We start from the raw sequence: 57,671 nt of genomic DNA on the forward strand, positions 1-57,671 counted from the left end.
GCAGGGGCTTACGGTGCCGACTTCATGTTGTGTGTAACAGAAGAAGTAAGTTCCGAATATCGCATTGAAGAATACAACTGGCTGTTTGCTGCCGAATACGCGGACAGTACAGGAGCAGATGTCATCAGCACATCACTGGGCTATACCACATTCAATGATTCCGATATGGATTACAGCTACGAAGACCTGGATGGCCAGACTGCGGTGATTACCAGGGCAGTGGATGCGGCTACTGAAAAGGGTATTGTGTGTGTGGTAAGTGCAGGCAACGAAGGATCGGGCAGTTGGCGCTATGTGTCACCACCCGCAGATGCCCAGAATATACTGGCAGTAGGTGCTGTAAGTCGTTCTCGTGATAAAGTGTCATTCAGTTCCTATGGCCCATCAGTGGATGGAAGAGTGAAGCCTGATGTTTCTGCATTAGGCTTACAGACTGTAGTGGTGGATGCTTCGGGTAATGTGGTAACTTCAAACGGAACTTCCTTTGCTGCACCGCTGATCGCTGGTTTTGTAGCAGGAGTTTGGCAGGCTTTTCCCGATGCCACCAATGTTGAGATCATGGAAAAAATTCGTTTTTCCGGAGACATGGCACTTACCCCCAATAATGAAACCGGCTATGGTATTCCCGACTACAATAAGCTGATGGACAATTACCTTACGCCAATTGAGGATATTCCTCAAAAGCATTATTACAAAGTATACCCCAATCCGGTAGAAGATAGTGATCTGATCATTGAGCCCTCCAACGGAAATTTTGAAGGTAAATTACGAATCAATTTATATAGCCCTGAAGGAAGGCTGATGCTTGAGAAAAATGTGGATGAATTCAAACGCAATTCGCTTACGCTGGAAATGGACGGCCTTTCCCGGGGAATTTACATTATGCATATTTTGTCAGCTTCGGTTTCTGATACACTCAAAATTGTAAAGTTTTAAGTAAATCATTCAGCTTTCACCAATGGCTGTCGTTTTTAAGTTCGCATATAATCAACTGGAAAAAATAAGCTATATTAATTCTATCTCTGGTTTATCCAACCTAGCTTTGTAGCAAAGCAAATCATCATGAAAGAGACCGCGATAGCTCCATCAGTGTTAGCTGCTGATTTTGCCAACCTTCAGCGAGACATAGAAATGCTGAACGAAAGTGAGGCCGACTGGATTCATGTGGATATTATGGACGGAATCTTTGTTCCGAATATTTCTTTTGGGATACCGGTCTGTCAGGCGATTCAAAAACATGCCAAAAAGCCTCTGGATGTACACCTGATGATCAAAAATCCCGATGAATATCTGGAAGCTTTTAAAGATGCTGGTGCCTCAAGACTGACAGTACACTATGAGACCGTCTCTCACTTACATCGTACAGTGACTAAAATCAAAGAACTGGGTTGTAAGGCAGGGGTAGCATTGAATCCTCATACACCAGTGGGCATGTTGGAAGAAATCATACAAGAACTAGATCTGGTATTGATCATGTCGGTAAACCCAGGTTTTGGTGGACAAAAATTTATTGAACAGACCTATAGCAAGATTCAAAAGCTGAAAAAACTGTTAGAGACCACTCAGTCGGATGTGTGGATAGAAATTGATGGAGGTATTACTGACCAGAATGCCAGTGCTTTGGTAGAAGCTGGTGCCAGTGCTTTGGTGGCGGGTAGCTTTGTGTTCAAATCTTCTGATCCACTCCTTACCATTGCAAATTTAAAAAAGCTAACTTCAAGCAAGCAAATGAACTAGCATGTGGATGCATACCCGGATAAGCCTGTGTATTTCTCTGTTCTTTCTATTTTCATTCGTTTATGCCCAGGAAGCAATAGTACAAGGCGTGGTACTGGATTCTATTGCTTTAGGCATTGCCGACCTTAACATTCAGGTAGTGGGTAGTGGTAAAGGTACTACTACCGATTCATCCGGAAATTTTCAGCTTACACTCTCCCGAGGTAGTTATGAACTTCTCTTTTCCCACCTAGAATTTCAGCCGCGTTCTCGTCAGATCACTGTTGCTAATGATACCCTTGAAATGACAGTAGTCATGCAGGCTCAGGTACGGGTTTTAGAAGATGTGGAAGTAAGTGGGCAACAGGATGAAGCATTTAGACGTGAAGCAGGTGTCATGACCATTGAGCCTAATGCTGCTCAGGTGACACCATCGCCTTTTGGAGATTTTACAAAAGTGCTGGCTACTTTACCTGGTGTAGTAAGCAATAACGAACTTTCTTCTACCTACTCTGTGCGGGGAGGTAATTTTGATGAGAATCTGGTGTATGTCAATGATATTCCGGTCTACCGCCCCTTTTTGGTCAGTGCCGGTCAGCAGGAAGGCTTAAGTTTTATCAATCCTGATCTGGTAGGAGCAGTTACTTTTTCTTCCGGAGGGTGGCAGGCAAAGTACGGAGATAAATTATCCTCTAACCTCAATGTCACCTATAAAACGCCTGATAAGACGAGAGCTTCGGCAACCCTTAGCTTGTTGAATGGTGGTGTTCATCTGGAAGGAAGTTCTAAAAACAAGAAGATACGTTACCTTATCGGAGGGCGCTACAAGACGGCTCAGTACCTGCTCAATACGCTGGAGACTGAAGGTGAATACTTACCAAGATTTTTGGATTTGCAGTCGTACGTCAGTGTTGACCTGGACGGCGATCCTGATGTGAACAAGACAGAATTAGGCATTCTGGGAGCCATTGCCGATAACCGCTATCTGGTAAGACCCGAAAGCAGGGAAACCACTTTCGGTACGCTGGATGAGCCTTTTCGCCTCTTTGTAGGCTATGTAGGGCAGGAAGTGCTGGATTATCGTACCTATCAGCTGGGACTTAAACTGACACATCGCATCAAGGACTGGTGGACTACCAAACTGATTTCATCTCGCGTTTCTACCCGCGAAAGAGAATATTTTGACCTGGAATCCGGTTATCGTCTTTGTGATATTGACATTACGCCCGGCTCTCAAAATTTTAACCGTTGTGCTACTATTCTCGGCATTGGCAGTAATTATCGTCATGCACGTAACAAACTGGAAGCAGAAATCATCAATCTGGAGAACCGCCATGCCATGAGCCTGGGTAGCAGAAATACCCTGGAGTTTGGTTTGGGCTATGCCAATGAGCAAATTGACGATATTGTGGAGCAATATGCTTTCAGCGATTCTTCCGGCTACTCTACCATCCACCAGAGTATCAATAATTCCTTAGACCTGAACTCCCATCGTTTTTTTGCTTTTGTGCAAAATACTACCGAGCTGAATGATGTACATACTTTTAATTATGGACTACGTGTTAACTACTGGACAGTAAATGAGCAATGGCTCTTTAGTCCCAGGTTTCAGTATTCTTTGAAACCACTTGGTTTACGAGATATAGTATTTCGCTTTGCGGCAGGAATGTATCAGCAACCTCCTTTCTATAGAGAGCTTAGGGATAGGCAGGGTGAGTTACATACCGATGTGCTAGCCCAATCCTCAGTACATTTTATTGCGGGAGCAGATTATCGCTTTACCATGTTTGGCAGAGAGTTCGCCTTTCTTTCAGAATTCTATTACAAGCACCTGACAGATGTAAACCCTTATGATGTGGATAATGTCCGTATTCGCTACTATGCTGATAATAATGCCACTGCTTACGCCACCGGAGCAGATTTCAGGATCAGTGGTGAGTTTATCCCCGGAGCGGAATCATGGTTTAGTTTGGGTTTCCTCCAGACCCGTGAGGATATTGAAGGAGATGGTCTGGGGTACATCCGGCGCCCCTCAGACCAACTGGTGAATTTTGGTGTTTTCTTTCAGGATCACCTTCCCAACGATCCCAGTACACGCGTGTACGTGAGTTTTCTCTATGGTTCAGGTTTGCCTTTTGGTCCTCCTGAAAGCGTAGCGTACAGAAATTTTCTGGACGGCCCTGACTATAAACGTTTAGACCTGGGCTTCTCCAAGCAGTTAAATTTCAGGAAGGAAAAGACGGAGGAAAATGGCTTTTTCCGCTCTCTCTGGCTGGGGCTGGAAGTGTTGAATGTACTGGGAGCAGAAAATACCATTTCTTTCAGTTGGATAGATGATGTACAGGCAAGGCAATATGCGGTACCCAACCGCCTCTCAGCCCGCTTTATTAATTTAAAGCTGACTGCTCGTTACTAATAGGTTCAAGCTAACAGTAGCTTCTGCGTAAATGTATGGAAGTCCTGAAGGTGGGTGGGTGTGAGTTTCAGATGTATATGCTTACCTTTAATCAGTGCTGCCTGAATAATCAGCTTTCTGAAAGCGATCAGTGAAAGTAATCTCCTGCTCAGTGCCTGATCAATAATCTTACTTTCTACCAGCTTCTGAAATACGTAAGGTGGATGATTTCTGCTCTCTTCCTGAGTCTGTAGACTGATAAACTGATTTCCCAGCGCTAGGCAGGCTTTACAGGCTTTATCCAGAAGCTGTAGTAAATATTGATCCGCAAAAGTAGGGGAGTAGTTTTGTTGTGCTAATTGTAGCTCAAGCTTAACAATTGTATCACGTAAGATAATGGCTTTTTTTGTCAATAAATCCTCATTCATAAGCTTCTTTTTTGCTGTTAGGTAGCGACTGTTAAGTTTGATAGAAGAAAATTATATGTAATAAAAATACAAAAATATTACTATTTTTCATGAGCCAGAGTCTTTTAATGCTACAAAAAATTAGTTTCTGATAATATTCAGTAGAAGCTTACCCGGCTACCTTAAAAAATCGTATGAGCTTAATAAAGCTTATTTCGGTATTAATTTTGCCAATAATTTCACCATTAGTAACCTCATTGAAATTTTAACTGAACCATGCAGCCCAATATCAAATTACTTCCCCTTTTCATTTTAATTGCATTGCTCAGCTTTGGCTGTGCCAAAACTGTAACCCGTGTGGACACCAATTCCGACATTGACCTGAGCGGTCGCTGGAATGATGCTGACTCGCGCAGAGTAGCAGAAGCACTCTCAGAAAGCGTGATTGAGAGCGCCTGGCGTGAGGATTTTACCAATTACAATGGCAGAAAGCCGGTGGTAATTGTGGGCCTTATGACTAACAAAAGCCATGAGCATATTGAGGCAGAGACTTTCATCAAAGACATTGAAAGAGAGATGATTCGCAGTGGAACTGTGAGAGTGGTACAGAACAGTGTTTTCCGTGAAAAGCTTCGTGAGGAGCGTGCAGACCAGCAGGAGTTTGCTTCTCCTGAAACGGCCAAAAGATGGGGTGCAGAGTTGGGTGCCGACTTCATGATGTTTGGTACAATCAACTCAATTGTGGACTCTGAAGGCAAACGTCAGGTTACTTTCTACCAGGTAGACCTTGAGCTGGCCAACCTGGAAACCAATGAGATCGTGTGGCTGGATGGCAAAAAGATAAAGAAGTATATCGTCAATTAATTGTACTGTTGAAGCTCAATGCTTAATTCAAACCATTTGAAGTAACACTTCATGAAACTCTTTTTTAGAGTAAAATATATCTTTTGGCTGAGTGTTTTCTTTCTCTGCTTTTCCTGTGCCTCCTACTATCAGATGAACTATAAGTTCAACCAATTTTTTAAAGAAGGAGAGATGGAAAAAGCGGAGAAAGTGCTGGCGAGCAGTAAGAAAGCGCCTGAAGGCAAAGCCAAGCTTTTATATTATCTAAATAGAGGCCTGGTTTCTTCTCTGCAAGGTGAATACGAAGAGAGCAATCAGTTTTTTGAAGAAGCCTATAAGTTGGGTGAGGACCTGCGTAATAATTACTGGAATACTGCTTCATCCTTACTCATCAATCCCAACCTAACTTACTACACTGGGGAAGATCACGAACTGCTGCTGATTCATTACTACAAGGCGCTCAACTTTCTGAAAATGAATGACACCCAATCTGCGTTGGTAGAATGTAGACGGTTAAATATCAAACTACAACAACTCAGTGATAAGTATAGGGCAAACGTATTGGGTAAAAAAGGAAAATATACCCGTGATGCTTTTATTCATAACCTTATGGGTATTATTTACGATGCAGATAAAGATTACAACAATGCCTTTATCGCTTATCGTAATGCAGTAGACATTTACCAGCAGGACTATCTGTCTATGTTTGGCATTGAGGCACCCGATCAGCTTAAGCAGGATTTGCTCAGAACCGCCTACCTGATGGACTTTGAGACGGAGCTTAAGCGCTACGAAGAGCAGTTTGGTATGAAATATCAACACGAAAAGCAGGAGGGAGGAGAGTTGGTATTTTTCTGGAACAACGGGCTGGGGCCGGTAAAAGATGAGTGGAGTATCAATTTTGCCTTGGTGCGAGGACAAGGAGGTGTAGTGAACTTCACCAATGACGCTTTGGGCCTAACTTTCCCTTTCCAACTGGAGGACGAAGAGGATTATGAAAAGAAAAACCTCAGTAGTGTTGAATTTATCCGTGTAGCTTTCCCCAAATATGTAGAACGGCCTATGGCCTTTAGCAATGCCTATTTATCCTTTGGGCAGGGCAAAAAAGTTGCTCTGGAAGAGGCTGAGAATATCAATGAAATTGCCTTCCAAACCCTGCAACAGCGGATGTTGAAAGAATTTGGTGTTTCATTACTCAGAGTAGCTTTAAAAAAAGCTACTGAATACAGTGTACGTAAAGAGAATGAAGATTTAGGAGCAGTTATTGGTCTGGTCAATACCATTACTGAAAAAGCAGATACCCGCAACTGGCAAACCATTCCTCATAGCATTTATTACGCAAGGACAAGCTTAGCCGAAGGACAACAAAATATCAATCTTCACTTACAAGGTGATAGAAATGGCCGGAGTCGTGATCATGATTTTTCGGTAGACATCAAAAAAGGAAAAACTACCTTTCATACTTTCCACTCACTGGATACGGATTTTATGGTGCGATAGCGTTAAAGCATTATAGTTCTTATAAAACATACCTTTCAATTCATTTCTTTTAGCTTGATTATCTCCTCAGATGCATATCGTTCTTCTAAAGCCATTTTAAAGCACTGGTGATATCCTAATTTGTTTTCCTGTTCGTTCATAAATGCAAAAACAAGATAAGAATTACCTTTCATAAAACCTCCTCCACAATCTGAAGCTTCAACAATTAGCTTAATGGTTTCTGAGTTTTCCCCTTTAAATAATTCTTTTGGTTTAAATTCAATAATGTAGGCCCAGTTCAAGCCATGGGTTGCTTTAATAGTAGATTCATAACCCTCAATAGATACAACAGTTCCTAAAAATACAGTAGCAGATTTAGCAAATGATTCTTTTAATGAAACTTCTTCTCCATCACAATCACATGCAGAAGAAAAAGCTGCGAATACAAGAAGACTCAAAGCAGTCAGAATAAGTCTAATTTTCATCTTTTCTATAACACCCTAACACCAAGAACCATAACACCCTAAAAACCTAAGCAATAATATCATTTACTACTTTGCCATGTACATCGGTCAGGCGGAACCTTCGCCCCTGATGTTTGAACGTCAGCTTTTCATGATCTACGCCCATCAAATACATCATGGTAGCCTGAAAATCATGCACATGCACCGGATTTTTTGCAATATTGTAGCCAAACTCACAGGTTTCTCCGTAGGTAAATCCTTTCTTCACTCCACCACCGGCCATCCAGATGGTAAAGCAACGGGGATGGTGGTCACGGCCATAATTGGTTTCGGTCAACCTTCCTTGAGAGTAATTGGTACGGCCAAACTCACCGCCCCAGATTACCAGTGTATCTTCCAGCAGGCCTCTCTGCTTCAGGTCCATGACCAATGCTGCCGAAGCCTGATCGGTACTTTTAGCCTGTATCTTGATATCGTTGGGCAGGTTGCCATGCTGATCCCAGCCCTGATGATAAAGTTGTACAAACTTCACATCTCTTTCTATCAATCTGCGGGCCAGCAGGCAGTTAGCAGAATAGGTGCCGGGAATGCGAGACTCTGGTCCGTACATGTCATAAATGTAATCCGGCTCTTTGGAGATGTCCATCGTGTCAGGCACCGAACTTTGCATGCGGTAAGCCATTTCATACTGTGCGATGCGGGAAGAAATTTCAGGGTCTTTTACCTTCTCATACTGAATCTGGTGCAACTCTTTCAAGTAGTCCAGCATTCTTCTCCGGCTGTTCTTTTTCAGGCCGGGAGGATCGTTAAGATACAGCACCGGATCTTTGCCGGAACGAAACTGCACACCCTGATGCAGGGAAGGCAGAAAGCCGCTGCCCCATAGCTTGGCATACAAAGGTTGATCTCCTTCTCTTCCTCTGGAAAGCAGTACGCAAAAAGAGGGGAGGTTTTGATTGTCGCTACCCAAACCCCAGCTTACCCAGGAGCCTATGGAAGGGCGGCCATTTTGCTGTGAACCCGTCTGAAAGAAAGTGATTGCCGGATCATGGTTAATCGCTTCGGTATACATGGATTTGACAAAGCAGAGTTCATCTACCACCTGAGCAGTATGCGGCATCAGTTCACTCACCCAGGCCCCACTTTGTCCATGCTGCTGAAAATCAAAGATTGAACCAGCCATGGGAAAGGATTTTTGGTGAGAGGTCATGCCAGTCAGACGCTGGCCGTCTCTTACTGATCCTGGCAGTTCTTCTCCTCTTCTTTTTTGGAGCAAAGGTTTATAGTCAAACAATTCCATCTGAGAAGGCCCGCCACTTTGAAAAAGGTAGATTACTCTTTTGGCTTTAGGGGCAAAGTGAAGCTTATCTAAGGTGCCACCACTTCCGCCAGAGGAAATGCCTGCCAGACTTTTTGCAGGATTGAGCAGAGAGGCTAAAGCCACACTCCCCAAACCCATGGTTGACTTGGCCAGAAAATCTCTTCGTGAGACAATATCCTGATGACAATAATCACTCATGTTTTACGGGTTTAAGGTTAAAAGTTGAAGGTTTAATGTTGAACATTAACAGACAACTATCAACCAATAGCTTTTGACATTATCTTTTAAAAACGGCTTCATCATAATTGACCAAAGTATTGGCTACAACTGTAAGCGCCGCCAGTTCTGCTTTGGCAAGCTGCTGATCTCTCGGATACTCACCTACCTGCAAAAGACTATCTGCGCTGACAGGATCACTTTTGAAAACCTCCAACTCTTCCTGATAAAGACTGGTTAGCAGTTGTAATTCTCTGGGATCAGGTCGTCTGCTGGTCAAAGCCTGAAAGCCAAAAGCAATCTGTTTATCTGTTTCTATTCCCCCTTCTGTCATCATGCGTTCTGCCAGCAATCTTGAAGCTTCTACGTACTGAGGGTCATTCAGCAGAATCAGCGCCTGTAATGGGGTGCTGGTCTTTTGCCTTTTGACTACGCAAAGATATTTTTCTGAGGCATCAAAGCTGATCATGGAAGGTGGGGGAGAGCTTCTTTTCCAGATGGTGTATAATCCCCGGCGATAAAGATTTTGCCCCGAATCCTGCACATAGACTGTAGCATTACGGGTAGCCAGTTCTTTCCATAAGCCTTTAGGCTGATAAGGCTTGACACTGGGGCCACCTATTGTATCCGTTAATAATCCGCTAGCTGCCAATGCATTATCACGGATCATTTCCGCAGGCATACGATAGCTAGGCCCTCTGGCCAGCCATAAATTGTCAGGATCTGCTTCCAGTTTTTCTTCATCAGCGATGGACGACTGCTGATAAGTGGCCGACATCACCATCATTTTGAGCAGAGCTTTCACATCCCAACCGGATTCACGGAAACTCACTGCCAGCCAGTCCAGTAGTTCAGGATGAGAAGGCAGCTCTCCCTGGCTGCCATAGTCATCGGAAGTATTGACCAATCCTCTTCCAAAAAGCATCTGCCAGTATCGGTTTACCACCACTCTGGCTGTCAATGGGTTATCTTCATGTATTAGCCATTTTGCTAAGCCTAACCTGTTCTTAGGTAAATCATCAGGCATGGGCATAATGATTTCCGGTGTGTTGGGACTAAGCTCTTCAGTGCGGGCATCATAGGCACCGCGATCCAGAATATAAGATTTGCGAGGGTGGGTACGATCTTTCATCACCATCACTTCCGGTTGATCAGTCAGTATGTTGTTGGCTTTGCCTCTTTCTTCAGTTAGCTGTCTATACTGTTTCTGGTATGTAGGATTGAAGTTTCCCAAATAGTAATCTAGCAGAGCTTGTTGCTGGTCAACTACAAGAAAAGCCTGTAAATCAGCTGATTCGTTATATAATTTACTCACCTCTGGCGCACTGAGTGTTTTATCAAACACCATAAATTCATCCACTACTGCGCCATCTAGTGTTTCTTCAAAGCGTTTTCCAATTTGTAGGTTGCCACTGCCTCCCCAGCTTTCCCGATCTTTACCATAACGAATGATACTCTGCTTCAGATGATCATTGTAAACAATAAGCGGAAGCTTCTTTCCATCTTTGTAAATCATTACTCCCTCGGCCTTACTTGACCCATCATAGGTAAATACCAGGTGATGCCACTGATGGGGAACAATCTTCTCCTGAGTGTGTACTTCTATGCCGTCAGCCGGATAGGTGTGGTTCAGGCTGGCGGAAATTGTACCATCCGCACGCAACATAAAATCATAGCCCCGATTACCATTGAACAGACCTCCCGAACGAGAGAAAATGGGTCCTTCCAGACTGTCTTTTAAGGGTTTGAGCCAGATGCTGATGGAAAATGGCTGATGTCGGTCAAAATAACCGATCTCTTCTCCTAAATCCACATAGCTGTCACCTACCAGTTTTAATCCCTTTCCAAACTTTGCTTCTACAATCTCCGGTTCCTGATCCTGTTGATTCACCACCATGTTAGCTGGTTTGGCTTGATTGGCTAAGTTGCGGAATTTCTCATTCCGTGGCTGATCTAGGGGATAATGACCCAAAGCTTTGCGCAGTTGTATTGCAGCATGTTCAGTCAGTGTCTTTTTCCACTGTTCAAATGCTTCCTGGTAATTTGGCGGTGCAACTTCCTTTTCCAGTGCTGTAATTTTTTCCTCAACAAACGCCAGTTGTTTCTCGGCTTCCTCGCTGGTTAAGATAAGGGTTGGGCTGGCTTCGCCCATATAAGGAATTTGCCCTGCCTCATTGACATTGTTGAAGAAAGCAAACATCTCGTAGTACTCCTTCTGAGAAATGGGATCGTATTTGTGATCATGACAGCGGGCACATTCTAATGTCAGTCCGAGGAAAGCCTTGCCTAGCGTGTTGGTACGGTCTGCCACATATTCTACCCGGTACTCTTCATCCACAATACCCCCTTCCTGGCTCTGTAAATGGTTACGGTTAAATCCAGTAGCCAGTATTTGTTCTTCGGTAGGATTGGGCAGCATGTCACCGCCCAGTTGCCAGAGGATAAAGTCATCATAAGGCAGGTTCTTGTTAAATGCCTGTATCACCCAATCGCGCCAGGGCCACATATTGCGCATGCCATCATCCTGATAACCGTGGCTGTCGGCATAGCGGGCTACGTCCAGCCATTCGGAAGCCATCCGTTCTCCGTAATGTTCGGAGTCCAATAGCCTGTCTACTGCTTTTTCATAAGCCTGAGGAGAATCATCGTTCAGGAAATCTTCCAACTCTTTTACAGAGGGAGGAAGGCCCGTGAGGTCAAAGCTAAGTCGTCGGAGGAGAGTGGATTTTTCTGCCCGATCAGCAGGTTGCCACTGCTGGCTTTCCATTCTTGCCAGCACGAACTGATCAATTTCATTCTTCGGCCATTCTGACAATTGTACTTCAGGTACTTCGGATTGTTCTGGTTTGATGAAAGACCAGTGAGGCTCATATTCAGCACCTTCTTCAATCCACTGGCGTATCAGCTCCACTTCTTCTGCTGTTATTTTCAGGTTAGACTCAGGAGGGGGCATCATCACCTCAGGGTCAGAGGAACTAATTCTGCGGTATAGTTCACTTTCATCAGCCTCACCGGCTACGATGGCAAAATGTCCAGGGTTTTCTGCCAAAGCAGCGAAAGCGCCTTCAGGCGTATCCAGTCTCAGTTCAGCTTCTCTTTTATTGGCATCAGGTCCATGACAGGCAAAGCAGCGGTCAGAAAGGATAGGCTTGATATCATAGTTAAAGCTGACTTTTTTTGCATTGTCAGCCCTATTTTTACTGCTTTCCTGGCAAGCCGAAAGCATGCAGAATCCTGCAAAAAAAAGTAAACTAAAAATCCTCAGCAGTGAATGCATGTAAAACAATCGTTAGGTCGTTCTCGAAGCTATAAATTATGGAATTTTTGCTCCAATCTCTAATGATTAGGCTTCAAATTTTACTGATTTGAGCATTGTTTGGTGCAGGCTAGTGTTTAGTATGTATACTTTGGTAGGAACGCTTCACAATTGATAATTTTTTATTTTTGTTGAAAGTGAAAGTTGATAAAATTTAATACCGATTATTAACATCATAGCATTTCATTAATGCTATATTTATAAAAGAATTTGTAAGTATCTTTTGTGAAAAATTAACCACTCAGCATGTCAGTTCGCGTTGCCATCAATCACTACACAGCATATAAATACGTAAGACCCATAGAGCTTTCTCCTCAGGTAATTCGGCTTCGGCCTGCCCCACATTCCCGTACAACCGTTAAGGGCTACTCGCTCAAAATTCAACCGGATAATTATTTTATCAACTGGCAACAAGACCCCTTCGGTAACTATCTGGCACGAATTGTTTTTCCTGAAAAAGTGAATCATTTTATTGTAGATGTAGAAGTATTAGCGGATATGGTGGTCATCAATCCCTTTGACTTTTTTGTAGAAGAATACGCTGAGAAGTTTCCTTTTTCCTATGACCAATTGTTGCAGAAACAATTGCTACCTTATCTGGAAGTTCAGGAGAAAGGACCTCTGCTTACCGAGTGGGTAGAAAGAGCCAGGAAATTACAGCAGGAAGAAGATGTAACTGTACTCTATCTGGTCAAGCTGAACCAGATGCTGAATCAGGATATCAGCTACCGTATTCGCATGGAGCCCGGTGTACAAACTTGCGAAGAGACACTTGGCACTGCTTCCGGCTCCTGCCGCGATTCAGCCTGGCTACTGGTACAGATCATGCGCCATCTGGGCATAGCCGCCCGTTTTGCCTCCGGCTATCTGGTGCAGCTTAAGCCTGATGAAAAATCGCTGGAAGGGCCTTCCGGTCCGGAAGAGGATTTTACCGACTTACATGCTTGGACAGAAGTCTACATTCCCGGAGCAGGATGGGTTGGGCTGGACCCAACTTCCGGACTTTTTGCCGGAGAAGGGCACATCCCCCTGGCTTGTACCCCTGACCCTCAGAGTGCGGCTCCTATTTCCGGCTCTGCCGAAGCAGTGAAGACAGAATTTGAGTTCAAAAATACCGTAAAGCGAGTGATAGAGAAGCCCCGGGTTACCAAGCCTTACTCCGATGAGCAGTGGGATCAAATAGTAGCGGTAGGAAAAAAAGTAGATGAAGAACTGACTGAAAATGATGTACGCCTGACCATGGGAGGAGAACCGACCTTTGTGGCTATTGACAATACAGATGCTCCTGAGTGGAATTCGGCTGCTGATGGTGAGCATAAGCGGGCACTTTCCAATAAGCTGTTTCAAAGGCTCAAAAATCATTTTGGCAAAGGAGGGATGATGCAGTATGGTCAGGGAAAATGGTATCCGGGAGAGCCACTTCCCCGTTGGAAACTGGCCTGCTACTGGAGAAAAGATGGTGTCGCAATCTGGCGAGATGATTCACTCAACGCTGACCTTTCCAAAGATTACGGTTTTGATATATCTCATGCGGAGGCTTTTATCAAAGAACTGTCCCAGCAAATCTATATTGATACCAAACATATCCGGCCAGCCTACGAAGATCCATTTTACTTTGCATGGGAGGAAGGCAACCTACCTCTTGATGTTGATCCGCTGGAGCTGGACCTGAAATCACCGCTGGAAAGACAAAAGCTGGTAGAACTACTAACCAAAGGTCTGGATGAGGCGGTGGGCTATGTGCTTCCCCTACAGTGGGATTTTGAGTTGCAAAACTGGCAGAGTTGTCGCTGGAAATTCCGCAGAAAGCATTTATTCCTGGTCCCCGGCAATTCACCGGCAGGCATGCGTCTGCCATTAAATTCTATTCAGAACCTGGCCGAAAATGAAGATGTAAGACCAGAAAGAAGCCTTTTTGAAGAAGTTGGAGATCTGCCAGGACCTTCCGATGAGAAAAGTAAAGAAGTAGCGTTTAATACTTCTGAAAAAGTGTTTAAAACAACTTTGGTTGTTGAAGTGAGAGAGGGAAAACTGTTCGTTTTTCTGCCACCTATCACGCATTTTGAGCACTATCTGGATCTGGTTTATGCGATAGAGAAAACAGCCAAGGCACTACAAATTCCGGTATTAATTGAAGGTTATGATCCTCCTTCTGATAATCGTATCCAGAAGTTTATGATTACACCTGATCCGGGTGTGATAGAGGTGAATATTCATCCCGCTGCATCCTGGCAGGAGTTATTGCAGAACTACGAAATATTGTATGAAGAGGCGAGGCAGTGCAGGCTTACTACAGAAAAATTTAATCTGGATGGGCGCCATACCGGGACTGGCGGAGGAAACCATGTGACCCTGGGAGGTAATATCCCCTCGGATAGCCCAATTCTCAGAAGGCCGGATGTGCTGAGAAGTTTTGTAACTTACTGGCAGCATCACCCCTCGTTGTCTTACCTCTTTTCAACCCAGTTTATTGGGCCTACCAGTCAGGCTCCCCGGGTAGATGAAGGCCGGGATGAGATGTTGTACGAACTGGAAATCGCTTTTGCCCAGATTCCTTCACTCAAAGAAAGTGAAGTACCCTTCTGGTTGGTAGATCGTCTGTTCCGCAACCTCCTGGTGGATATAACCGGAAATACTCACCGTGCGGAGTTCTGCATTGATAAGCTCTATTCCCCCGACTCCAGTAGCGGAAGATTGGGTATACTGGAATTCAGAGGGTTTGACATGCCTCCTCATTATCGCATGAGCATGGTGCAGTTTCTGCTGCTAAGAGGTTTGTTAGCGTGGTTCTGGCAAAATCCTTACCATCATAAGCTGGTACGCTGGGGGACAGAACTGCACGATCGTTTTCTATTGCCTCATTATTGTTACAAAGATTTGGCGGACGTGGTAAGTAACCTGAACAGTGCTGGTTATGCCTTTAGTATGGAATGGTTTGAGCCTTACTTCAGCTTTCGCTTTCCTTTCCTGGGTGAACTTCAGGTGGATGATATCCATATTGAATTGAGAATGGCGATAGAACCCTGGCATGTGTTGGGAGAAGAAATGTCCAGCACCGGCACAGCTCGTTTTGTAGACTCTTCCCTGGAAAGGCTACAGGTGAAAGTTAGCGGATTGACAGAGACTCGCTACCATTTGATGTGTAATGGTATCAAAATACCGTTGAAAAGTACGGGCGTAAAAGGTGAGTATGTAGCAGGTATTCGCTATCGGGCGTGGCAGCCTCCTAGTGCTTTGCACCCAACCATTGGAATTGATACACCTTTGGTCATTGACTTATATGACACCTGGAGTAAAAAATCTGTAGCGGCCTGCCAGTATCATGTGTCACATCCGGGAGGCAGAAGCTATGATACTTTCCCGGTAAACAGCTATGAGGCTGAATCAAGAATGGTTTCGCGTTTCTTTGATTTTGGCCACTCTATCAATTTGGTTGAACCTACGGTAAATCAACCACAGACAACTGGAAGATTTGTCACCAGAATGAATATATTACCTGAGTATATAGAACAGGATGAAAAAGTAAATCCTGAATATCCTTATACATTAGATCTAAGAAGGAATAAACGCGTTTACTAGTGTTTTAGAACTGACATGATAGAAGCATATACTACCCATCAAAAGCTTGATTTGGGTCAATATTACGACGAACTCATCGGGCCAAATGGTCAGGTTCGTCCTCACTGGGAGAAGATTGCTGCATCTTTTTATACGATGGAGCAGTCCCAACTGAAGCTGAAAGCAGCAGAAGTATCGCAACTTCTGAGAGAAAATGGGGTGACTTACAATACCTATGGCGATCCGGATGGGATGAACCGACCATGGAACCTGGACCCTATCCCTATGGTGTTTAGTGCTGAGGAATGGGAATTTATTGAGAGAGGTATCAAGCAGCGGGCGACCCTCCTGAATTTAATTCTTAAAGACTTGTATGGGCCTAAAAAACTGATTGCTGAGGGCTTTCTTCCCCTGGAATTGATTTACAGTCATGGTGGCTTTCTCAGACAGCTAGATAAAGTTGATGAGGATAAAGATCTACTAATCAACTATGCGGTAGACCTGGCGAGAGGTCCTGATGGTAAGCTTTGGGTACTGCATGACCGTACGGATACTCCTTCCGGAATAGGATATGCATTGGAAAACCGGGCTGCCATGACCAGAGTTTTTCCTTCAATGGTAAGGGATAACAAGGTCCAGAAAATCACACCCTACTTTCAGGTCTTTAAAAATACACTGAGTACGCTATCTAAAGGTAATATTGAGAGTCCAAGAATTGTACTCTTTTCTTCCGGACCGGCTTATCGTACCTATTTTGAGCATGCTTATCTGTCCTCCTTCTTAGGGTTTACGCTAGCATTGGGAGCTGATCTTACGATGAGCAATGGTAACATCTGGTTGAAAACCCTGGATGGTTTGAAGAAGGTGGATGTATTGCTAAGAAGAGTTAATGATATCTATTGCGATCCACTGGAATTTGATGCCAGCTCCACTATAGGAATCGTAGGGTTGATGGAAGCCATTCGTCAGGAGAAAGTAGCGGTAGCTAATCCTATGGGAACGAGAATACTGGAAAATCCCGGCCTTATGGCTTATCTGCCCCAGATTTGCCGTCATCTACTGGGGGAAGAACTGCTGATTTCATCAGTATCTACCTGGTGGTGCGGACAGGGAGATGCAAGGCAGCATGTTTTTGATAATATACATCAGCTCATCATCAAAAATGTGTACCGGGATGAGCGAAATGCACCTTACGTAGGAGCAGAACTAAGTGAAGAAGAAGCTTTGAAACTCAAAAAGGAGATCAGCCAAAACCCCAGCCTGTATGTAGCTCAGACTATGGTTAATTTTTCTACTACACCAACCCTGATTCATAGCAACCTGGAAGCACGCAATGCAGTGTTGAGAGGTTTTGCGGTGAAGGATACCGAAAAAGATGAGTATGTAGTGATGCCGGGAGGCTTAGCCAGAAGTTCTTCCAAAAAAGGGGTGTTTGTGCTTTCCCGTCAGTCAGGAGGCATTAGTAAAGATGTTTGGGTGGTAGGATCCAAAGTCTCTGAAAAAATCAATATACAATCTAAGCATGATGTACAGCAACAGGAGGTATTGCTTCCCAGCCGCACCGGAGAGCATCTTTTCTGGATGGGCAGGTATCTGGAACGTTCTCTAAGTACTATCCGACTATTTAGAATTATACTCAAAAAATTCAATGAGTCTGATAATGAACATAGTGTAGAAAAAGATGATACCTTAAGCACTCTGCTTACTACCCTTACCACTTTAACGGGTACATTGCCTGGTTTTACTGAGCATGAGACACTGCGCAGTCCTGAAAAAGAGTTACTGGATGTTGCTTCCAATCCCAAAAGAGTAGGCTCACTTTCCCAATCATTAGAATTGTTTTTATCAAACGGATATTCAGTGAGAGATAGACTTAGCCTGGATACCTGGAGAATTTTAGATAAAATCTCTTTTCTGGATAGAAAGCTGAAAAAAGAAGATGCAAGCCTGGCTAGCATTTACCATCGTCTGGATGACCTGATCGTCCACCTCATGGCTTTTAATGGACTCAACTTGGACAATATGACGCGAGAGCCTTCCTGGCGTCTCCTTAACATCGGTCGTGCCATTGAAACTTCTATACGTACGAGTCTGATGCTACAGAACACGCTGACCAGAAAAAGTGATGAGGAGAAAGAAAAAGCCATAATGGAACTGGTACTGATGGCCAATGAAAGCCTGGTGACCTACCGCTATCAGTATCGTTCTACCCTGGAGCTTTCAGCTGTGTTGAGGTTACTGGTAACAGAAGAGAAGAATCCTAAATCAATCGCCTACCAGATAGCAAGTATAGAAGAGCACTTAGCCAATATGCCAAACCATCCTCAGCATACTGCTTTGAGTCCTGCGGGAAAAAAGCTTCTTCAGGCACTTACAGATATCAGACTGGTTGAAATTGATTATTTGATTACTTCACAAAAAAGTGAGGTGATTAGGAAAAATCTGAACGTATTCTTTGAGAATATTATCCAACTGTTGGAAGCTGCAGCAGACCACATTTATGAGGATTATTTTAGCCCGACGCAAAACCAATTTGCGTTTTTGAAAACAGCAAAACTTCCTGAAATATGAAGTACAAGATCGTACATCATACCAGTTATGTTTATGACTCACCGGCTGTGATGTGTCATAATCTGGTCTACCAAAAACCTATACTGATGGGCTATCAGTCGGTCTCAAAGTTTAAATACCATATTGAACCAGAGCCCGAATACCTGAGCATACGAAATGACTTTTTTGAAAACGAAGTTATTTTTTTCTCCGTACTCAGAAGTCATTCTCGTCTTGATGTAGAAGTGAAAAGTCATGTTGAGGTCACGGTTCCGGATTATGCTTCATTAGACTTCAGTCAATCACTCAATTGGGAGGCTGTGGTCAATTGGCTTCACAGCAATAATGCGCAGCTCAACATCAGGCAGTTTTTCATGGAGTCGGATTATGTTAAGTTTATTCCGGGAGTCAGAGAGTATGCCATGCTCTCCTTTACTCCTGAACGCCCTGTACTTGAGGCAGTAAAAGAGCTTACTTCCCGTATTTTCAACGATTTCAGCTTTACGCCCGGATTCACTGACGTAAGCACACCTTTGGAAGAAGTTTTTAAAGAAAGGAAAGGAGTGTGTCAGGATTTTGCCCATTTTCAACTGGCGTGTCTTCGTTCAGTAGGCCTGGCTGCCCGTTATATGAGTGGCTACATAGAAACGCTGCCCCCTCCGGGTAAACCCAAGTTGGTAGGGGCAGATGCCTCACATGCCTGGATAGCTGTTTTCGTACCCAATATTGGTTGGGTTGAGTTTGACGCTACCAATAATCTGGTAGTCAAAGACCAGCACATACGGGCGGCAGTGGGTAGAGATTTTACCGATATCGTTCCTCTCAAAGGCGTGGTATATAGTGGTGGGACTCAGCAGATGCAGGTAAGCGTAGATGTGAGGAAGGAAGAGTAATTTTGTCCTTTCAGCAGTAAACTCAGTAAGTTTTAAAATCTGCTTTATTGATAATCAACTACTCATGGGTTCTTATGAGAAGTTCATAATCTCAAGAAATTCAAGCATAGCGCATACAGGAGCTTCACAATCAGAATAAAGTTTTTTTAACAAGTCGTAAATAAGTTTATGCAAACTCAGTTCTGGGGTCTGTAAATTTTTTTTAAGATAAGTTTCAACAAAAAGCGTATTTGCTAAAAGTTTTCTCTTGATTTTTTTATTTTAAAGCAATCAATAAACTATCAACCAAACCAAACGTCATGAAAAATTTTTATCGGCAAAGCTATGTGTTTGTCATAGCCTTAGTATTAATATTTGTGAGTATCACTCACCAATTATCAGCGCAAACTAAAAAGGGAGTATATAATAAAGTTGATCCGGCACTTTTAAAAATGGATTCATCTAAGCCTTCAGCTACTTCTACACCCGGTCTACAATTTACTTCTCCTGTACAACAATCACCAGCTGATAACGCCAGAACTCTTAGTAAAGATGATGCAAAGCAAAACGATCTGAAACCCATCAGCAATAGTACCAAACTTATAATGGTAGATGGGCATGTGGCAATTGAGGCTATCGCCACCGAAAACACCGCATCACTGTTAGCAGAATTGAAGGGATTGGGGATAAAGCGTGAGTCGTCTTTTGGAGGTATGGTTTCAGGTTTATTGCCAGTCAGTCAAGTTGCACAATTACAAAGCCTGAAGCATCTGCGTTTTGCGCGTCCAACCTATCTCAAAACAAATATCGGTGCTACTACCTCTCAGGGAGATCAGGTAATGTTCTCAGATGTTGCTAAGAGTACTTACAAAATTACTGGAGAAGGTAACAAGATAGGAGTCCTCTCGGACAGCTATAATACATTAGGAGGGGCAGCAGCAGGCATTGCCAGTGGTGATCTGCCAGGCAAAGGAAATCCCAACGGATATTTCCATGAGATAAAGGTATTGGAAGACTTAATGCCAAATGAAGGCATTGATGAAGGAAGAGCCATGATGGAAATCATTCATGATGTGGCTCCGGGAGCGGAATTGGCTTTTCATACCGCCTTTCTGGGACAGCCCAGCTTTGCTGAAGGTATCGTAGAACTGGCAGAAGAAGGTTCTGATATTATTGTGGATGATGTATTCTACTTTGCCGAACCTTTTTTTCAGGATGGTATTATTACCCAGGCAATAGATATAGTTTCAGAGAGAAATGTCTCTTATTTCTCATCAGCAGGAAACTCAGGCAGAGAATCGTATGAAGCTGAATTCAGACCGGTAAAAGAAGAAATTGTACTTCCTCTTCCCATAGGTGAGGAGATTGCTCCCTCAACTTATGTTTTTCATGACTTTGATCCGGGACCGGGAGAAGATATTTTTCAGGAAATAGCTTTTGATCCAGGTTCCAATTCATTTGCAATATCCCTGCAATGGGATGAACCTTTCGCTTCTGTTTGCGAAGGTTGCCCGGGCTCAGCTTCTGACTTAGATTTTTTTATCGCACTGGAAGAAGATACTGAGACAATTCTTTATGATGTATCTTCCTTTTTTGGAAATATCGGAGGTGATCCCGTAGAACTTACTTCATTTAGTTTTAATGCTACCGGAGGACCCATCAGCTTATACCTGATGGTAGGAAAATGGGTGGATGAAGAAGCAGGAGATGCTCCTGATCCAAATATTATTAAATATATAAGTTTTGACAACGGTACCATTATAGATGATCCTACTTTCTCTTCTACTTGCGTAGGGCACTCAAATGGTGGAAATACCGTTTCGGTAGGGGCCTCATTCTTCTTCAATAATCCTCTGTATTTTTCGGATATCAGCCGTCCCATCATTAACAGTTACTCCGCTTTCGGAGGTACTCCTATTCTTTTTAATACCAAAGGAGAAAGAATTGAAGCTCATGTAAGGAATAATCCTGACCTGACTGGTCCGGATGCCGGAAATACTACCTTTTTTATTCCTGGCTTATTCATTGGGTTTGAAGTACCAGGGACTACTGAGCCGGACGAGTTTCCTCAGTTTACCGGTACATCTGCCTCGGCCCCCCATGTAGCGGCAGTGGCGGCATTAATGAACGAAATCAACGGTGATCGGCTGGATAAGGGTGAGATCAATAAAGTGCTCATGGAAACAGCCACCGATATGGATGATCCTTTCACTCCAGAATTCGACGAGGGGTATGACTTCAAGACCGGAGCCGGATTTGTAAATGCCAGAAAAGCTATTGCCAGTGTAGCACCTCTGCCTTCTGTGGTATCCTTTACCCTGATTAATGCTACTACTGATGAAGAAATCGGTGAATTAGGTGATCGGATTGAGCTATCACAGATTGAAGGAGGGTTATTTAACATTCGTGCTGATGTCATTGATGGTAAATCCTCTGCTAGAAGCGTGTTATTTGAACTGAGCGGAGACAAAATGATGGATCAAATAGAAAATCTAAGACCTTATGCACTGTACGGAGACGATAAAAACGGAGATTACTACGGAGAAAGTCTACCCATTGGGAAATATACACTGAGTGCTACACCTTTTACTGAAAGTAATGCCGGAGGTATGGAAGGTTATGATTTCAGTGTCTCATTTGAAGTTACACAATCTCCGGTGGCAAGTTTTACTTTATTTGACGTCGCTACTGATCAGCCGGTAGAAATTCTGGAAGATGGGGCGGTAATCAATCTTTTAACCACACCGGATATTAGTATAGTAGCTAATCCCGAGTTTGAAGACTTTGACGGAAGCATCGCTTTTTACCTTAATGGCGAACTGATCCAAACTGAAAACCTGGCACCTTATGCTATAGCTGGTGATGATGATGGAGACCTGACAGCTTTTGAAATAGAACCAGGAGAATATACATTAACTGCTATGACCTTTACTGAAAATAATAGTGAGGGTATGGAAGGTACTTCTACCACCATTGAGTTTGAAGTAGTGGAAGAGCTTGAGGTTACCTCCTTGGTTTTAGTAGAAAGTAATTCAGATGAAGATTTAATTGCTCTTGAAGATGGTTTGATCATCCCCCTGGACCTGTTTCCTGATGTGAATGTCCGGGCAGAAGTAAACTCCTCCCTTGTCAGCAGTGTAGAATTCCGGGTTAACGGTGAAGTATATAATGTTGACAATGAAGCGCCATATGCACTGGGAGAGGAAGAAGGAGGGGACTACCAGGCTTTAGATCTGCCTCCCGGAGAATATACCATTACCGCTATCCCTTTCGGACAGGAAGGTGCTCTGGGGAATATTGGTATCGCTTTTACTGTAGTTATTGAATTAGAAAACAATTTTGCTGTAACAGATTTTGAGCTTTTGGATGCTCAGAATGATGTGAGTCTGGGAGCGCTGGTATCGGGAATCACCCTTGACCTGGCCATTCTTCCAGCCTTGAACATTGAGGCAGTGGTAGATGATCCGGAAGATGTAGGAAGCGTTGAGTTTATCCTGAATGACGAAAGAGTAGCTATTGAAAATAGTGCCCCTTATACTATCGGTGGGAATGATGGTAATAACTATAGAGTTTATCCATTAGAAGTGGGATCATATATACTCACAGCTATTCCTTATAGTGCTGATGGACTCAAAGGAATACAGGGTGATCCTCTCACTATCATTTTTGAAGTGATTGACAGCGAAGAAGATGTAATCACAGAAAACTTGCGTATGGTGGCTTACCCAAATCCCGTAGCCTCAGAGCTTAATTTAAGTATTGAGCATCCCACTGCGCGACTTTCTTATTACGCTATTCTGGACAATGCTGGTAGAACCTTAAGTGAAAACTATGTGGACCGACTTAGTGCAGTGAATATTGATGTACAACCTTATCAGTCTAAGTTAGGAAGTACAAAGATATTTTATGTGAAAGTGATGACGGATAGTGGAACAGTAAAAACATTCCCTATCAAAAGAGAATAAGAAAGTGTTTGAGAGCAATATGAAAAAGGGAAGGCTATCAATTTTAGCCTTCCCTTCTTTTTTTGTTGAAATCTTAAAACTTCTACACTATGCCTATTTTTTCCTTATTCAACAGGAAACAGGTTTTCCAACTCTTCCTGAGTAAATAAGCGGGAGCGGATGATAAAGCGTATGCCCATTGGAATTTCCAGAGAAAAGCTGGAGCCTCTTCCTTTAGTAACATCCACCTTGAGTTGGGTATGCTTCCAGTATTCAAATTGGTCGCGGGAGATATAAAATTTACAACCATAAATATCCCCCAGATAGATATCGCTGTCTCCGGTTTTAAACTCATCAGCCGGATAACACATAGGGGAAGAGCCATCACAGCAACCTCCACTCTGATGAAACATCAGCTCGCCATTTACGGCTCTAAGTTCGTAAATCACTTTTTTGGCTTCATCACTCACCAGTACTCGGGGTACGTATTCCTGTTTCTTTTCTGATATAGCCTGAGACATGATTTTTAGGGTTTAATGTGTATTTGCTTTATTGAAAAAGCTCTTTGGTCAAATATTTAACAATAAAACAGTAAATCAGGCCCAATGTTAGACCTGACTTACTGAGTGAATCAATCGGTTATACAAATGACTGGTTTTGGCCTGCTAGAAAAAACCTTTAGGGTTTTTGTCGTAGGAGACCAGCATGTTTTTGTTCTGACGATAATGGTTGAGCATCATCTTATGGTTCTCACGTCCGATGCCAGACTTTTTGTAACCGCCAAATGGAGCGTGCGCAGGATAGTCATGGTAGCAGTTAACCCACACACGGCCTGCTTTGATCTGACGAGATACTTTAAAAGCTTCGTGCATGTCGCGTGACCATACGCCTGCTCCAAGTCCGTAGAGTGTTTCATTGGCTATCTGTATGGCTTCAGCTTCATCTTTGAAGGTAGTGACTGAGCAAACCGGGCCGAAGATCTCTTCCTGGAAGACGCGCATTTTGTTATGGCCTTTGAACAAGGTGGGCTGTACGTAATAGCCTTCCGCATAGTCACCATTCATTTTATAGGCCTCGCCACCAACCAGTACTTCTGCACCTTCTTCTTTGCCAATGCTTAAGTAAGAAAGAATTTTTTCGTACTGGTCATTAGATGCCTGTGCACCCATCATGGTTTCAGTATCCAGCGGGTTACCCATCTTGATGTCTTTGGTTCGGGCAATTACTCTTTCAATGAATGGTTCATAAATGGACTCTTCTATCAAAATTCTGGAAGGACAGGTACAAACCTCACCCTGATTCAGCGCAAACATCACCGCGCCTTCCACACATTTATCCAGAAACTCATCATCCTTGTCCATGATGCTTTTGAAAAAAACGTTTGGCGATTTACCCCCCAGCTCCAAAGTCACGGGTATGATATTTTCTGAAGCATACTGCATGATCAGGCGGCCTGTAGTAGTCTCACCGGTGAAAGCTATTTTGTTGATACGAGGCGAAGAGGCCAGCGGCTTACCCGCTTCAGGACCAAATCCATTCACAATATTGAGCACACCCGGAGGAACCACATCTTTGATCAACTCCATCAGCATGATAATACCGGCGGGCGTTTGCTCAGCGGGTTTCACGATGGTGCAGTTACCAGCAGCCAATGCAGGTGCGATTTTCCACGCTGCCATCAATAGAGGGAAGTTCCAGGGAATGATCTGGCCTACTACGCCCAGGGGTTCGTTGACATTATAAGAAACGGTATTGGCATCCAACTCTGCCAAAGAGCCTTCCTCTGCACGAATTACCCCGGCAAAATAACGATAGTGGTCAATAGCCAGGGGAAGGTCTGCCGCCAGCGTCTCGCGTATCGCTTTACCATTATCCCAGGTTTCCACTGCCGCCAGCATCTCCATGTTTTCTTCCATAATGTCGGCAATCTTGTTCAGCACCTTACTTCTTTCGGTAACTGAGGAGTTATTCCAGGAGTCTTTGGCAGCATGTGCTGCATCCAGGGCCAGTTCTATATCTTCCTTGGTGGAGCGGGCTATCTTGGTAAAAGGCTTGCCATCTACCGGAGAGATGTTTTCAAAGTAGTTGCCCTTGACGGGAGGGACAAACTTACCACCGATAAAATTATCGTACATCTCTTTAAACTTAGGTTTGTTGTGTATCATTTTTTTAAAATTTTGGATTGTAAATATGAAATCAATAATCGCAAATATCATTTTTATTTAATATTGATAAACTATCAAAAAGTAGCTATTTTGTATCAATCCTACCGTAAATACAATTTTATGAGCGATCAATTGCTTGAACACATCAAACCTGAGCAGATTATTGAGAACAGGAAAGTATACAGTGGTGATCACGCAGAGCTTTGTGTGTACGAAACTTTTCAGGAAGCAGAGTTGGTAAACTACGGTCATCTGGATAATCCTGTACTCTTATTTATGCTCAGCGGTAAGAAAGTCATCCATGAAAGTGAGAAGGATCAGCAACGTATATTTGATTTCACACCCGGAGAGTCACTGGTAATGGCTCCTCAGGAACTGGTGCAGATAGACTTTCCTGATGCCCGTCCTGATCAGCCTACCCGCTGCCTGACTTTAGAAATCGGCAGATCGCTGATCAGTAATACCATCAGCCAGTTGCAGGAAGACCTGTCAAAAGATATCTACAATGAGGTAATCACAGAGGAGCAGCTTCAGTACGAAAGCGTCAACGATGCACGTATCAATAATGCGATACATCGTATCTGTGGTTATTATACCCAGGCGCTGGACAGTACTACCCGCAAACTGCTGATCAGTCATACCCTGCAGGAACTGATTATCCTCATGATGCAGACCAAAGCCAAACACATCCTGCTGAATAAAAAAAGCAATGAGATGCCCCGCCTGCAGGTGGTTGTGGATTATATTATGAAGCACATCCAAGAGGATTTGAGTGTAGAAGAACTGGCAGAGAAAGCCTGTATGAGTAAGCCCACTTTTCACCGCTACTTTAAGAAAGTGCTGGGCCTCTCCCCGGTAGAGTTTGTAAACCATAAGCGTATGCAGATTGCCAAGCAGTTATTGCTACAGGAGGATAAAGCAGTGAGCGACGTTTGTTACGCGGTTGGCTATAACAGCACTTCGCATTTTATTCGTTCTTTCAAAAAGCAGTACGGCTGTACGCCCAAGCAATTTCAGAAATCTTATTTTTAGGCAAACAACTGTCTCTTTTCATCGCTTTGGTTTTTATATTAGCATTCTATTAACCAAAGCATATTCATGGCCCAAGGAGCGAAATCTGAAACGGATATACTAGTCATAGGCGGAGGTCTCTCAGGCCTCACGGCTGCCAATTACCTTAAGCGTTACGGCTATCATGTAAAAGTACTGGAAGCGGAAGACAGGGTAGGAGGCCGTATTAAGACCGATCAGCATGAGGGTTTTCTGATGGACCGGGGTTTCCAGGTGTTTCTTACCGCTTATCCTGAGTCCAAAGCATTACTGGATTATGAGGCACTGGATCTTAAGTCTTTTCTTCCGGGGGCTATGGTATTCAAACATAAGGAAACCTTTGAAGTGGCTGACCCTTTGCGTGAACCTTCTTATGCATTCAAATCTCTGTTCTCGGGTATAGGGTCTATAAGTGATAAGATAAAAATCCTTTCATTAGCACAGAGGCTGAGGAAGATGAGTGTGGAGGAGATCTTTGTGCAGCCCGAGAAAAGTACGCTCGCCATAATCCAGGAATATGGATTCAGTGAAAAGATATTGCGTCGTTTCTTTCAGCCTTTTATGGCAGGGATCTTTTTAGAAGACGGTCTGACTACCTCCCGACGGGAGTTTGACTTTGTATTCAAAATGTTTGCTGAAGGTGATGCCAGTGTGCCAGCGCTGGGCATGGAAATGATTCCCAAACAACTGGCTGCCAAGCTGGGAGAAGAAAACATCCTCTGCAAGCAGAAAGTAACAGATATCAGCGGTCATCAGGTGACCACTGAGTCAGGAGAAATATTCTCTGCTAAGACCATTCTGCTGGCCACTGATCCACTGGGCTTTGTCAGTAAGTATCTGAATAACAAAGAGGAGATCAATAAATACCATAGTACAACCAATCTGTACTTTAGTGCTGAAAAATCTCCCATTCGCAAACCAATACTGGCGTTGAATGCTGCCGGAGATAAGCTGGTCAACAACGTATGCGTGATGAACCAGGTGGCTCCTGCCTATGCACCGGAAGGGCAGCATCTGGTCTCGGTATCCATCAATGGCTATCAGAAAGCCTCTGACGAAGAGCTGGTACTGAATGTAAAAGATGAACTTTCGGACTGGTTTGGCAGTGAACAAACCGAAAGCTGGAAGCACCTGCGTACCTATAAGATAAAATATGCGTTGCCCAATCAGGATAGCGTAACCCATGAGATTGACGCGGAGCAACTTAAGCTCAAGGAAGGGCTGTATACTGCCGGGGATTATCTGCTCAATGGTTCTATCAATGCTGCCATGCGCTCCGGTCGTATCGCCGCCGATGTTATCCGCGAGGATCTGATTGCCGGGGGATAAGCGGATGTTTGTTACCAACTCGTCCAAGGTCTGTGCCGCCCGGGCAGGGTCTTCACAGACCTTATTTACTTATATCGTACCTACTCTTTCCCCACAAGTCCCATCTCCTTCTGCATAAGGATTATTGGCTTCTGCTGAACTGCTAAGCCAGTATGCTCCATTGCCTTCAAAGGTTTCGGGACAAAAGTAATAATAGAGGTTTTGGCCTTCAAATGTTGTTAGCTTAGCCATCTTATAGGTGGCAGGACTCATAGCTGAATACGTAATTCTAATTTCCGATAAGCCTTCAACGGTAAGTATTGTTTGTGCGCTTTGGCGGATAATGTGCGCAGCGTTGGTGTAGAAGTCTCGTACTTCCGGCTCCAGCTCATAGTTTTCCTGTTCGTTGCGTTCCAGCAGATTGACAAGCTCTCTCGCCTCGGCTTTAGCTGTCTCAGCATTGTCATTGACCAGTGCCTCTCCAATGTTCATATAGGCACTCACTACTACCAGCATATGGTCTTGCAGACGACTTGGCACTGCTTCCTGCTCAATGCTTACTGAAGTATCAGCGGGATCATACTCATATTCTTCGGTAACACTTAATGCAGTTTCATCCGGTTCATCTCCGCTTAGTTCTGTTTCTCTCCCCTGGGCTTCTTCGCTATAGCGTTGTCCACAGCTTAGGGTAAGGACGGTTAATAGGATTATGATAGGTAAATTGTGTACGGCTCTTGTCATGCTTTTCATGATTAATAGTTTAAAAAATTAAAAGCTATGTGCCTATTCAACAGTGAGCCCGGCTTTCTGTTTTATTTGAGAACAGGAGTAGCCATTTGTAGGGGGATTAAAAATATAAAAAGGGAAACGACCTGTCTTCGTTCCCCTTTGATTCTTTATGTACTAGGCAGATATGTGTCTGCTACTGGCTGACTACACGGGAGCCTATTTCAATGGTACGCTTTACCTGATGCACCACTGCCGCTTTTATTTGATCTTCATCCTTGATGTTGCCTTCCATATCTACGGTAGCACCGGCTCCGGCGGGATTTCCACCTGCTGCAAATATCTCATCAGCGGTATAGCCGGGAGGAACAATCACACAACCCCAGTGGATCATGGTTTTGTACAATGCCTGTAGCGTAGTTTCCTGTCCGCCGTGAGGGTTCATGGCACTGCTAAGTCCGCTTACTACCTTATTCGCCAGCTTACCCTGGAACCATAGTCCTCCGGTGGTGTCAAAAAAGGCCTGTACCTGTGAGGGGAGGTTGCCGTAACGGGTGGGGATGCTGAAAATCAGTATATCGGCCCACTCCAGATCATCCAGCGTGGCTTCCGTTTCCTGCTTGGCTACGGTCTCTCTGAATTTCTTCCAGGCTTCGTTGCCTTCAATGGCGGCCTGAGGGGCTGTCTCTTTGACCATCAGGCGTTTTACTTCTGCTCCGGTACTCTCCGCGGCATCGGCAGCCCATTTTGACATCTTATAATTGCCCCCGGTGGAGCTGTAGTACATCACTGCAATTTTTACTTTACTCATAATCTTTATGGTTTAGGTTAATTAATTGTTGCTACATATATTAAACATACAGCAGACAAAATGTTTAAACCTTTACGGAATATGCCCGATACAAAGCAGGGGAGGGGTAACAGAACCTTACCCTAAAATAAAATTCGCAGTATGAAGATTTCAGATGCGGTAAACTTAATTCAGGGAGCAGACATAGCGCAGACTAACGCAACAGTCTGGGCAGACCTGGGCTGTGGCAGTGGCACCTTTACCCTGGCGCTGGCTCATCTGCTGGCAGCGGACAGCAGCATTTACGCCATTGATAAGCAAAAGCAAAGCATCACTGCTCCTGAACATGTAAGCATCATCTTTCGGCAGGCAGATTTTGAATATGATGTACTGGAATTACCGCTGTTGGACGGTATACTGATGGCCAACGCGCTGCATTATGTGGTGGACAAAGAAGCTTTGCTCAGCCGACTGCTGCAATACATCAGGCCGGCAGGAGGATTGCTGCTGGTAGAATACGATACCCTGAAGGCCAATCCCTGGGTGCCTTATCCTATAGACTTTCAGCACATGAAAAGCTTACTGCAATCACTGGGCATAAAGCAGGTTGAGAAATTAGGTGAGCGTCGCTCCTTATACAATGCCAGTCCTATGTACGCCTGTTTCGCCAGGAAGGATAAATAGTATTGAGTGAAGCTTTTCAGGAAGCCCGCTTCAGTCACAGACTGAAGCTAGTAATGGGTTTCCGTTGCACTCAAACGCACGCGCAATTTTAAGGCATATATATGCAGCGTATTCCTTAATACCCAATATTATTACCCCTGTTATATTCATGAAGACTGAGTAGAAAATGGCTAAATACTGCCAAAAAGGGCTTGCATACCTTAAATAAAATTACCAAAATGTGTGCATACCTTACAGTGAGTACACTGTTCAGTTACTAAATGTGTACAAACCTTACTGTAAGTAGACATGAAAGCTACTTGAGACACTACTTGCAGGCTTGTAAGTAGAGGTTTCAGGGGGTAAAAACCCATGTTTCCTGACAAAGTGGCACTATTTAGCAACTTTACACACTACTTACACGCTTGTAAGTACACATGAAAGTAACAAAATGTCAGCTTACAGCCGATGCAGCATAGTATAAAGTAAGTTGCATATCAGCCAACACCCTTTATCATGGAGTGCTAAGTAACTTTATACTGTACTGAGGATGGTGTGAGGGGTGGGAAGGGCGGTATAAAGGTCTGCAAACTAGGGAGAGTGTTGTAAGGTGAGACTAATAGATTTATATTAAAGAAAATTATGCATTGAGGAATTGGAATAAATATTTGCAAAAGGTGTGAATAGAACCTTTGGTATACAATTTCTAAACATGAAAAAAATTAGAATAAATGTTCAGTGGTCTGATAAGTTTGTTGATTTGATTGTGGTGATATTAGGTATTAGCATTGCATTTACATTAAACAACTGGAATAATAATCGTCAGGAGAGTAAACTGAGAAAGAAGTATCTTAGCTATTTGTATAACGATCTAAAAAAAGATTCATTGAATTTAGCATATGCCCTGGAGGGTATAAAAAAAGAGGGTAGGCGGGCAGATAGCATTATTGTTAGTATCAACTGGAAGAGTCAAAACAGAGGTGTTGAGATAGGATCACTATTTAGCAAAGTAGGGGATGTTTCTGGAAGTTTTTCACCGGAAAATTATACTTACAGAGCAATGCAACAAAGCGGAAATATTGCTTTGCTAAGTGATAGCTTACAGATTCTTTTAGGGGAGCTTAATGATGAATACGAAAATATCAGAAAGCAACAGGAAACATTTGAAGAGATAATTTTCACCTATGCTGTACCAATCTTTTTTAACTATGATGACATGATGAAAGTAGTTAATGATGAAAAGCTATATTATAGCATCAAGTTTAAGAATGTTATTCTAGGTATTTCAGGAAACATTAGTGTAAGAAGGAGTAAAATCAATAAAGCAAAAGGCAAGTTGAATGATGTAATGCTTTTGATCATAGAAAATCAGGATTAATTTACTAACATATGATGTTCAAATTCAAAGTGCTATTTTCCTCATTAATAGTATGTTGTTATTCACATCAAGTTTTAGCACAGGTACGTTTACATGATAATCCTAATAATGCAAAGCTTATTATCACAGATATTTCTAATTTCTGGATAGCATACGATAGCGCAAAAAACCTTCCTTTAGATGAGCAAAAACAAATTTACAGATCTCTGTACTTAAATAAAGCTTCAGAAGGTTTTCAAAGCTGGATTGACAAACGGGAAAAGAAGGTGGGTGAACTCGTAGAAGGAGTAAACGAAATGATACCTTTCTATGAATCTATCAGAGACAATACTTTTAAAGTTGAAAGTTATAAAAAAGACATACGTGCTGCTTTCTACGGCATCAAATATTTGTATCCGGAGGCCAGGTTTCCAGACGTATATTTCTTCATTTGGTACTTTCTCAACTCAGGAAGCACAACTTCAGATGCGGGTTTATTAATTGCGACCGAAGCTCAGACAGTAGCTGAAGATACTCCTTTGGATCAGTTTCCAGAAATACACCATGAATTAGTAAAAACTTTAAATCTTGATCGTTTAGCTTCCGTCGTAGCTCATGAGTCAATCCATATGCAGCAAGCGGATGTAGAGAATAAAAATTTGTTAGAGCACGCAGTGAGAGAAGGGAGTGCTGATTTTATTGCAGAATTAGTTACAGGAAAAAATCCTTCTCAGGCAGTACATGATTATGCTGATCCCCGAGAGAAAGTCTTATGGGAAGAGTTTCAGCAGAAAATGTATGGTGAGGATAAAAGTGGATGGGTAGGAATTCCTGCAGATCGTCCTGCAGGATTGGCATACTGGATGGGATATAAGATTGTAGAATCTTACTATAATCAGCAGGAGAATAAGGATCAAGCAGTAAGAGAATTGATTAATACTACAGATTATGAGAGTATTTACAGGAAAAGTAGGTATTCAGAAAAGTTTGAAGATTAAATTATTCCGAATTCCCCAAGGTATATAGAGTCCAACTTCTGATGACACAGACCTAAAGAGGGGAAGGAGTTAAATACATTCACTATAGAAAGTAGTTATATAGCATTGTTGTAAAGCATGAGAGCAACCCTATCTATACTAATTTTAGCAGTACTTTATGCCTGTAATAATGAACCTGATCCACTGATGCTTCAAAAAAAATGGAAGATAAAGGATGCCATTTCTTCAGCACATGGAAGTTATTGGTTAGCCGAAACAGAAATACTTGACTTTACCGATTTGTCTACCCCGGATGAGCAAAACTCAAGTATGTATTTATTCCAGACTGAAGAAAAGCAGTTGATAATATTCAAAGATAGTGATGCCTACTTTGAGGTCTTGAGGTTGACAGAGGATACACTGGAAGTCGGGCTGTATCTCAATAAAGCTGTTACCAAAGAAGGAGTTATGGTGATGTTGTTAAAGTGTAATTCGGTAGATTAATAGAAATTATATAATTCTTCTGAAGACCAGTCCCGAAGGGATGCTAGTAGGGCACAAAACAGGTACGGCAGTAACATACAAGGGTTTAACCTGTGCTATCAATGACGCGGGTATCATTACCCTACCCAATGGGAAGCATATGGATGTCAGTGTGTTTATTTCAGATTCCCTCTTCTCCCAGGTCTGTGCCACCCGGCGAGCGTGTGGCAAGTAGTCTTGTAAGTGTAGAAGAGCAGGAGTAAATACCATAATGTTGTACGGTGCGTTATGACTTAATAATTCTCGGTGCTTAGACGATTTTCGCGCTAAACTTTGTCAAAGCTAATTTCAATCGCGAATTGTCTGTACTGTAAAGATAGCTTTGACAAAGTTCTAATACATTAATCTGGGTGTAGCACCTGATTTTTCAAACTACTGTAAACAAGTTTAACACTATGCATCGCCAAACGATAATTTGTATTTCTATCCTCTGCTTATCGCTGCCTGCATTCGGGCAAAAGGATGTACTGCAGGAAATCAATGAACATGCGCAAAAGATCAGTGGTAATGTGGGGGTGTATGCCTTGCTGCTGGAAACAGGAGATACAGTGGCTTATCATGCTGAAGAGCAATACCCTATGCAGAGTGTCTATAAGTTTCCCATTGCCATGGCAGTGCTTTCTCAGGTAGATCAGGGCAAACTAAGTTTAGATCAGGTCATTCAGGTACAAGCTACTGATTACATACCAGAACAGGGCTATAGCCCCATACGGGACAAATATCCTGAGGGCGTGGCGCTTAGTCTTAGAGAGCTGTTAAGGTATGCCATACTGAGTGATGGCTCTGCCTCAGATGTATTGCTCAAGACCATAGGAGGTATAGAGGTCGCCCATGCATATGTACAGCGTCTGGGTGTATCAGCTATGGCGATTGCCCTTACCGAAAAGATACAGGTGGCCAATGATACGATGCAGTACCAGAACTGGTCAACACCCAGGGCTATGACGCAGCTATTAAAAATCTTCTATACGGATGATGTGCTTTCAGCGCCAAGCCGGGAATTGCTCCTGCATGATATGATCAACTCCAAAACCGGCCTCCACCGATTAAAGGGCATGTTGCCCGAAGGCACGGTAGTAGCGCATAAAACAGGTACTGCAGGGACCTACAATGGCTTAACCCGGGCTACCAATGACGCGGGCATCATTACGCTACCCAATGGGAAGCATATGGCTGTCAGCGTGTTTATTTCAGATTCCTACGCATCTTCCGAAGAACGTGATCTGGTGATCGCCAGCATTACCAAATCCATCTTTGATCGCTGGAAGGACTGAGCGGTTTACATGAGAAAAGGTCTTTTTATCATAATGTTAGAAGAGAATTAACGTCCTCAAAATGCTAAGTAAGTTGCATCTATTTTTATATTGCAGAAGCCAGGTGCTGAGGCCATGCGTTGTGGCACATCAACTTAGATATTAATGTTAGACAGGTTTGCAATGACGGAAAGATTCTTCCAGCATATCAAAAAGTTTGTGGCTTTTGGTAAAGATGATTTTACAGATGCTCTTGCTTTCTTTCAATACAAAAAAGTAGAAAAAAAGGAAGTATTGATGGAAGCAGGTCAGTTGTGCAGACAATGTTTCTTTGTATTGAAAGGCTGTCTCCATATGTATTTTATCAATGACAAAGGCGTAGAAAAAAACATACAGTTTGCCATTGAAAACTGGTGGATGTCTGACTATCTGGCTTATCATCATCAGCAAAGCACAGGTTTTTATATTCAGGCAGCGGAAGCCAGTCATGTGCTCTGCCTTGACTACGATAAGCAGAACCAGCTTTTAGAAGCTTTTCCTCAGCTGGAATCATATTTCAGGCATGTGTACCAGATCGCCTACGGGGCTTCCATCATGCGGATGAAATATCAGTTTGACTATTCCAAAGAAGAAATATTCTTTTCTTTCAACGAACAGTTCCCTGAGTTTGTACAGCGTGTACCTCAGTACATGATCGCCACTTACCTGGGCCTTACTCCCGAATACGTGAGTGAACTGAGAAAAAAGAAACGATCTTAAACCAGCTTAATTTTATTGCCCCCCCTGCCCTTTACCTTTGCTTCATATCAAATATATCAAGCAAATGGAAAAGAGAATTCAAATAGACGTATTGGAGTCTGAGGCTTATAAAGGAATGTTTGCCTTGGAACAATATCTGCAAAAAAGCCAGTTGAGCAGATCCCATAAAGAACTCATCAAAATCAGAGCTTCCCAGATCAATGGCTGTGCTTTTTGTATCCATATGCATACCCAGGATGCGTTGAGGTACGGAGAGAGCGCCCAAAGAATTTTTCTGTTGGATGCCTGGAGAGAAGCAGGAGTGTTTACTGAAGAAGAAAAATGCCTTTTGCAGCTTACCGAAGAAGTGACACTGATACACCAGGGAGGTTTATCCTCCGAGACTTACAAGAAGGCAGTAGAGTTGTTTGGAGAACATTATTTAGCACAGATCATTATGGCCATTACGATTATTAACGCCTGGAACAGGATAGCGGTCAGTACCCACAAACCAATAGCAGACTAAATTTTGATTCCCATGAAAACGATATATATCCTGATTGCTGCCCTCTTCTATATGAGTGCCTGTGATACTGAGATGAATAAAGCGCACTCGGGCAGCACCGACAGTAAGCAGAAAGTATTACAGAAAGGACTGCCCGTAATTGGCTTGTTGATGTATGAAGGAGTGCTTACCACTGAAGTTACCGCTCCTCTTGATGTGTTTGCCAAACCGTCAGAAGAGGGAGAGCAGCTTTTTAATGTCATTACCATTGCCCCGACTGCGGCCCCTATTGTAAGCGAAGAAGGCTTGGAGATGCAGGCTGATTTTACCTTTGAGAATGCTCCCCAAGTGGATGTACTCTTTGTACCCAGCGCCTACGATATGTATTCGCTGGTGCGTAATGATGAAATACTTGCATTTATCAGGACGCAAAATCAGCACACTGCTTATACCGTAAGTAATTGTGCCGGTGCTCAGTTGATAGGTGCTTCAGGGATTGCGGACGGAAAGAAGATCGTAACCTGGATAGGTGGAGGAAAGGAATTGCAGGAGAATTACCCGGCATTAAAAGTGCAGGATGATTTATCAGTGAGCTATGTGGAAGATGGTAAATTCCTCTCAGCTAATGGCAATTTAGCCAGTTATATCTCCTCGCTGGAACTCCTGGAAAAGATGACGGACCATTCGCATAGAAAATACGTAGAGTCTTACCTTTATCTGGATAGGCTGCGGCAATGGGCTGCTGAATAGGGTATTGATCAAGTAGTTTGATGTTTAACGTTTGAACTTTGCCACACGCATAGCCATGCCAAAAGGGTTACAAAGCTTAAGTCATAATTCATAGTAGACAAGGGAGAGCTGAGAAAAAAGTTTTATGTTAGCGCTTTAAAATCAGAAGCGTAAAGGGAGCCAATTATGAACAATGCTATGGGTGCGGAACCCATTCCAAAAAAGACACGAATTGAAGTACTGGATGTGTTCCGCGGCTTTGCTGTCTTTGGCATCTTTATCATTAACATTGAAATCATGAACTGTACCTTCATCAATCAGGGTACATTTAGCCAGCAGTGGAGCTCAGGCATTGATCAGCTTACCTCCAGAATCCTTCAGTTGTTTTTTTATACTAAGTTCTTTCCCATCTTCTCTCTGCTCTTTGGCCTGGGCATAGCCATGCAGGCGTTGAAACTACAGGAACATAACAAGCTTAGCTTCTCCTTTTTCGGAAGAAGAATGTTTGTGCTATTCATATTTGGGTTGCTGCATATCACATTACTATGGTCGGGGGATGTATTGCACCTCTACGCCATGCTGGGTATGCTGACTACTTTGCTGATCAAAAGATCCAAGCGGTGGATTCTGATACTCTCGGCCATAGTACTTTTCTTTCCTTTTTATGAGCAGTTGTTTGACTGGTTTGTACAACTGACCGGCTTCCAGCCAGAAAGTTACCTTCAGGGCTTCGGTGGGGCAGAAACTGTCAGAATCATCAGGAGTGGTAGCTATACGGAAGGAATTGGTTTACGGCTGAGAGAGTATGCAGCCAACATTCCTTTATTGTTTATGTTTCTTGCTCCAATTGCCTTTGCTATGTTTTTACTGGGCCTATATTTGGGCAAGATCAATGTGCTGGGTGCTTTGGACGGGTTTATCCTCAGTATTCGTAAACCTATGCTCGTACTGGCAGTATTCACCAATCTGTATAGAATCGTTTTTTTATTCTTTTTACCGGATTTTAAAATATACAGAAGCGAGTCCCTACGCCCCTTCTTCTTCAAGATGATGGAAATCTCTGATATGTTTATGGGCTTGTTTTACCTCTGGCTTATCGGGTGGCTGTGGTATTTTACCTCTGCTAAAAAGCTATTATCCCCGCTAAAGTATGTGGGTAGAATGGCACTGACCAATTATATCATGCATTCGGTAATGGGTGTTTTCCTTTTCTCCTCTTTAGGCCTTCAGCTCTATGAAACGCTGAGCCCATCACAAACTTTATTTACGGCTATAATGGTATTTGCCCTACAACTGATCTACAGTAGGCTCTGGCTAAACCACTTTCAGTATGGTCCCTTAGAATGGCTGTGGCGCTGCTTTACTTATCAAAAGAGGTTGCCCATTCGTAAAGTAAAGAGAGTCCCACCCAAGACAGCAAAATGAATTATTAAATTATCAGAAAATCAAAACCCACAGCGAAGTGCCGTGGGTAGTGTAAAAGTAATTCGTATAGATCATCAGAATTTATTCCATTAAAGGAAGAATTTCAATCTTTCTGAAGTCTACCGGATGGCTTTCGCTTTGTAAAGAGATGTATCCTGAGCTAAGCAACTGACCATCAATTTTTACCGCTTCATCATGTCCGCTCACTGTTCCTCCTCCCATCTGAGGTTGCTGATAGGTCAGTACGGTATCTCCGTTGACCAGATGATGGATGATTGAATCTCCCATCACCACCACTTCGGCAGTCACCCACTGGTCGCCACGATAGGTTTCAGAAGTGGAGTTGATACAATGCTGAGTAACCAATTCTCCGTCCATCACCACATTGGTACCAGGGGTGCAAAGGTTACAGGTAGTGCGTGTATCTTCACTTCCTTCCGGTCCGCCCAAAAGCTGTACTTCTATGGAGATAGGAAAATCCTGGTCCAGCCCCATACTTTCAGGAGATTGTCCGTGCACCATGATACCGCTGTTGCGCCAGGCCCAGCCTTCACCTTTAGGAGCCTGCTCACCCACAAAACGATATTCTACCCTGAACTTATAATTAGAATAAGGCTTTTCGTAGAAGATATGTCCGTATTGCTGGGCAAAGTCATCATACTGATCGTAACGTACCTTCATCAGTCCGTCTTCCACTCTGAAAGTATTGTTATAGTTATCATCCAGTTCATGTCCGCGGATTTTTACATGCCAGCCGCTCAGGTCTTCTCCATTGAAGAGAGATATCCACTCTTCCTCTTCCTGAGCAGGTGTATCGCTCTGAACTTCGCCGGTTTGTTGTGCCTGCTCTTCACTGTTTTGACTGGGGCCGCAACTATAGATGAATAAAAGGCTACTGAAAATTAATGATAAGGTTCTCATAGGTATGAAATGAATAAAGGATTTTCTTTTTGTGATGTGATGAAAAATAAATGTCATGCAACTATTGAGAAGCATGACACTCATAATACTGTTGAAAAAACGGTTCAAGAAACTAGTTCATAGGGTGATAGTCTACCACGAAGGCATCTTCTAACACACCCAGAGAACCAAGCAACTGACCAAACTTTTTGTGTTCAGGATGTGGCAAGTAATTATCACGGGCGGCAGCGTCTTCAAAAGTGAGGCTGTATACATGCGTAAAGCCCATATTCTTACCCTCAGGACTATTATTGATACCATGCTCAAAAGAAACGATTCCCGGAATTGTATTTTGTAGGTCGCGGAAAGCATCAGTAACTTTCTGAATGTCAGCATCGGAGGCATCTTCTTTGTATTTAAAGACTACCACATGCTTCAAAGTGTCTTCTTGTTGTTGCATATCAATGATAAATGAGCTGGCGGTAATGGCCAGAATGAGTGAAAGTACAATTGAAATCTTTTTCATATTAATACAGTAGCTTAGTGTTGATGTGAAGGCAAGTTATTATTTTTTGCTAAAATTTCTAATATTGAAGACTGAGGCTCACAAAAAAGCAAGCATTTCAGGAGTAGTGGGAGCCCAGTACACTTTATTACCCGCAAATCAATGCCTTTATCTTCTGATGATTATCGTAAAGTCTTACGCAAATGGATCAAACCTGGCTGGGCAACAGCGATTGTACTTCTCCTGGTATTAAGTACTGTCAGATTTATACTGGTGCTACAGGCCAATGTTGATGGCAGTTATCAGCATATCTCTTACTTTTTCATGCTTTTGATCGTACTGCCTTTTGTGCTTTTAAATACTCCGGGATGGAAGAAAATAGGCATCAATAAAGTGCAGCGTTGGAAAGGCATTGGGTGGGGTATAGTCTTCGGAATAGTAAGTTGCGCCTTACTTTTTGGTTTAATGTATTGGTTCTACGGCAATACAGATTATAATGCTTTCAATTACATAGCCCGTACCTATCACGGATTGCCGGATAGTATGGATAATCAAAGCCGCCTGATGTACTTTACCATATTTGCAGGGATCAGCATGTTTTTTAGTCCACTAGGTGAGGAGCTATTTTATCGCGGAATTATCCACGAAAATCTAGCGGTGGAAGTAGATCATAACAACGCCAGTATTATTGATAGTCTGGCATTTAGCCTGGTTCACCTTTCTCATTTTGGTGTAGTGTATCTCAATGCCGAGTGGCGATTTCTGTTCTGGCCTTCTATCCTGTGGATGGTAGGTTTATATGCAAGCTGTAGGCTGTTTTACTTCGCCCGGGTATTGAGCGGATCAATTCTCGGCGCGATCGTAGCGCATGCCTTTTTCAACCTGACGATGAGTTACTTTATCTTCTACCATATTCTGTAGAGAGAGAAATCAGAGACTTCAATCGTGGTCTTTTCCACCATAAATCCACATGGCCTGGGTGGTACCGGCCTTTGCAAATCCACACTTTTCATAGAAATTAATGGCTTTTCCATCAGCAGTCAGCATCTGCATATGGAATTGGCCGTATTTCTCCGCCATGCGTTGCATGATCATCTGCCCAATTCCCTTACCCTGATATTCAGGATGTACGAGCAGGTGAGGGTAGTACACTACAAGGTGCCCATCGGAAATAGCATTTCCCAGCCCCACTAAAGTTTCGTTTTCCCAGGCAGAAACCAGAGCGTGAGAGTTTAACAATCCCTGGTATAAGGCTTCCGGTTTATCTGCCGCAGACCATCCGTTGGCGCGGTAAAGATTGATGATAAGTTGCTGAGGAATATCCCGGTCTTCGGAAAGCTGGATTGTCATGCGTTTTTTTGTCTTAAATGTACTAGTTTTGAAGTTTAGAGCAGGAAGTCAGAAGCTGGAAGCAGGAAGTTTAACTTCCCACTCCTGACTTCCAACTTCCTGCATCTGTCTTTCTACTCCCAACAAGAAATTAAATATGAACAACACTCAGCAACATAAAAAAGTATTTCTGGATCATGATGGGGGCGTAGATGACCTGCTCGCACTCTTACTCGTGCTTTGTATGGATGAAGTTGAACTGATCGGGGTGAGCGTAACCCCTGCCGACTGTTATGCGGAGTACGCTGCTGAGTCATCACGTAAATTCATGGATTTGATGCTGGCAGAACCTGTTCCGGTTTCTATCAGCAAAGCCAGAGGGATGAATGCTTTTCCCGAAGTGTGGCGTGCTCAGCCGCAGATCATCAATGCTTTTCCGCAACTGCTGAATATGAAAAGTGTGCGCTCCCCTCTGAGTAAATTGGAAGCCAGCGACTTTATCATAGAAAGGCTGATGAACAGCCCTGAGCCAGTATCTTATCTGATGACTGGCCCCAGTACCACGCTGGTCAATGCGCTGCGAAAAGAGCCTGCCATTAAAGAAAAAATTACTGAGATTATCTGGATGGCGGGAGCGGTTAAAGTACACGGAAATGTCCGTACCTATACCCACAATGGTACGGCAGAATGGAATGTATACTGGGATGCGGCCTCTGCCCAATGGCTGATAGAACAAAATCTCCCCCTGACGATAGTGCCGCTGGATGCTACCAATCATGTGCCGGTCACTTTTGATTTTCTGGAAAAGATGGCAGCACAGAGGGAGTTTGAAGTCTCTAACCTGGCTTCTTTTTGCTGGGCTATTACGGTCAATACCATTCCCGGCTATGATTACCTCTACCATATGTGGGATGTATTATCTGTGGCTTATGTGTCCAGGCCTGATATCTTTAATTCAAAGCAAATGGAATTACAGATTGCCCAAAACCTGCCCAATGAAGGGGAAACCTATGAAGAAGCTGGTTCTGGCAACTGGGTAAATGTGGTGACCGATGTGGAGAGAGAGCTCTTTTACGATTACCTCTTGAAGCAATCCAGGAAAAACTTTATCAGCCGGTAGTCTGCGGTAGCATAGGAAAAAGGTGGCGAATATCATCTTCTGATACCTGGCGTCCGTATTCGCAGACTTCAAAAGCCTCAGCATGCTGTACTTTCTCAGCTTTTGTGTTTCCGTACCAACGAGACAGAGACTTTCTGACTTCATCGGTTGGTTTTTTTGTCCATTGTTCTTTGAGCCAGTTGGTGCGCTCCTTTTCATCCTGAGGCACTTGTTCCAGTTTACCTTCTATCCAGGGGAGCCATTCGTAAAACTGCGAGCTATGGGCATCCAGCGAAAGGATTTTGTGTTCGTAAGTTTCGTCAATACTCACCGCAATGTCAGGGCGAAAAGGGTAGGGCTTCTGGAAGTGATCCTGGAAGTATAGAAAAAGCGGATTTTTACGCAGTGGAGCAACACCCGGTGCGACATTAGGCACCATTACCATATAGGCTGCATCCTGCACTAGCTGACTGGTATAACGATGATCGGGATGATAATCGTTAGGCCGATGCGTAATAACAATATCAGCCTCCCACTCACGGATTCTCTGGATAATACGGCTACGATTCTGTAAGTCAGGCTCCAGTTGTCCATCGTGATTGTCCATAATTTCGTAAGACACGCCCAGAACCTGAGAAGCTTTGATACTCTCCTTGCTACGGCAGTCTACCAGTTCGGTGCCTCGCATGATATGATGGCCGGCATCGCCATTGGTTACTGAAATAAATTTTACGCGATGGCCCAGCTTAGAAAAAAGGGTGGCAGTACCTCCGCCATACACTTCACAATCGTCGGGGTGTGCTCCTATAAAAAGTATGTTCATGATTTAATTAAAAATTGAAAAATTAAAGATTACAAATTGAAGGCTTGTGTTTATTATTATTTGAGCTAAGCGCTTAAGGATTGATAAGTTTTACTTTGTCGCCGACTTTTATCCTGCCACTTTTGATAATTTTAGCAGTGATTCCCCCGTGTCCCCGCATGGCATTGTACCCTCCCTCACCAAGGTTTTCTTCCATACGGGAGCAGGGGTGACATAAACCAGTAGTTTCCAATACAGCTTCTCCGATCTGAAACTGCTGATCTTTGAGTGCAAGGAGGTTAATACCTCTGACCACAATATTGCGCCTTACTAATGCTGGATCAAGCTTTTCTTTTCCTAAAAAGGAGGCTACTGCATGCAAATGTTCCTCACTGATCAGCGTTACCTGTCGTTTGCCCCCGGCTCCACCTCCGTAGTGATCTCCTTCCAGGCCATGAGAAGCGTCCGCAAGTACACTTTCTTTTTCTACAGGCATACTTCTCCTTTCCGGTCTGATGCTAATCCAGCTTACTATCCCTACCTGAGGTAAGGTATTCAGCAGATCTTTGATTGTCACTCCTTCCTTTCGCATAGCTTAGGGATTTTGAAATTCTACATTCTCTATTTTAACAACCACAGGGTTAGGCCAGGTCTTGTCATTATACAACCTTTGGGCCCGCATTACATCCAGCGTGACCCCCTTTTGATTTACATATACATAAGGTGTTGCATCTATTTCGGGTTGGTATTCCAGAATTTCTCCACCATGGCCCAGTATACTCACTTTGGTATTTTCATTTCCTTTGACACTGCGCAACTGAAATGTTTTGCGTTCACCATAGGGCCAGTGGGTATGGGTGATAAAAGCATAAACCATATTCTGATTTTTGGCTTTGGTAAACCAGATATCACCTTCCCGAATGATGTTCCAGGGTTCAATATTATTCAAAGCCTCCTGGTTCACAAAATTCCAAAGCGCCACTTCCCGCAAACGATCTTCCTGGGCTTCAGGAAGTGTGCCGTCGGGTTTTGGCCCAATATTGAGCAGCCAGTTTCCCCCTTTTGCTCTTATTTCAATCAGGTTATTAATAATTTCCGTACCACTTTTATAAGTTTCGTTAGTGGGTTTAAACTGCCACTGGGTGCCCATGGTATAGCAGGCCTCCCAGGGAGAAGGCAAGGGTTCATTGGGAATGTTTTGCTCAGGCGTTTGAATGGCTCCGCGCGTAACCACAATGTCAGGGTCAATTTCCCAGCAAAGCTTGGCCAGTTCGGTTTCTCCATACTGTTCAATACCATCAATAAACACCATCTCAATTTTTCCGTAGTTGGTCAGCAATTCGCGTAACTGTTTTTTATCATATACCAATAATTCCGGATTGTTGGAAGGTAAAGCTGCTTCACGCTGCCGACTGATTGGAAGCCCCTGCTGATGAAGAAAATAGAAGTCATCGGGAGAGAAATACAGCCCGACAGCAATACCTTCTTTACGAAATGCATCCAGTACTTCAAGGGTGGCATCTCTGCCAAAAGGGGTGTTCATGATGTTAAAATCAGTCGTTTCTGTGTCGTACATGCAGAAACCGTTATGGTGTTTGGCTGTAAAGACTACATACTTCATACCTGCCAGTTTGGCCAAAACCGCCCATTTTGCAGGTTCAAATTCCTGGGGATTAAATGTTTTAGGGAGTTCTTCTATGTAACGATTGATAAAATCCTCTGAGGCTCCGACCATAGAGTGACTGATTACAGAACCTAATTGGGCATCAACACTCCAGTGAATAAACATGCCAAACCCCAGGTCAGTAAACCATTGTTCACGTTCCGGTTTATTCAGGTTTAATATTTGCATGTCCTCCTGTGCGCTGAGGGGCTTGGCGAGAAAAGTTGAGAGTAAAAGGCAATAGAGGGTAATTCGCATAGGTTATGTTGTTCAAAAAAAGTAAGAGTACAATTTAGTAAAAAGGCTGGAACATCAGCAAGTAGATAGAATAAGTAAGTGGGTAAGGCGTTGTAGCATTAGATTTTATGAAAAAAGGTGTAGGAATAATCATTTGTGTCTGTCTTTTGAGTTTTCAGGCAGTAGCACAGAAGTATAGTACGGCCCTGGGGCTGAGGTTTGGCAATCAGAATTATGGCATCACTGTCAAGCAGCGGATATTCAAAACCGTAGCGGTAGAAGGGCTGATGACTGCCGGAGAACGTGAACTGCTGGGTACATTTCTGGTAGTCAACCACTTCCCAATTTTAGGCAGAGGCTTAAATCTGTATGCCGGTGGCGGTGGTCACCTGGGAGGACTGAAAGATTTTGGTCCGGTACTGGGAATTGACGCCATGATTGGCTTGGAGGTTAAATTGCCCTTTATGCCCCTGACTGTTTCGGCTGACTTTAAACCCGCTTACCATATTCTGCATGAGGATTGGTTTGATGCCAATACCGCGGTTTCTGTCCGCTACATCATCGGTAAGGACACCAAAAAGCAGCGGGTGAAAAAGCGTGAGAAACGAAAGCGGAAAAAAGAACGTGCCAAACGCAGAAAAGAACGCCGTAAAGAAAGAGAACAGCGGAAAGAGGAACGTGAAGACCAAACTTTCTGGGAGCGTATTGGGCTGGATGGTTTATTTGGAAAAAAAGAGGATTAACGATTGTCATGCCAGTGACAAACTTTTTTACCAAAAAGTGAGTATTTATAGTATGAAAAACGCAAAACTATATTTACTGGCAATATTGGCTGCTTTTGTCACCGCCTGTGGTGGTAATAGTCAGGCGCAGAAAGATAATGAGCAAGATAGCAACTCTCAGATGGTAGATCATCAGGATCGTGATGGAAAATATATCGGTGTTTGGGAAGATGAAATGGAAGGAGATTACGAATACCAGTTTTCGGAAGAGGAATGGAAAGAAAAACTGAGTGAAGATGAGTTTCATATTCTTCGTGAAGCGGGTACCGAAAGAGCTTTCAGCAGCCCTTTGAATAAGATCAAAAAACCAGGAGTTTTCTACTCGGCAGCCACTGGTCAGCCTTTGTTTACCACATCTACCAAGTTTGAATCAGGTACCGGCTGGCCCAGCTTTTATGAGCCTATTGACAAAAAAGCGGTAGTGCTGAAAGAAGATAATACTTACGGCATGACCAGAATAGAAGTGCTGGATAGTAGTAGTGGTTCACATTTAGGGCACGTATTTCCTGATGGACCTAAGCCTACTGGTTTACGCTACTGCCTGAACGGTGATGCTTTGCTTTTTGTAGCTAAAGGAGAAGAGCCACCGGCAATAGTAAAAGAATATCTGGAGAAGCACCCGGAAGAAAAACCTGAAATCTAGTTTTTAAAAAGTTCAAGTAAATCTTCAGGTTGATGAATGAGGTAAGAAGGCTTTAGCGATGCTAGAGCCTTTGCTGTATGTGCCCCCCAACTAACGGCTACCATGTCTATACCGGTAGTTTTCGCGGCTTCAATGTCGCGCATTTCATCACCGATGTATACCAGTTCTTCAGCCTTGATTTCTTTTTCTCTCATGATTTTTCGCAAAACCCTGCTCTTACCAAAGAGATTGCTGGATGAGTAGACAAAATCAAAAAAAGACAAATGATGGGTCTCCAGAAAGCGCTCTACATTGCTTGGCGTATTGGAAGTGAGAATACCCAGCCTGAAAAATTGACCCAGACGAGGCAATACTTTTTCCATTTGAACAAATGGCTTAGCCAGGTGGACCTCCTCCTGAAATTCCTTTTTTACCCGAGCTGCAATAATGGGAATTTTCAGCATGGGCACTTTAAGTTCACGAAAAGCTTCCAGCGTAGATTTACTTCTAAAGCTAGCAATGTCTTGCTGATCAATTTTTAAGAATCCATACTCTTCCGCCAGAGAATTACTGATTTCAAGCAGACGGTGAAGCGAATCAGCAATTGTGCCGTCAAAATCAAAGAGGAGCGTGGTTTTATCTTCCAGCATGAGGCTAAGGTTCAGGAAGTGGGGGCGGACCTCCAGCCAATCCTATATACTTGTTGGAATTATAAAGCATGATTGCACCAGCAAAACCTACTACTCCACCCGCAAAGATCATGGGTTGTCCCCAATCGCTATAATCTTCAGTTCCCAGAAGTATGCCTCCAGCAATCACAATAGAATAACCGATGGCAGAAGTGAAGATACCTCTTTTGAATCTTTTGTGGGATAATCTTAAATTAGCTTGAGTGGCCTCCAGTTCTACTTTCATGTTCATGATTTCTCTCTTCAAAGAGTCTATTTGAGCATTATTCTGAGCCTTTCCCTGTAGGTTGACGCCAATGAAAAACACCAGGAAAAGTAAAACGAGTTTGTAAGTCATGTTTCTTGATTTCAGTAATACAATCCGCTATCAAGATATGATATTACTATTGATTTAACCAACTTTTGAAGTCACTGACTCTTTCCCGGCTTACAATCATATCTGCCGGACCAGGATGGGAAGTAAGTACCTTCAAGCGGCCATTAACATAACTTTTTACTTCTGAAAGCGCATCAACGTTGATGATAAATTTACGATTGATTCGGAAAAACTGATTAGGATTCAGGAGTTTACTTTCAAGAGTTTCCAGCGTATAATCAATGACATAGCGCCTGTTACTACCGCTAGGTATAAGGTAGGTGGTTTTGCCATCAGCATAAAAAAGAGCTATATCTTCTGCGGCAATGCTTATGTAATTATCTCCAATTTTGACAAGAAACCTTTTTTTAAAAGTATTCTTGAGCTGGTTTTGGATGTGCTTTAAGACTTCTTCGTAAGTATGTGGCCTCTGATGGTAGTGCTTGTATTGGTTAAGAGCGGAACTCAACTCTTGGTAATCAATAGGCTTTAGAAGATAATCAATGCTGTTTACTTTAAACGCCTGTAAGGTATACTGATCGTAAGCGGTGGTAAAAACGATAGGCGTACTGATATCCACCTGCTTAAAAATGTCAAAACTACTTCCGTCTGATAACTGAATATCAAAAAAAGCAAGATCCACTTCTTCACCTGACCTGAAAAAGTCTACTGTATCTTTTACCGAGTCAAGAGGAGGGTGGACAATAATGTGTTTGTCGTAATTTTTAATTTGTTTAGCTAGAAGTTCACTGGAAATGGGCTCATCTTCAACAATTAATACTTTCATAGATTGGGCTGTTTTAATAGAGGCAACTTTACCACAAAGTGTGTTTCCGTTTGCCGAATTACCACATCTTTACGTGTCATGTGGTGGTATCTCAGTTCAATATTACTAAGCCCGAGTCCACCAGAAATTTCAATCTGTGGCTTGCTTTGTAAATTGTTCTTCACTACCAGAAACTCATTTTCTACAAAAATGTCTATTTGAATAGGAAGTTTTTTTGAAATAATATTATGTTTTACAGCATTTTCAAGCAGGAGTTGTACCGATGCAGGAGGAATAAAATAAGCTTTGGGATCTATTTTACTAAGATTTAATTGAAAATTAAGGGGTTCTCCAAACCGTATTTTCAAGAGGAAAATATAAGCTTCAATAAATTCAATCTCTGTTGAAAGTGGGACTAACTTCCGATCATTATTGTACAATAAATAGCGGTAGACCTTGGAAAGTTGCTGTACAAATTCGGAGGCTAAAGCTTTGTTTTTTGCAATTAGTCCGGAAAGTACACTGAATGAATTGAACAAAAAATGCGGGTTGATCTGATTTCTGAGGGCTTCAAATTGTGACTCAGCATGCAGAGTTTTCAGTTGTTCGGCTTCCAGCTTGGAGTCTCTTAGTTTCTGATTGAAATAGGTGATGGCATGGATGGTATGCAGAAAAAGATTGATTCTGAATCCAAAAGCAAGACTGAGCTTTATCTGGGTAGAAATCTTAATTGTTTCCATCCCAAAAATTTTCGGTACCAAGGTTCCAAACAGTAAAGCAATTAACCCTACATGCACTAGGCTTAGAAGAAAGAAAGGTATGAGGATATGCATTTTCCTGGGAATGCGGTCTTCGTAAGTTTGCAGCAGACCAAACAGAAAGCGGTTGCTTTCCCAAACCAGAAATACAATACTGAAAATTGAATAAAAAAGGAGTGTAGATGAAATTTGAGTGCTGAAAAGCCTGTCACCTTCAGTAAACAGAATATTCAGGTAAGAGTAAATCGCTAAGAGGAGTATGTATAAATATCGGAAGCGATTGCTGAACATTGGGGTTAAAATAAATATGCAGGCACCCTAAAAAATGATGCCTGCATAAATCTAATTATTATTCAGGAAGTAATACCTGATTGATCACATGAATTACACCATTGGTAGCTAATATATTTACGTCAATTACTTCTGCATCAGCACTGGCTTCATTAAGATCGGCAATAGTTACCGGATCAGCCACATTTACAGTGATTTCACCACCACCGGCAGTAGCAACTGCTCCGCTGGCAAGGTCAGTTGAAAATACCGCAGCGGAAACTACGTGATACAATAATACTGCACGCAATAAAGCAGGGTCAGCAGCTTCAATAGCAGCTACATCAGCAAAGCCTGCATCTATAAAGGCTTGGTCAGTAGGCGCAAATACAGTGTAAGTACCATCCTCACTGCTTAACAGGTCTACCAGGCTGCCGTCAGTATCATCAGCATTTTGAAGGGCTGCAAGTAGTAAAGTAAACTGAGGGCTTTCCGCATCGCTCGCTGCAGCTACTACAATTTCAGCGATAGAATTCATAGGTGGAACAAGCACGGCATCAATCACATGTACTACTCCGTTATCTTCTTCCAGATCAGGAATAATTACCTGAGAATATCCATTTAAGAAAATGCCATCCTCACCGTTGTTGCTGATATAAATTTCTTCACCAGGTCCACCTTCATCATTGTCATACAGACTTGGTGCAGAGGATGGACCGGCAGCAATGGCGGAAGAAGGTACTTCCATGCCTAATACATGATAAAGCAGAATTTCATCCAGCAAATCAGAAGCAAGAAGTTCTGTGGCGTCAGCAAAGTCGCTGCCATCAATATAAGCGGTGAATGCATCATTGGTAGGCGCAAAAACAGTAAGCATCGCATCTGCATCAGTCAAAGCACCATCAAGTTCAGCAGTTTCTACCGCGGCAAGGAGAGTAGTAAAGCGACCTTCAGGGTCAAATACAGCAGGTTCTAAAACAGTACCCAAGCTATTCAGGATGAAAGAAGGAACCAGTACGGCGTCAATGACATGTACTACACCATTGCTGGCGGTAATATCAGCTAACCCATCTACCACATTGGCGCTGCCATCTATGGTAGTACCATCAATGCTGAGGCTACTTCCCTCCAGTGTTTCTTCTGATTCTGTCAGTTCAGAGGCTGTTTTAGAGGTAGCTAGAATATGGTATTCTAAAACACGCTCTAATACGTAATCAGGTACATCGTCCAGACTTTCGTAAGTATCTCCGGTAGCAGTAGTCAGGGTTTCAAGTAATGCTGTAAAAGCATCATTGGTTGGAGCAAAAACTGTCAGGTCAGCGGTTTCATCACCAGCAGCATCAAGCAATGCCGGCACTCTTCCTAATGCAGCTACTAATGTACTCAGTGCATCAGTTTCTGAGGCTATTTCAGCAATGGTCTGAGGAGCTGGTTCTATCACAAATCCTTCAGGAACCAATATCTGGTCAATGGCATGGATCACACCATTGGTAGCCATAATATCAGCTTCAATGACTGTTGCATCATTTACAGTTACTGTGTTACCATCAATTCCAATGGTTACACTTTCTCCGCTAAGAAGCGTAGGAACACTTTGTCCATCCGTCAAATCTCCTGAAGTGGCCTCTAAAGCAGCAACATGGTATTGTAATATCTGTACCAATGACTCTTCACTAATATCTTCCAGTGCATCAATGCCTTCCGCATTTGCCAACAAATCTTCAAAAGCAGCATCGGTTGGAGCGAATACTGTAAAAGGCCCGGTTCCAGACAAGTCATCATCCAGACCGGCTGCAACTACTGCACTAACCAGTATTTCAAAGCGATCATCTCCCTGAGCGATCTCTACAATATTTTGAGTGGGTTCCGGATCAGTCATGCCTCCATTGTCATCGTCGTCGTCATCGCAGGCGGTGAACAAAAGTAGGCTTAGACTGAATACGCCTAGTAAATAAAATAGACGCTTAAATTTAAAAATTGATCTTTCCATTGTTCTTAGGGTTAAAAAGAGTTTGGTGATTAAACATACCCTTGGAACAGTATGGTCAGGTTTTCAGCTTCGGGAATAGGGGTGTACTGTAAAGACTTAGGTTTGAGTTGTTGAATAAAATGAATGAATCGTTAAACAACCACTAACGATATTGCTTTTTCATGCAGCATCTTCAATAGCCTGTAGAATTATATCGCAAGATTCTTTAACTTGATCATCAGTAATGATCAGGGGAGGGGCGATACGCATAGCATTATCGCAGTAGAGAAACCAATCAGTAAGTACCCCAAGCTCAATAGCCTTGTCAATGACAGGCTTTAGGGTTTGGAACGAATCAAAGCCCAGCGCCATCATGAGCCCTTTGTTGCGAAATTCTTTGATTTTGGGATGTATAAGATATTTTTTAAAAAGACTGGCTTTGTGGTCTACCTCTTTGTGAAGTTTTTCTTTCTGAATAATTTTCAAGGTTGCTAAAGATGCCGCAGCACTTACCGGATGGCCTCCGAATGTTGATATGTGTCCCAGAATAGGATTCTCTCGCAGAGTACCCATAATCTCAGCGGAAGATATGAAAGCGCCAATCGGCATACCACCTCCCATACCTTTGGCAGCAACTAAAATATCAGGCACTATACCATAATGTTCAAAAGCCCAGAACTTGCCGGTACGGCCGAAGCCTGCCTGAATCTCATCCAGAATAAGCAGCGTACCAGTTTGGTAGCACCTTTCTCTTAGTATTTGAAAATAGTCTTTTTTAGCTAAACGTACACCAGCCTCACCCTGGACAGTTTCTATAATGATGGCGGCGGTATGTTCAGTGATTTGTTCAAGCTCATCATAATTTCCAAAGTGAATATGTCTTACTCCGGGCAGCAGTGGACGGTAAGCTTGTTTGAAGCCTTCATTTCCACAAACTGATAATGAACCCTGGGTGGAGCCGTGATAGGCGTTTACACAGGAAACGAGCTCGTAACGTCCGGTAAATCTTTTGGCGAGTTTGATAGCACCTTCTACCGCCTCACTGCCAGAATTTACAAAATAGCAAGTGTTGAGGAGATCGGGAAGAGTATTTGAAAGGGCTTTTGCAAGCTTGATCTGGGGTGACTGTATAAACTCACCATAAACCATCAGGTGCATATACTTGTCAAGCTGTTCTTTTACAGCTTTTACAACTTCAGGATGACGATGTCCGAGATTACTCACCCCGATGCCGGAAATAAGGTCAATATACTTTTGCCCATCTTTCCCGTACATATAGATGCCTTCAGCCCGCTCAATTTCAAGCATTAAGGGAAAATGCGTAGTCTGAGCCAGATGATCCAGAAAAAGCTGACGCTGTGAAATACTACTGGTAATATTTTCGCCCATTCAACACTTAATTTTGTACAAATTTAATATTTTCACGCGAACGATGAAATTACTCAGGAATTCATTTGAGTAATTGAATTGAACAATTTCAGTGAAAATAAGGGATATAAGGGCAGGGGAAAATTATATCACTTTTCCAGGAATATTACTCATTGACAAATACCTTTTGGATTCTTTTTAACATTTTTTTCTCCTTGTTCCAGAAGAAAGTAAACTGGCCGAAGATGGCCCCATAAAACAATAGCAAAAACTGATAGGCGGGCATTACAAATGCGATGTAGGTTATCGTTTTCAACCACATGCTGGTAGTTTCATCAAAGCCTATCCATCCGAAAAAAGCTTTGCGAACAAATACTACTGTGCTTCCGGTGAGTGAAAAGACAAGTAATACAATCAAGACCTGATAAATACTATTCAGTGCCCACTTCTCCTGTAGTCTTGCTAAAAAACCTGTCTTGGTTTCAATAACTTCTTCTTTCATATCTAGTGTAGTTCTCCAATTTGAACGTCAAAACTAAGCACATAATGGCGGACATAAAATGATTATCGTCAGTTTTTCATTCTAATGATAAATGAATAATGAACAGTGATTGATGATGAATGAATCATCAATCATTAAATCGTGGTGCTGAACAGCGTGGATTCAGGTTTATTCCTCCACATGCGCGCATCTAATGCCATACAAACATTTCGGATAAAAGGTTTACCTGCTTCCGAAACTTCTATAAAATGATCTTCTATATGCACAATGCGATCTTTCGTCATTTCAGAAAGTCGCTCGGCAGCGAGCTGTAAGATCTCATGATTAGCTTCTGTATCATGCCAGGAAGTACGGAAGCGGCACATCAGATTAAGGATATGCTGACGGACGATAAGGTCTTCAGCGGTCAGCAAATGCCCACGGTAAACAGGTAGATGTCCCTCATTCACTTTTTTCATGTAAGCCTCCACTGATTTGATGTTCTGACCAAAAGCCGTCCAGGTATCGCTGATGGAAGAAGCTCCCAAACCGATCAGTAGTTTGGTAGAATTGGTGCTGTAACCCATGAAATTACGGTGCAGTTTACCCTGCTGGCTGGCGATGTAAAGAGAATCGCTTTTACTGGCAAAGTGGTCCATCCCAATCTCATGATATCCGTTTTCTTCCAACATGTTTTTTCCCAACTCATAGAGATGTCTTTTTACCTCGTTCGTAGGCAGAAACTGCTCAAACTTTTTCTGAGCAGGCTTTAGCCAAGGCACATGGGCGTAGCTGTAAAAGGCAATACGGTCGGGCTGAAGCAGTAGTGTTTTTTCAATGGTATCTTTTACGGTGTCTATGGTTTGTAGAGGCAAACCGTAGATCAGATCAAAATTGATGGAAGTATAACCAATCTTTCTGGCCAGTTCGGTAGCTTCCTTTACCTTTTCAAAGGGCTGAATGCGGTGCACCATTTTTTGTACTTCCGGATCAAAATCCTGTATGCCGAAGCTCAGCCTGCGAAAACCCAGGTCGTAAAGCACTTGCATATGTTCGGCAGTAGTATTATTGGGATGTGCCTCAAAGCCCATTTCGGCTTCCGGACTTAACTTTCCTCTTTCAAGAATTGTCTGAATCAGTCTCTTCAGATTTTCAGGGCTGAAGAAAGTAGGTGTACCTCCACCCAGGTGTATTTCTTTAATAATGGGTGCCTCCAGTCGGGCCTCTCCTAATAAGTCTACATACATTTGCCACTCTTTGAGCAAAGTATCTATGTATGGCGTTTCAACAGCATGGTTGACCGTGATTCGGGTATTGCAACCGCAGTAGGTGCACAGACTTTCGCAATAAGGTAAGTGAATGTAAATGCTTAAACCCTCTTCTTTATTCCCTTCATAAGTAGCTTTAACTTTAGCTTTCCACTGATCTTCAGTGGGAGGTGTTTCATCCCAATAGGGTACAGTAGGATAACTGGTGTAGCGGGGACCGGGAACATTATATTTTCGGATTAATGAAGTATTCATGACTGAGGTATAAGTTTAGTGACAGATTTCAATACCGGCATGCTGCTCGGTAGAAATATTGGGACTGACAAAAGGAATGTCTAATGAGAGTCCGCGAAGGATAAAGATCACGCCCATGACAACTACCATATAAGGAATAGCAGCCCTGATTTTGTTACGGATACCCAGACTGATCCACTGACCAAAAAAACTTACCAGCAGCATGACAGGCCATGTGCCCAGCCCAAAAAGCAGCATGTAGGCAGCACCCTCGGCAGGATTTCCCATGGCAGTAGCTCCGGCGATGCCCAGATACACCAAACCGCAGGGAAGTAATCCGTTAAGGCTGCCAATCAGGAACATGGAAGGGTAGGAGCGGATAGCAAAGAGATTTTGCATACGCATCTTTACTTTTGCAATTCCTTTAGAAATCAGATGGTTAGGGCTTAGCTTGTGGATAAAAGCAGCCGGAAGGGCCACTCCCAGAATCACCAGTACACCTAAGGCTACTGATACCGATTGCTGGAAGCCAGCCATCACAAAGCTTTGCCCCAGCAGCCCAAAGAGGGCACCTATCAAAGCATAAGTGCTGATGCGCCCGGTATTATAAAGCAGACTGCCCATCAGCCGGTGACTATTGAAATGCTTATGTACAGGTAACGCAAGAGCAATAGGACCACACATACCGATGCAGTGAAAACTGCCAAGGGCTCCGATTGCAAATGCGGTGAACAGAAAACCCATGACTATTTGATGTAAAGGGATTCTTCAACATAATACTCTTTTTCTCCATCCGTCCAGTCTACCTTTACTTTGTAGTAACCTTTGAGTAGTTCGCTGGTAGGTATCCACTGACGGAGATTGGAATCTACATCTATCTTGGTGCTTACATCAAAGCGGGCATCAGAAGGACGAAAGAAATTGATTTCTCCATCCGGTTTTTGACCTAATTCTTCAGGAAACTGCACCATAAGTTGTTGATTCTCCTGTACAAATGAAATGCTTTGCTTAAGCGCATTTGTATTGTTCATCTTATCAATCTGCTGCTGATACTGAATTTCCTGCTTATAGTAATCTTCTGCTACCAGGTCTACATTCTGCTGGAAGCTTTTGACAACCAGAAAAACAATGAATATCACAAAAGCAGAAAATGCGAAAGCTATTTTATGTCCCCAGTTCATCTCTTTATAGTGTTATAGTTCTTAGTGTTATGGTGAGATAGTATTATGGTGTTATAGTTTTATGGTTTGTTTTGCATTGTTGCACAGAAATGTGGTGTGAAGAAACATTTTACTGTAACACAATAACACTTTCGCATTACAACACCATTCAATTCGCTGGTCCAAGAAAGTTTGTATTTACTTTTTCAATCAGTTCCTCACCAGAATACACACCGATCTCTATCTCGGTTTTCATTTGTTGAAGGTCATTTCTGTCAAAGATCACGAAGACAGCACTTTCGGCTACTCCCTGCTTTTCCAGAAAAAGATTTTCATTACCTACCATCTGAATGCTTCCCTTATCTTCCAGCAATTCCAGATGGATGGGCATATCCTCATTCGTCTTATTGATGATCTTGATATTATAGAGGTTGCTGATTTTGTTATCCCCCTGATCCTGGTAGAGCATGCCAGGCGTTCTCAGAATACTGGTTTCCACATCGGTACGCATGACTAGTAAGCCACCCAAAACCCCCGCTAATAAAACCAGTACTACAGAGTAAGCAATGCTACGGGCGGTGAAGTGAAACTTTTTGCCTTCCGCAATATTTTCTTCAGAAGCATAGCGGATAAGCTTTTTGGGCAAGCCTACTCTTTCCATGATGTCATCGCAGGCATCTATGCAGGCAGTACAGTTGACACATTCCAGTTGCGTGCCATTTCGGATATCAATGCCGGTAGGGCAAACCTGTACACATTGATGGCAGTCTATACAGTCTCCTTTTCCAACATCATCACGGTTTTCACCTTTTCTGAATTTGCCCCGGCTTTCCCCTCTTTTGTAATCATAAGCAACTACAACTGATTTACGATCCAGCAACACACCTTGCAGACGGCCGTAAGGGCAGACATTGGTACAAACCTGCTCTCTGAATTTGGCAAAAACAAAGTAGAAGGCAAAAGAGAAAAGTAACATAGCAGTAAGACCTCCTATATGCTCAGCAGGTGGGTCAGTCACTATGCTTTTTAACTCTTCAATACCAATAATGTAAGCCAGAAAGGTATTACCAATGAGGAAGGCAATGGCAAAGAAAATCAGGTGTTTGGAAGTTTTCTTAATGATTTTTTCCCGGTTCCAGGCCTGCTTGTCCAGTTTACGTTGTGCAGTATAGTCGCCTTCTATCCAATACTCTATGCGGCGAAAAACCATTTCCATAAAGATGGTCTGAGGGCAAACCCAACCGCAAAAGATACGGCCATAGACGACTGTAAAAAGTATGATAAATACCACCAACACCAGTGTGCCGAACACAAAGAGGTAAAAATCCTGTGGCCAGAAAATCTGTCCGAATATGACAAACTTCCTTTCCAGAATATTAAGCAGAAGCAAAGGTTCTCCATCAATCTTGATGAAAGGACCAGCAAACAGTATTGCCAGAAGTACAATGCTGACTAAAGTACGGGCATTGTAAAACTTTCCTTTGGGCTTTTTAGGATATATCCATACCCGTTTACCGGAGGCATCTACAGTAGATATCCGGTCGCGGAAGGAAACTTCCTCTTCATTTTGTTTATCAATTGCTGCCATTTTGCTTACACTTTAAATTTTCAATAGAAGCAGCCTAAGAGCCTGCCCTAGCAAGCTCTTTCTAACTGTCAATTCAATGCCATCTCATCCCGCTCGTACAGTTCTCCTTGAGGTTCTTTACCATTAGGAGGATTGCTGCCTTCCAATGTGATGATAAAGCTGGAAAGATCCTGCATCTCGGTAGGGGATAACTGGCTTTCCCAGGGAATCATACCTTTGGCAGGTACACCGTACTTGATGGTTCGGAAGATATCGCTAATACTACCCCCATGAATCCAGTATTTGTCTGTGAGGTTAGGACCAACACCGCCTTCACCAGCTTGTCCATGGCAGGGAGCACACTTCTGAACATAGAGTTCCTGTCCGTTAGCCAGACGATCTTCAGCCTCTACAAAGGTTACATTAGATTCATCCACATTGTTGCCTGCGGTAGCCAGGTAAGCTTCTACTTCTGCTTTGGCCTGAGCCATTTCTTTTTCATACTCTGCTCCCTGCAAATCTCCAGTACTAAATACATGGTAGTGAAGCAGGTAGGCTACACCAAAGATGATAGTAATGTAAAACATAGCTTTCCACCAGGGAGGAAGGTTGTTATCCAGTTCTACAATACCATCATATTCATGGTCAGTCATTACTTCTTCCTCACGCTCTACCGGTACGGCATCATTCCATTTGGTAAGAATACGTTCCCAAAGTGTCTTATCAACTTCCTGTTCTGCGGCTACCTCACTTCCATTCATAGAAGCTGCAGTTTCAGGCTTGAGCACTTTGTTTGCTATTACCTTTACAACCACAAACATAGTAATTACTACAAGAAGCATAATGACCTCAAGTGCCAGTACGCTCCATACCAATACTTCCTGAGCGTTGGCTTCCCAAAAACTGCTTTGAGAAGCGCTGTCCTGGGCAAATGCAGCCATTGGGAAAAGGCTAAGTCCCAGCCAGATCTTAAACGCGGGGTTGATAGATTGAAGCAGTCTTTTCATGTCAAATTATTTTAGATCGTTCTGTTGATTTCTCTCTGTTTCATTATCCAGCGGGAGACTTGCGATTTCTGTTATTTCCTGCTTGTCTGCCTTAATAACCCAAATCAGTAGCAACAGAAAGAAAGTAAAGAAGATGATGAAGGAGATCAGGGGATATATCTCAATCCCTGCGATGGTCTCCATATGATATTTAATAAATTTTAGCATGTTATTGAGTTTAAAGTTTAAGGTTAAAAGTTTCAGATTTATCTAACTTTCAACTTTTAACCTGTAACCTATTTTATTTTTCTCCTTTGATGTCTGTTCCCAGGCGTTGCAGGTAGGCGATCAGTGCGATGATCTCTTTATCTGCTTTTACCTCAATGCCACTTTCTTTCAGATTGGCAGCGATTGCCGCAGCCTGCTTATTCAGGTCTTCCAGCGCCTGTCCATCCGCATAGCCTTCGGGGTAAGGGACACCCAGTGTCTGCATGGCTTCAATTTTACCAGCCAGATTACTCACATCCAGGTCCTGCTCAAACATCCACGGA

General features: G+C 43.0%; 53 protein-coding genes and 1 pseudogene (2 of these 54 cut by a window edge). 26 read left to right on the top strand and 28 right to left on the bottom strand.

The window, feature by feature from the left end; all coding sequences use genetic code 11:
* The 3 genes from WJR50_RS05105 to WJR50_RS05115 all read left to right on the top strand — a co-directional run.
* Nucleotides 1-936, top strand: the 3' portion of a protein-coding gene (locus WJR50_RS05105) for a S8 family serine peptidase (RefSeq protein WP_341292155.1). It extends 765 nt beyond the left edge of the window; only the last 936 of its 1,701 coding nucleotides appear in the window; the start codon falls outside the window, past its left edge; its stop codon occupies nucleotides 934-936.
* A 126-nt stretch (nucleotides 937-1,062) separates the two neighbouring features.
* The gene (gene rpe, locus WJR50_RS05110) at nucleotides 1,063-1,737 is read left to right on the top strand and encodes a ribulose-phosphate 3-epimerase (RefSeq protein WP_341292156.1); all 675 of its coding nucleotides are present in this window, start codon (nucleotides 1,063-1,065) and stop codon (nucleotides 1,735-1,737) included.
* A 7-nt stretch (nucleotides 1,738-1,744) separates the two neighbouring features.
* Entirely contained in the window at nucleotides 1,745-4,132 is a 2,388-nt protein-coding gene (locus tag WJR50_RS05115) for a TonB-dependent receptor (RefSeq protein ID WP_341292157.1), read from the top strand.
* Nucleotides 4,133-4,137: 5 nt separating this feature from the next.
* Here the strand turns inward: WJR50_RS05115 and WJR50_RS05120 are convergent, their stop codons facing one another.
* Complete coding sequence (locus tag WJR50_RS05120; RefSeq protein WP_341292158.1) at nucleotides 4,138-4,539, bottom strand: hypothetical protein; 402 nt, start codon at nucleotides 4,537-4,539, stop codon at nucleotides 4,138-4,140.
* Nucleotides 4,540-4,794: 255 nt separating this feature from the next.
* Between WJR50_RS05120 and WJR50_RS05125 the strand changes: the two genes are divergently transcribed.
* Both WJR50_RS05125 and WJR50_RS05130 read left to right on the top strand, forming a co-directional pair.
* Entirely contained in the window at nucleotides 4,795-5,382 is a 588-nt protein-coding gene (locus tag WJR50_RS05125; protein ID WP_341292159.1) for a penicillin-binding protein activator LpoB, read from the top strand.
* 51 nt (nucleotides 5,383-5,433) lie between these two features.
* Complete coding sequence (locus WJR50_RS05130; protein ID WP_341292160.1) at nucleotides 5,434-6,861, top strand: COG3014 family protein; 1,428 nt, start codon at nucleotides 5,434-5,436, stop codon at nucleotides 6,859-6,861.
* Nucleotides 6,862-6,896: 35 nt separating this feature from the next.
* Here WJR50_RS05130 and WJR50_RS05135 read toward each other — a convergent pair whose 3' ends face one another.
* The 3 genes from WJR50_RS05135 to WJR50_RS05145 all read right to left on the bottom strand — a co-directional run bounded on the left by WJR50_RS05135 (nucleotide 6,897) and on the right by WJR50_RS05145 (nucleotide 12,118).
* The gene (locus WJR50_RS05135; RefSeq protein WP_341292161.1) at nucleotides 6,897-7,325 is read right to left on the bottom strand and encodes a hypothetical protein; all 429 of its coding nucleotides are present in this window, start codon (nucleotides 7,323-7,325) and stop codon (nucleotides 6,897-6,899) included.
* Between the two features lie 46 nt (nucleotides 7,326-7,371).
* A complete protein-coding gene (locus WJR50_RS05140) occupies nucleotides 7,372-8,823 on the bottom strand; it encodes a DUF1501 domain-containing protein (protein ID WP_341292162.1) in 1,452 nt (483 codons plus the stop codon).
* Nucleotides 8,824-8,902: 79 nt separating this feature from the next.
* Entirely contained in the window at nucleotides 8,903-12,118 is a 3,216-nt protein-coding gene (locus WJR50_RS05145) for a DUF1553 domain-containing protein (protein WP_341292163.1), read from the bottom strand.
* A 285-nt stretch (nucleotides 12,119-12,403) separates the two neighbouring features.
* Here WJR50_RS05145 and WJR50_RS05150 point away from each other — a divergent pair, with 285 nt between their 5' ends.
* The 4 genes from WJR50_RS05150 to WJR50_RS05165 all read left to right on the top strand — a co-directional run bounded on the left by WJR50_RS05150 (nucleotide 12,404) and on the right by WJR50_RS05165 (nucleotide 23,102).
* Nucleotides 12,404-15,736 (top strand): transglutaminase family protein, encoded by a 3,333-nt coding sequence (locus tag WJR50_RS05150; RefSeq protein ID WP_341292164.1) that lies wholly within the window; start codon nucleotides 12,404-12,406, stop codon nucleotides 15,734-15,736.
* A gap of 15 nt (nucleotides 15,737-15,751) precedes the next feature.
* The gene (locus tag WJR50_RS05155; protein WP_341292165.1) at nucleotides 15,752-18,286 is read left to right on the top strand and encodes a circularly permuted type 2 ATP-grasp protein; all 2,535 of its coding nucleotides are present in this window, start codon (nucleotides 15,752-15,754) and stop codon (nucleotides 18,284-18,286) included.
* The gene (locus WJR50_RS05160; protein ID WP_341292166.1) at nucleotides 18,283-19,158 is read left to right on the top strand and encodes a transglutaminase family protein; all 876 of its coding nucleotides are present in this window, start codon (nucleotides 18,283-18,285) and stop codon (nucleotides 19,156-19,158) included. The genes WJR50_RS05155 and WJR50_RS05160 overlap by 4 nt, the downstream gene beginning before the upstream one ends.
* Before the next feature lie 299 nt (nucleotides 19,159-19,457).
* Nucleotides 19,458-23,102 carry a S8 family serine peptidase gene (locus tag WJR50_RS05165; protein WP_341292167.1) on the top strand — a complete coding sequence of 1,215 codons (3,645 nt, stop codon included), beginning with the start codon at nucleotides 19,458-19,460 and terminating at the stop codon, nucleotides 23,100-23,102.
* A gap of 104 nt (nucleotides 23,103-23,206) precedes the next feature.
* On the opposite strand, the gene WJR50_RS05170 is transcribed toward WJR50_RS05165, so the two are convergent.
* Together WJR50_RS05170 and exaC are read right to left on the bottom strand one after the other, a co-directional pair.
* Entirely contained in the window at nucleotides 23,207-23,602 is a 396-nt protein-coding gene (locus tag WJR50_RS05170) for a DUF779 domain-containing protein (RefSeq protein WP_341292168.1), read from the bottom strand.
* Between the two features lie 144 nt (nucleotides 23,603-23,746).
* On the bottom strand, nucleotides 23,747-25,246 hold the full coding sequence (exaC, locus tag WJR50_RS05175; RefSeq protein ID WP_341292169.1) for an acetaldehyde dehydrogenase ExaC: 1,500 nt from the start codon (nucleotides 25,244-25,246) through the stop codon (nucleotides 23,747-23,749).
* A gap of 120 nt (nucleotides 25,247-25,366) precedes the next feature.
* Here exaC and WJR50_RS05180 point away from each other — a divergent pair, with 120 nt between their 5' ends.
* The gene (locus WJR50_RS05180; protein ID WP_341292170.1) at nucleotides 25,367-26,278 is read left to right on the top strand and encodes a helix-turn-helix domain-containing protein; all 912 of its coding nucleotides are present in this window, start codon (nucleotides 25,367-25,369) and stop codon (nucleotides 26,276-26,278) included.
* Nucleotides 26,279-26,344: 66 nt separating this feature from the next.
* A complete protein-coding gene (locus tag WJR50_RS05185; protein WP_341292171.1) occupies nucleotides 26,345-27,625 on the top strand; it encodes a protoporphyrinogen/coproporphyrinogen oxidase in 1,281 nt (426 codons plus the stop codon).
* Nucleotides 27,626-27,694: 69 nt separating this feature from the next.
* Here the strand turns inward: WJR50_RS05185 and WJR50_RS05190 are convergent, their stop codons facing one another.
* Together WJR50_RS05190 and WJR50_RS05195 are read right to left on the bottom strand one after the other, a co-directional pair.
* Nucleotides 27,695-28,354, bottom strand: a complete 660-nt coding sequence (locus WJR50_RS05190) for a DUF3347 domain-containing protein (protein ID WP_341292172.1) — start codon at nucleotides 28,352-28,354, stop codon at nucleotides 27,695-27,697.
* Nucleotides 28,355-28,526: 172 nt separating this feature from the next.
* The gene (locus tag WJR50_RS05195) at nucleotides 28,527-29,141 is read right to left on the bottom strand and encodes a flavodoxin family protein (protein WP_341292173.1); all 615 of its coding nucleotides are present in this window, start codon (nucleotides 29,139-29,141) and stop codon (nucleotides 28,527-28,529) included.
* A gap of 141 nt (nucleotides 29,142-29,282) precedes the next feature.
* On the opposite strand from WJR50_RS05195, the gene WJR50_RS05200 reads away from it, so the two are divergent.
* From WJR50_RS05200 to WJR50_RS05245, 11 genes and pseudogenes are all read left to right on the top strand, one after another.
* The gene (locus WJR50_RS05200; protein WP_341292174.1) at nucleotides 29,283-29,804 is read left to right on the top strand and encodes a class I SAM-dependent methyltransferase; all 522 of its coding nucleotides are present in this window, start codon (nucleotides 29,283-29,285) and stop codon (nucleotides 29,802-29,804) included.
* A gap of 691 nt (nucleotides 29,805-30,495) precedes the next feature.
* On the top strand, nucleotides 30,496-31,161 hold the full coding sequence (locus WJR50_RS05205) for a DUF6090 family protein (RefSeq protein ID WP_341292175.1): 666 nt from the start codon (nucleotides 30,496-30,498) through the stop codon (nucleotides 31,159-31,161).
* Nucleotides 31,162-31,172: 11 nt separating this feature from the next.
* Nucleotides 31,173-32,138, top strand: a complete 966-nt coding sequence (locus WJR50_RS05210) for a gliding motility protein GldB-related protein (RefSeq protein WP_341292176.1) — start codon at nucleotides 31,173-31,175, stop codon at nucleotides 32,136-32,138.
* 117 nt (nucleotides 32,139-32,255) lie between these two features.
* Nucleotides 32,256-32,621: a hypothetical protein gene (locus tag WJR50_RS05215; protein WP_341292177.1), complete on the top strand. Its 366-nt coding sequence runs from the start codon at nucleotides 32,256-32,258 to the stop codon at nucleotides 32,619-32,621.
* A 31-nt stretch (nucleotides 32,622-32,652) separates the two neighbouring features.
* Nucleotides 32,653-32,790: pseudogene (locus WJR50_RS34185) on the top strand (serine hydrolase); the annotation flags it as partial.
* Nucleotides 32,723-32,863, top strand: coding sequence for a hypothetical protein (locus WJR50_RS05220; protein WP_341292178.1), 141 nt, complete (start codon nucleotides 32,723-32,725; stop codon nucleotides 32,861-32,863). The pseudogene WJR50_RS34185 and the gene WJR50_RS05220, both read left to right, overlap by 68 nt.
* 192 nt (nucleotides 32,864-33,055) lie before the next feature.
* Nucleotides 33,056-33,934, top strand: a complete 879-nt coding sequence (gene bla, locus WJR50_RS05225) for a class A beta-lactamase (RefSeq protein WP_341292179.1) — start codon at nucleotides 33,056-33,058, stop codon at nucleotides 33,932-33,934.
* A 162-nt stretch (nucleotides 33,935-34,096) separates the two neighbouring features.
* Entirely contained in the window at nucleotides 34,097-34,672 is a 576-nt protein-coding gene (locus tag WJR50_RS05230; protein ID WP_341292180.1) for a Crp/Fnr family transcriptional regulator, read from the top strand.
* A gap of 64 nt (nucleotides 34,673-34,736) precedes the next feature.
* Nucleotides 34,737-35,177 (top strand): carboxymuconolactone decarboxylase family protein, encoded by a 441-nt coding sequence (locus tag WJR50_RS05235; RefSeq protein WP_341292181.1) that lies wholly within the window; start codon nucleotides 34,737-34,739, stop codon nucleotides 35,175-35,177.
* A gap of 12 nt (nucleotides 35,178-35,189) precedes the next feature.
* Nucleotides 35,190-35,906 (top strand): DJ-1/PfpI family protein, encoded by a 717-nt coding sequence (locus tag WJR50_RS05240; RefSeq protein WP_341292182.1) that lies wholly within the window; start codon nucleotides 35,190-35,192, stop codon nucleotides 35,904-35,906.
* Nucleotides 35,907-36,071: 165 nt separating this feature from the next.
* Nucleotides 36,072-37,310 carry a DUF418 domain-containing protein gene (locus WJR50_RS05245; protein ID WP_341292183.1) on the top strand — a complete coding sequence of 413 codons (1,239 nt, stop codon included), beginning with the start codon at nucleotides 36,072-36,074 and terminating at the stop codon, nucleotides 37,308-37,310.
* 81 nt (nucleotides 37,311-37,391) lie between these two features.
* On the opposite strand, the gene WJR50_RS05250 is transcribed toward WJR50_RS05245, so the two are convergent.
* On the bottom strand, nucleotides 37,392-38,231 hold the full coding sequence (locus WJR50_RS05250; RefSeq protein WP_341292184.1) for a 3-keto-disaccharide hydrolase: 840 nt from the start codon (nucleotides 38,229-38,231) through the stop codon (nucleotides 37,392-37,394).
* 112 nt (nucleotides 38,232-38,343) lie between these two features.
* On the bottom strand, nucleotides 38,344-38,736 hold the full coding sequence (locus WJR50_RS05255; RefSeq protein ID WP_341292185.1) for a Dabb family protein: 393 nt from the start codon (nucleotides 38,734-38,736) through the stop codon (nucleotides 38,344-38,346).
* Nucleotides 38,737-38,877: 141 nt separating this feature from the next.
* Here WJR50_RS05255 and WJR50_RS05260 point away from each other — a divergent pair, with 141 nt between their 5' ends.
* Entirely contained in the window at nucleotides 38,878-39,636 is a 759-nt protein-coding gene (locus WJR50_RS05260; protein WP_341292186.1) for a CPBP family intramembrane glutamic endopeptidase, read from the top strand.
* Nucleotides 39,637-39,654: 18 nt separating this feature from the next.
* Here WJR50_RS05260 and WJR50_RS05265 read toward each other — a convergent pair whose 3' ends face one another.
* Nucleotides 39,655-40,065: a GNAT family N-acetyltransferase gene (locus tag WJR50_RS05265; RefSeq protein ID WP_341292187.1), complete on the bottom strand. Its 411-nt coding sequence runs from the start codon at nucleotides 40,063-40,065 to the stop codon at nucleotides 39,655-39,657.
* 136 nt (nucleotides 40,066-40,201) lie between these two features.
* Between WJR50_RS05265 and WJR50_RS05270 the strand changes: the two genes are divergently transcribed.
* The gene (locus tag WJR50_RS05270) at nucleotides 40,202-41,164 is read left to right on the top strand and encodes a nucleoside hydrolase (protein ID WP_341292188.1); all 963 of its coding nucleotides are present in this window, start codon (nucleotides 40,202-40,204) and stop codon (nucleotides 41,162-41,164) included.
* Here WJR50_RS05270 and WJR50_RS05275 read toward each other — a convergent pair.
* The 3 genes from WJR50_RS05275 to WJR50_RS05285 all read right to left on the bottom strand — a co-directional run bounded on the left by WJR50_RS05275 (nucleotide 41,154) and on the right by WJR50_RS05285 (nucleotide 43,866).
* On the bottom strand, nucleotides 41,154-41,966 hold the full coding sequence (locus WJR50_RS05275; protein ID WP_341292189.1) for a PIG-L deacetylase family protein: 813 nt from the start codon (nucleotides 41,964-41,966) through the stop codon (nucleotides 41,154-41,156). The genes WJR50_RS05270 and WJR50_RS05275 overlap by 11 nt on opposite strands.
* A gap of 73 nt (nucleotides 41,967-42,039) precedes the next feature.
* Entirely contained in the window at nucleotides 42,040-42,537 is a 498-nt protein-coding gene (locus WJR50_RS05280; RefSeq protein WP_341292190.1) for an MOSC domain-containing protein, read from the bottom strand.
* Between the two features lie 3 nt (nucleotides 42,538-42,540).
* Nucleotides 42,541-43,866 carry an alpha-L-fucosidase gene (locus tag WJR50_RS05285; RefSeq protein ID WP_341292191.1) on the bottom strand — a complete coding sequence of 442 codons (1,326 nt, stop codon included), beginning with the start codon at nucleotides 43,864-43,866 and terminating at the stop codon, nucleotides 42,541-42,543.
* 107 nt (nucleotides 43,867-43,973) lie between these two features.
* Here WJR50_RS05285 and WJR50_RS05290 point away from each other — a divergent pair, with 107 nt between their 5' ends.
* Together WJR50_RS05290 and msrB are read left to right on the top strand one after the other, a co-directional pair.
* The gene (locus WJR50_RS05290; protein WP_341292192.1) at nucleotides 43,974-44,588 is read left to right on the top strand and encodes a hypothetical protein; all 615 of its coding nucleotides are present in this window, start codon (nucleotides 43,974-43,976) and stop codon (nucleotides 44,586-44,588) included.
* 52 nt (nucleotides 44,589-44,640) lie between these two features.
* Nucleotides 44,641-45,270, top strand: coding sequence for a peptide-methionine (R)-S-oxide reductase MsrB (gene msrB, locus WJR50_RS05295; RefSeq protein WP_341292193.1), 630 nt, complete (start codon nucleotides 44,641-44,643; stop codon nucleotides 45,268-45,270).
* Here msrB and WJR50_RS05300 read toward each other — a convergent pair.
* The 14 genes from WJR50_RS05300 to ccoN all read right to left on the bottom strand — a co-directional run.
* Nucleotides 45,267-45,899 (bottom strand): HAD-IA family hydrolase, encoded by a 633-nt coding sequence (locus tag WJR50_RS05300; protein ID WP_341292194.1) that lies wholly within the window; start codon nucleotides 45,897-45,899, stop codon nucleotides 45,267-45,269. The genes msrB and WJR50_RS05300 overlap by 4 nt on opposite strands.
* A gap of 4 nt (nucleotides 45,900-45,903) precedes the next feature.
* Complete coding sequence (locus WJR50_RS05305; protein ID WP_341292195.1) at nucleotides 45,904-46,275, bottom strand: hypothetical protein; 372 nt, start codon at nucleotides 46,273-46,275, stop codon at nucleotides 45,904-45,906.
* A gap of 46 nt (nucleotides 46,276-46,321) precedes the next feature.
* Entirely contained in the window at nucleotides 46,322-47,080 is a 759-nt protein-coding gene (locus WJR50_RS05310; RefSeq protein ID WP_341292196.1) for a LytR/AlgR family response regulator transcription factor, read from the bottom strand.
* The gene (locus WJR50_RS05315) at nucleotides 47,077-48,108 is read right to left on the bottom strand and encodes a sensor histidine kinase (protein WP_341292197.1); all 1,032 of its coding nucleotides are present in this window, start codon (nucleotides 48,106-48,108) and stop codon (nucleotides 47,077-47,079) included. The genes WJR50_RS05310 and WJR50_RS05315 overlap by 4 nt, the downstream gene beginning before the upstream one ends.
* 58 nt (nucleotides 48,109-48,166) lie before the next feature.
* A complete protein-coding gene (locus tag WJR50_RS05320) occupies nucleotides 48,167-50,077 on the bottom strand; it encodes a fasciclin domain-containing protein (protein WP_341292198.1) in 1,911 nt (636 codons plus the stop codon).
* Nucleotides 50,078-50,236: 159 nt separating this feature from the next.
* Nucleotides 50,237-51,421 (bottom strand): aspartate aminotransferase family protein, encoded by a 1,185-nt coding sequence (locus WJR50_RS05325; RefSeq protein ID WP_341292332.1) that lies wholly within the window; start codon nucleotides 51,419-51,421, stop codon nucleotides 50,237-50,239.
* 169 nt (nucleotides 51,422-51,590) lie between these two features.
* On the bottom strand, nucleotides 51,591-51,926 hold the full coding sequence (locus tag WJR50_RS05330) for a DUF6787 family protein (RefSeq protein ID WP_341292199.1): 336 nt from the start codon (nucleotides 51,924-51,926) through the stop codon (nucleotides 51,591-51,593).
* Between the two features lie 134 nt (nucleotides 51,927-52,060).
* Entirely contained in the window at nucleotides 52,061-53,428 is a 1,368-nt protein-coding gene (gene hemN, locus WJR50_RS05335) for an oxygen-independent coproporphyrinogen III oxidase (RefSeq protein ID WP_341292200.1), read from the bottom strand.
* A gap of 15 nt (nucleotides 53,429-53,443) precedes the next feature.
* On the bottom strand, nucleotides 53,444-54,151 hold the full coding sequence (locus tag WJR50_RS05340; RefSeq protein WP_341292201.1) for a sulfite exporter TauE/SafE family protein: 708 nt from the start codon (nucleotides 54,149-54,151) through the stop codon (nucleotides 53,444-53,446).
* A 2-nt stretch (nucleotides 54,152-54,153) separates the two neighbouring features.
* Complete coding sequence (locus WJR50_RS05345; protein ID WP_341292202.1) at nucleotides 54,154-54,588, bottom strand: FixH family protein; 435 nt, start codon at nucleotides 54,586-54,588, stop codon at nucleotides 54,154-54,156.
* 148 nt (nucleotides 54,589-54,736) lie between these two features.
* Nucleotides 54,737-56,155, bottom strand: a complete 1,419-nt coding sequence (gene ccoG / locus WJR50_RS05350; protein WP_341292203.1) for a cytochrome c oxidase accessory protein CcoG — start codon at nucleotides 56,153-56,155, stop codon at nucleotides 54,737-54,739.
* Between the two features lie 68 nt (nucleotides 56,156-56,223).
* Nucleotides 56,224-57,141: a cbb3-type cytochrome c oxidase N-terminal domain-containing protein gene (locus tag WJR50_RS05355; RefSeq protein ID WP_341292204.1), complete on the bottom strand. Its 918-nt coding sequence runs from the start codon at nucleotides 57,139-57,141 to the stop codon at nucleotides 56,224-56,226.
* Between the two features lie 6 nt (nucleotides 57,142-57,147).
* Nucleotides 57,148-57,348 carry a CcoQ/FixQ family Cbb3-type cytochrome c oxidase assembly chaperone gene (locus WJR50_RS05360; protein WP_341292205.1) on the bottom strand — a complete coding sequence of 67 codons (201 nt, stop codon included), beginning with the start codon at nucleotides 57,346-57,348 and terminating at the stop codon, nucleotides 57,148-57,150.
* Nucleotides 57,349-57,421: 73 nt separating this feature from the next.
* Nucleotides 57,422-57,671, bottom strand: partial view of a cytochrome-c oxidase, cbb3-type subunit I gene (ccoN, locus tag WJR50_RS05365; protein ID WP_341292206.1) — the 3' end only. Its footprint extends 1,922 nt past the window's final position; only the last 250 of its 2,172 coding nucleotides appear in the window; its start codon lies beyond the right edge, outside the window; it ends in the stop codon at nucleotides 57,422-57,424.

It is taken from the genome of Catalinimonas locisalis (assembly GCF_038039535.1).
In the GTDB taxonomy this organism is placed as follows: domain Bacteria; phylum Bacteroidota; class Bacteroidia; order Cytophagales; family Cyclobacteriaceae; genus Catalinimonas.

Excerpts from the sequence above, each read along its gene's own strand:
- WJR50_RS05280 (WP_341292190.1), bottom strand. The coding sequence starts at position 42,537 with ATGCGAAAGGAAGGAGTGACAATCAAAGATCTGCTGAATACCTTACCT.
- WJR50_RS05195 (WP_341292173.1), bottom strand. The coding sequence starts at position 29,141 with ATGAGTAAAGTAAAAATTGCAGTGATGTACTACAGCTCCACCGGGGGC.
- WJR50_RS05240 (WP_341292182.1), top strand. The coding sequence starts at position 35,190 with ATGAAAACGATATATATCCTGATTGCTGCCCTCTTCTATATGAGTGCC.
- WJR50_RS05310 (WP_341292196.1), bottom strand. The coding sequence starts at position 47,080 with ATGAAAGTATTAATTGTTGAAGATGAGCCCATTTCCAGTGAACTTCTA.
- WJR50_RS05230 (WP_341292180.1), top strand. The coding sequence starts at position 34,097 with ATGACGGAAAGATTCTTCCAGCATATCAAAAAGTTTGTGGCTTTTGGT.
- ccoG (WP_341292203.1), bottom strand. The coding sequence starts at position 56,155 with ATGGCAGCAATTGATAAACAAAATGAAGAGGAAGTTTCCTTCCGCGAC.
- WJR50_RS05275 (WP_341292189.1), bottom strand. The coding sequence starts at position 41,966 with ATGAACATACTTTTTATAGGAGCACACCCCGACGATTGTGAAGTGTAT.
- WJR50_RS05330 (WP_341292199.1), bottom strand. The coding sequence starts at position 51,926 with ATGAAAGAAGAAGTTATTGAAACCAAGACAGGTTTTTTAGCAAGACTA.
- WJR50_RS05200 (WP_341292174.1), top strand. The coding sequence starts at position 29,283 with ATGAAGATTTCAGATGCGGTAAACTTAATTCAGGGAGCAGACATAGCG.
- WJR50_RS05305 (WP_341292195.1), bottom strand. The coding sequence starts at position 46,275 with ATGACTTACAAACTCGTTTTACTTTTCCTGGTGTTTTTCATTGGCGTC.
- WJR50_RS05235 (WP_341292181.1), top strand. The coding sequence starts at position 34,737 with ATGGAAAAGAGAATTCAAATAGACGTATTGGAGTCTGAGGCTTATAAA.
- WJR50_RS05285 (WP_341292191.1), bottom strand. The coding sequence starts at position 43,866 with ATGCGAATTACCCTCTATTGCCTTTTACTCTCAACTTTTCTCGCCAAG.
- rpe (WP_341292156.1), top strand. The coding sequence starts at position 1,063 with ATGAAAGAGACCGCGATAGCTCCATCAGTGTTAGCTGCTGATTTTGCC.
- WJR50_RS05315 (WP_341292197.1), bottom strand. The coding sequence starts at position 48,108 with ATGTTCAGCAATCGCTTCCGATATTTATACATACTCCTCTTAGCGATT.
- WJR50_RS05185 (WP_341292171.1), top strand. The coding sequence starts at position 26,345 with ATGGCCCAAGGAGCGAAATCTGAAACGGATATACTAGTCATAGGCGGA.
- WJR50_RS05130 (WP_341292160.1), top strand. The coding sequence starts at position 5,434 with ATGAAACTCTTTTTTAGAGTAAAATATATCTTTTGGCTGAGTGTTTTC.
- WJR50_RS05180 (WP_341292170.1), top strand. The coding sequence starts at position 25,367 with ATGAGCGATCAATTGCTTGAACACATCAAACCTGAGCAGATTATTGAG.
- WJR50_RS05165 (WP_341292167.1), top strand. The coding sequence starts at position 19,458 with ATGAAAAATTTTTATCGGCAAAGCTATGTGTTTGTCATAGCCTTAGTA.
- WJR50_RS05215 (WP_341292177.1), top strand. The coding sequence starts at position 32,256 with ATGAGAGCAACCCTATCTATACTAATTTTAGCAGTACTTTATGCCTGT.
- WJR50_RS05170 (WP_341292168.1), bottom strand. The coding sequence starts at position 23,602 with ATGTCTCAGGCTATATCAGAAAAGAAACAGGAATACGTACCCCGAGTA.
- WJR50_RS05135 (WP_341292161.1), bottom strand. The coding sequence starts at position 7,325 with ATGAAAATTAGACTTATTCTGACTGCTTTGAGTCTTCTTGTATTCGCA.
- WJR50_RS05355 (WP_341292204.1), bottom strand. The coding sequence starts at position 57,141 with ATGAAAAGACTGCTTCAATCTATCAACCCCGCGTTTAAGATCTGGCTG.
- WJR50_RS05345 (WP_341292202.1), bottom strand. The coding sequence starts at position 54,588 with ATGAACTGGGGACATAAAATAGCTTTCGCATTTTCTGCTTTTGTGATA.
- WJR50_RS05360 (WP_341292205.1), bottom strand. The coding sequence starts at position 57,348 with ATGCTAAAATTTATTAAATATCATATGGAGACCATCGCAGGGATTGAG.
- WJR50_RS05250 (WP_341292184.1), bottom strand. The coding sequence starts at position 38,231 with ATGAGAACCTTATCATTAATTTTCAGTAGCCTTTTATTCATCTATAGT.
- WJR50_RS05270 (WP_341292188.1), top strand. The coding sequence starts at position 40,202 with ATGAACAACACTCAGCAACATAAAAAAGTATTTCTGGATCATGATGGG.
- WJR50_RS05255 (WP_341292185.1), bottom strand. The coding sequence starts at position 38,736 with ATGAAAAAGATTTCAATTGTACTTTCACTCATTCTGGCCATTACCGCC.
- WJR50_RS05155 (WP_341292165.1), top strand. The coding sequence starts at position 15,752 with ATGATAGAAGCATATACTACCCATCAAAAGCTTGATTTGGGTCAATAT.
- WJR50_RS05265 (WP_341292187.1), bottom strand. The coding sequence starts at position 40,065 with ATGACAATCCAGCTTTCCGAAGACCGGGATATTCCTCAGCAACTTATC.
- WJR50_RS05190 (WP_341292172.1), bottom strand. The coding sequence starts at position 28,354 with ATGAAAAGCATGACAAGAGCCGTACACAATTTACCTATCATAATCCTA.
- hemN (WP_341292200.1), bottom strand. The coding sequence starts at position 53,428 with ATGAATACTTCATTAATCCGAAAATATAATGTTCCCGGTCCCCGCTAC.
- exaC (WP_341292169.1), bottom strand. The coding sequence starts at position 25,246 with ATGATACACAACAAACCTAAGTTTAAAGAGATGTACGATAATTTTATC.
- WJR50_RS05320 (WP_341292198.1), bottom strand. The coding sequence starts at position 50,077 with ATGGAAAGATCAATTTTTAAATTTAAGCGTCTATTTTATTTACTAGGC.
- msrB (WP_341292193.1), top strand. The coding sequence starts at position 44,641 with ATGAAAAACGCAAAACTATATTTACTGGCAATATTGGCTGCTTTTGTC.
- WJR50_RS05245 (WP_341292183.1), top strand. The coding sequence starts at position 36,072 with ATGAACAATGCTATGGGTGCGGAACCCATTCCAAAAAAGACACGAATT.
- WJR50_RS05220 (WP_341292178.1), top strand. The coding sequence starts at position 32,723 with ATGACGCGGGTATCATTACCCTACCCAATGGGAAGCATATGGATGTCA.
- WJR50_RS05145 (WP_341292163.1), bottom strand. The coding sequence starts at position 12,118 with ATGCATTCACTGCTGAGGATTTTTAGTTTACTTTTTTTTGCAGGATTC.
- WJR50_RS05150 (WP_341292164.1), top strand. The coding sequence starts at position 12,404 with ATGTCAGTTCGCGTTGCCATCAATCACTACACAGCATATAAATACGTA.
- WJR50_RS05205 (WP_341292175.1), top strand. The coding sequence starts at position 30,496 with ATGAAAAAAATTAGAATAAATGTTCAGTGGTCTGATAAGTTTGTTGAT.
- WJR50_RS05260 (WP_341292186.1), top strand. The coding sequence starts at position 38,878 with ATGCCTTTATCTTCTGATGATTATCGTAAAGTCTTACGCAAATGGATC.
- WJR50_RS05300 (WP_341292194.1), bottom strand. The coding sequence starts at position 45,899 with ATGCTGGAAGATAAAACCACGCTCCTCTTTGATTTTGACGGCACAATT.
- WJR50_RS05125 (WP_341292159.1), top strand. The coding sequence starts at position 4,795 with ATGCAGCCCAATATCAAATTACTTCCCCTTTTCATTTTAATTGCATTG.
- bla (WP_341292179.1), top strand. The coding sequence starts at position 33,056 with ATGCATCGCCAAACGATAATTTGTATTTCTATCCTCTGCTTATCGCTG.
- WJR50_RS05160 (WP_341292166.1), top strand. The coding sequence starts at position 18,283 with ATGAAGTACAAGATCGTACATCATACCAGTTATGTTTATGACTCACCG.
- WJR50_RS05115 (WP_341292157.1), top strand. The coding sequence starts at position 1,745 with ATGCATACCCGGATAAGCCTGTGTATTTCTCTGTTCTTTCTATTTTCA.
- WJR50_RS05340 (WP_341292201.1), bottom strand. The coding sequence starts at position 54,151 with ATGGGTTTTCTGTTCACCGCATTTGCAATCGGAGCCCTTGGCAGTTTT.
- WJR50_RS05210 (WP_341292176.1), top strand. The coding sequence starts at position 31,173 with ATGATGTTCAAATTCAAAGTGCTATTTTCCTCATTAATAGTATGTTGT.
- WJR50_RS05120 (WP_341292158.1), bottom strand. The coding sequence starts at position 4,539 with ATGAATGAGGATTTATTGACAAAAAAAGCCATTATCTTACGTGATACA.
- WJR50_RS05140 (WP_341292162.1), bottom strand. The coding sequence starts at position 8,823 with ATGAGTGATTATTGTCATCAGGATATTGTCTCACGAAGAGATTTTCTG.
- WJR50_RS05290 (WP_341292192.1), top strand. The coding sequence starts at position 43,974 with ATGAAAAAAGGTGTAGGAATAATCATTTGTGTCTGTCTTTTGAGTTTT.